Consider the following 55,581-nt stretch of genomic DNA (forward strand, 5'->3'; position numbering starts at 1 on the left):
CATCATCAGCGCCCAGCCGGCGGCAATGATGGTTTTCGGGAGGTCCTTGCGCGGCGTCCGGGGACGGACAGTGGCCGTCTCCTTCTTGGACAGGAACCACCAGGCGATCATGAGGCTCAGCCCCATCATGATTCCTGGGACGATCCCGGCGAAGAACAGCCCGACGATCGAGATGTTCGCCGTGACGCCGAGGATGATGAACCCGACGGACGGCGGGATGATGGGCGCGATGATGCCTGTCGCCGCCATCAGGCCCGAGGCCCGGCCCATATGATAGCCGGCATCCCGCATCAGCGGGACCAGCATGACCGCGAGCGTCGCCGTATCGGCGATGGCGGAGCCGGAGACGCTGGCGAGCACCAGGCCCGTGCCGATCACCACATAACCCAGGCCGCCACGGACGTGGCCGACCAGCGCCAGGGCGACGTTGACGATGCGGCGGGAGAGGCCGCCGGCGTTCATGAGCTCGCCGGCGATAAGAAAGAACGGGATCGCCATCAGCGGATAGCTGTCCGCGCCGTTGACCAGGCGTTGCGCCAGGATGTTGGCGTCCAGATTGCCCATCAGCAGCATCATCGCGATGCCGGACAGCATCAGGGCGAAGGCGATCGGAACCCCGATGGCCATCGTGCCGAGCAGGGAACCGATAAAGACCAGGCCGCTCACGGTGCTTTCTCCGAGGTCAGCGCGGGGGCCACGACCGGCAGCGGCTCGACATGCTCAACTCCCGACCAGGGGGCGGGCAGGATGCCGCGCAGCGAGCGCCACAGATCGATAACAAGGACCAGCGCCATCAGGATCGCGGCGACGAACCCCGCGGCATAGAGGGCGCCGACGGGAATTCCCGACAGGGCCTGGACGTTGCTCCACTCGATGACGGTGAGCGACCAGCTGCCTTCCGCCAGAAGCCAGCAGCACCAGAGCATCAGGCCGTAGGACACAAGAAAGCAGACGCCGCGTGCTTTCGGAGGCAGCCGGACGACCAAGGAGTCGACGCCGAGATGCGCGCCCTTGGCCAGGGCCACGACCGATCCCATGAAGATGACCCAGACGAGGACGACGCGGGACACTTCGACGGCGAACGGAATGCCCGAGCTGAAGCCGTAGCGCAGCACGACATTCGTAAAGATGAGAAGGCTGATGACGGCCATGCCGATGACGACGAAGACGTCGAAGATCTTGAATAGCCACTGCAACGCTGAGGACATGACCGCTCTCGAAAGGTTGTGCGCGCAGGCGGCGAGTGTCGCCGCTCTCTGACGAGGAGCCGGAGACGATGGGGCGACCACGTCCAGCATGCTGGTCGCGTCGAGGCCCACCGCCCCTGTCCGGTCGAACTGCGCGCCTGATAAAGGCGACGATTCCTCCCGCCGGCAGGCAGGAGGCCTCAGGCAATTCGTCCGGTGTCAGACACCTTCCATCACGGCGAGATGGACCTTGGCGTGCTTCTCGCGCGCCTTGATCGCCCGCTGGTACTCGGGAGAATTGTAGCAGGCGAGCGCGGTCTCGTAGTCCTTGAACTCGATGACGGCCACGCGGTTGGCGTCGGGACCTTCCATCACCTGGCTTTGACCGGCGCGGACGACAAAGGAGGCCCCGTATTTGTCGAAGGCTGCCTTGTTCAACGCAATATAGTCTTTGTACCCCTCATGGTCCGCAATATCGACCAGAGCAACCCAGTATCCTTTTTTGGACATTTTGTTTCCTCCCAACATGAATTCCGCGCCCTCTCGCGGAAGCACAGCCTGCCCGACGCGTTCGCCTTCGATGTTTGAGAGTGAGCCGTTGATCCCCTCCGACCACGCGGCTAGAACCGAATTGCGAGCGCTGACTACAATATGGACAGGTTGCCCAAATTCGTGTAGTGCCGTCATGTGCCGTTGTCAAGGTTATGAGGATAGACCATGAGCCAGCGTGAGCTGCCGGACGAGGATGATTCACGCGCTCCTGCCCACGTGCAGGGAGCGGCCTCGTTCTCGAAGTTCATGACGGTGCTGCAGATCATCGCCGATGCTCCCGGAACGCTGACCATCGCCCAGCTGACGAAGCGCGCGCCGTTTCCCCGGGGCACGATCTACCGCCTCGTCTCGGCGCTGATCGCGGAGGGGCTCGTCACGCAGGCCGGGGAGGGCGGCGCCTTCCGTCTCGGGCCGCGCCTGCTCCAGTTCGCGGCGAAGACCTGGGAGGATTCCGACCTGCGCGCGATTTCCAGGGATTTTCTGGTGTCGCTGCGCGATGCGACGGACGAGACCGTGCATCTCGCGGTGCCGAGCAACAATCGGATGGTTTATATCGACAAGCTGGTCGGCTCGAACCGGGTGCAGATGAAGACCAGCATCGGCGGCCAGGTCGAGCTGCACTCCACCTCCGTCGGCAAGGCCTGGCTGTCCGGCCTGCCCGAGCCACGGCTCCTGGACGTTCTGAAGGGCCTGGACCTGAAGCGGTATACCGACAAGACCTTCACGACACCCACGGCGTTGCTGGAGGAATTGAAGCTGACGCGCGAGCAGGGGTTTGCCTTCGATGACGAGGAAAACGAGCCGGACATCCGCTGCTTCGGCAGCCCGATCTTCAACCGTTCGCGGGAGCCGATCGGCGCGGTGAGCATCAGCATGCCGGTCTACCGCCACGACGAGCGGCGCCACGAGCTCTGCGCGAGGCTGGTGCGCGAAACGGCCCAGCTGATCAGTGGCGAGCTGTCGAGGATGCTGTAGCGCGGGGCGCCCCAGCGCCCGGCCAGCGGGATCGTGCGAGGCGCGCGACGGCGGCGCGATGCTCCGACTGAGATGCCGGGAAGCCCCGGTTTTGCTGCACCCGGGAGGGGGCCGGGATCGCTGCAAGGTCCATTTCCGCGATCAGCGCGATCGGCATTGCCCGCTCTCTGGCCGAGATCGGCGGTTCTTCCTGAAGATGCCGCCATGGGGCCATCGTCATGATGTGTCGATCCTGCCGGCGAGGAGGGTTCGCTGCGCGGTGCCCGGCGCGAAGCGCTCGACGAGGATCATGCGACCGCCGCAGCAGGGGCATGGCGGGTGCGGTTCAGAGGCCTGCTCGGGTTGCGCTGCGGCGACCGGGACGTCGTCTCTGGCGATGTCGTGCAGTGTCGGCGCCGCCATGATCTGCCTGATGCGGGCCATGGTATCGGCGCGCCGACTGGAGGCGAGCAGCCCGTAGTGGCGGATACGGAGGGAGTCTCGGCCCAATAGCCACAAGCCCTTGCAGACGCTGCTCGAAAGGGTCGTGGCGCCGCCGGTGGTTACATGCGGATCCCGAATGCGCGCGCAAGGCAGTTCTCGCTGGATCCACCGTCGGGGCAATCGCGGCTGACCGAGAGATGGTTTGCTAGGCGCTAAGGCCCGCTTCCAAGACCCGCAGGCGGGCCAGAGCGCCGGCTTTGACGGCCTCGTGCAGGGCCAGCGGAAAGCCGACTGGCAGCTCGGCTTCGATCTGCTCGATCGCCTTCGGCATGCCGGATGCGATGTCCTCGATCGCCTGGCGAACAAGCGCCTTCGGCAGGCCCGCCCTGTCCGCCGTCTGGACAAAGTGCCGCGCCGCGATCTCGTCGATGCGGTAATGCCGGTTGTCCCCCACCGACATGGCGAGCTTCATCTGCCGGCGCTCGATCTGATGCGCGTCGAGGCTGGGCTGGGCCGTCAGCACATCATAGAGTGGCGTCAGCGCATAGCCGCCGGGATGGAGGAAGACGCTGAAGTTCTTGGCATGCCCATCGGTCGCGCCGATCAGCCAGAAGGCGAGCTGCGCCTGAAACAGCGTCCGGTGATCCTCGGCGGGCCTGTCGCTGCCTTTGAGCAGATTGGCGATCTCCACCAGACCCGGACCGCCATCGGACTGGTATTTGCGCGATGGTGGGACTGACAGAGCCTGGCAGCAATCCTCCTGCGGCAGGCGGATCAGGCGGCCATTGTTCCAGACCCTGTCGAAGCGTTCGACGACCAACGCCTTGGTGTGGCCGAAGGTCATGATCTCTGCGTTGGCCACCGGCAGGCCGAGATGTCCGAGCAGTCGCAGGCAGTAGAATTCATTCTCGACGCTGTCGGTCAGGTCGATGCCGTTCGGCAGCCTTCCAATCTGCGTCTTGAAGATATGCGTCGTCGGCGTCGTGCCGCGCGGCTTCAGCCAGCGTCCGTCGAAACGCAACAGTGCCGTCTTCTCCTGCGCGCCGGCGACCGAGATCCTGAAATCATCGTCCCTGGAAAGGCCGAGCGGCGCCTGAACCAGATTGTTGAGAAGCTTCTCGATCGCCTCATCATCAACCGGTTCGCCTGATATCGCGGTGCTGTCTTGAGGTTCCTCCTCGTCGCCGGGGACGAATTGCAGCGCGCCGACGCAGTCGCGACCGATCGCCGCCAGCAGGCTGTAGGCATCGTACCCGGCCGCCCCGACCTTCTCGGCCACACGCCTCCGCAGCGCATCTGAGTCCGGCAGCAGATTCTCGAACACGGCGACGACGGGCTCGCCGCGCCAGGCATCTTCGCGCAGCGGCAGAGACAACGAGACCGGAAAGGCGGTATCCCGCTCCAGCCAGGTCGGATCATAGCGAAACGAGATCGCACCGCTCGTTTCCTTCAGAAGGTGACCGACCAGGCGATTGTTCTGATAGACCCGCAGTGGCGTATGTCGGCGCGTTCTGGCCATCAGTCGATCAGGCCCTCGACCCCAACCTTGCGGCCGCGCGCCGTGACCTGGAATTCCAGATCGAGCGCTGCCAGTATTGCGAGAACGGTATCGATCCTGGTTGCGGGATTGCCGGTCTCGATCAGCGAGATCGTTTCCTGGCGCAGGCCCGCCCGCTTGCCGAGCTCGCTCTGGCTGAGCCCCATTCGCTTACGGTTGCGGCGGATGATTGCGCCGATCTGATCGGGGCTGCGGGCGAGGTCGACCATGGCATTCTCCTGCCACGAGTATGCGCCAATTCCGATAGTGAAGCAATATCGAGATTGACGCATAATTTCGATTTATGTGCCAATTAATATAATATAATTATATTCAGATTGGCGCATAAATCTTGAATCGGAAATTAACGCCATAGCAGGTCGCAACTCGTCGGAAGTTGGCCCTTAGCTGACTCATGCAAGGTCTGCTCTCGGGCAGTCCACGCGAGTTGACGCGCTTATGGCAGGGAGTGGGCATGACGGCCTCGACGTATAAGGGACCTATCTGCCACCATTGAAGGTCGAGGCCGGGAAAGCCACAACGGGCGGGTCGGCTCCAAATGCGGTTGCCGGCCTCGATCGGATTGCCTGAGACGAACCGGAAAGGTGCCGTGATGCGGTGTTGAGTTACCTGCCTACCTTCCGCCCTTGGCCATGAGTTTCATGAAGTATGGTCCACCGATGAATGTGGCGAGGAGGCCTGCCGGCAGGGGAAGAGCAGGTTGCGACCGAGCCAGTCGGCGAGGAAGCATGGTGAGGGCGCCGATGACGGCTGCGCCGTAGAGCTGGGGCATGTGGCGCTGAAGGCCCATCATCCGGGCCATGTGCGGGGCCATCAGACCAACGAAGGAGAGCGGCTCGACGATCAGGGGGTAACGGCTCCGGTCGGCACGGCGGTGACGAGCATCAGGCGAAAGCGGCTCAAGGTCAGCCCGACGCCGACCGCCCGGCTGGAGGCCTCGCCGGGCGGCCGATGAAGCGCGGATACCCATCTAGACCTTGTATCGTTCAGCCATGGTTACAATCCGTTGGGCGGCATCCAGCGCTGCACTCCGGTCCTGCGAAAAGTTCAGGCGGATGCTGTGCGGATGCGGACCGAACTCCGTTCCCGGCGTCACGATCACATTCGCCTGCTGGCGAAGCAGTCGAACAAAATCGAGCGGCGCGACGCGCAGCGCCGGCAGCGTCGGGAATACGTAGCTTCCCGCCCGCGGACGCCGGGTCGGGAAGCCGGCCTCGGCGAAGATAGCCAGCAGATCGTCGCGAATGAGCTGGTGGTCGCTCACCCGCTGCGCCATCCAGCCTGCAGGCTCGGCGAACCAAGAGCGAAGCACCGCCTGATTGTAGCCGGCAGCCCTGAGCGAGACGATCGCCTGCAGCTTCTCCATGCGGTCGATGATCTCCGGCGCACCGAAGGCGACGCCGAGACGGTAGCCGCTGAGCGACTCCGTCTTGGACGGACCCATGATGGTCACGCACTGCGCCTTCGGCAGGCCGCTCGCGCGGATATGACTGTATTGCTCGCCCTCATAGCGCAGACGGGAATAGAGTTGGTCTGCCACGACCGTGACGCTATGGCGCGTCGCCAGCTCCGCGATCCGGCCGATCTCGCGCTGCGAATAGACCGCGCCGGTCGGGTTGTTGGGGTTGGAGAAGACGAAGACCTTCGCGCCGGAGAGGAAGGCCGCCTCCAGCGCCGAGAGGTCGAGACCCGCTCCCTCGTCAGCGCCGAGATAGTCCATGGCGACCGGCACGACCTCGCCGCCAAGGAACTTTACCAGCTTGCGGTTGGCGAAATAATCGGGCTGAACGATCGCGACCTTATCACCGGCCGCGACGGTCGCGGCCATGGCCAGGAACAGCGCGCCCTGCGTACCAGGTGTGAGGATGATGCCGGAATCGGCCGAGACCGGCGCGCCTGTGAAGGCTTCGAGTTGGCTTGCCAGCTCGGCGCGGATGTCGGCCGACCCGCGATACTCCGTATAGGCCTGTCGCCCGCCGATCCGCACGGCCTCTGCAAAGCGCTCCATCGCGTCGGGCGGCGGCGGGAAGGCGTCGATGTCGCCATGGGAAAAATCGACGGCGCGCCCGGGTAGGGACTCGCCGATCATCAGGGCGCGGATGTCGGCGTCTGAGCGCCGCACCTCTTGGCCGGGGGCGTTATCGGTCGAAAGGGCGGCGAATTTGTTGGCGAGCGAAGACATGGCGGTTCCTATGGAGCTCGATGGGCGAAGCGGTCGTGCGCGGCCGGGCGCGCTTATCGGGGCGCGATCGCGCTGCGGAAGATCTCAGGCTCGACATTGCCGCCGGAGAGCATCACCAAGGCTCGCGTCCGCGCAGCGCCTCGGGCCGCGCCAGCAGCGCCGCCAGAGCGACGGCGCCGCCGGGTTCGACGACAAGCCGCAGATGCTCGAAGGCGAAACGGATGGCAGCGAGCACCTCGTCGTCAGAGGCGGTCAAAACCAGCGACAGCTTCTCGCGGTTGAAGGAGAACGGCAGTTCCGCCGGGGTCGGTGCCAGCAGCGCGTCGCAGAGCGAGCCGGAGAGGTGTTCATTGACCTCGCGCCGGCCACTTTCGAGCGAGCGCCGCGTGTCGTCGAAGCCTTCGGGCTCGGCAGCCCAGAGCTCGGCCCGAGAACCGATGGCCTCCAAGGCGAGACCGGTTCCGGCAGCGAGCCCGCCGCCGCCGCAAGGGACGACGACGAGATCGACCGCACCGTCTGCCTGCTCGGCGGCTTCGAGGAAGGCCGTGCCCTGGCCGGCGATGACGAAGCGGTCGTCGCCCGGCGGCACGACCGCGACCGGCGAGCGCGCCGCGATGCGCGCCGCGATCTCCTCGCGCGATTGCGTGGCGCGGTTGTAGAGCACGACCTCGCCCTCGTTCTCGCGCACCTTGGCGATCTTGTTGGCGGGAGCGTCGCTCGGCATGACGATGGTCGCGCGGATGTCGAGCATCCGGCCCACCGTTGCCACCGCCTGGCCGTGATTGCCGGTGGAATACGCGACGACGCCGCCGGGATGGGCCGTGCGGTCGAGACGATGGAGCCGATTGTAGGCGCCGCGGAACTTGAAGGCGCCGGAGCGCTGCAGGTTCTCGCATTTGAGCAGGATCTCGCCGCCGGTAAGTCGGTCGAGGGCGGGCGAGCGCAGCAGCGGCGTGCGTACGGCCACGGGCGTGAGAACGCGCGCAGCGTCGAGGACATCGTCGGGGGTCGGTCGGAGCAGGTCGGTCATGTCAATGGGCCAGGATGCGCGAGAGGAAGAGGCGGGCGCGTTCCGAGTGGGGCGCGGCGAAGAAGCGCGCGGTCTCGGCGACCTCGACGATCTCGCCCTGGTCCATGAAGACGACCCGGTCGGCGGCGGCCTTCGCGAAGCCCATCTCGTGGGTGACGACGACCATGGTCATGCCCTCACGGGCGAGTTCGAGCATCACCGCCAGCACCTCGCCGATCATCTCTGGGTCGAGCGCCGAAGTCGGCTCGTCGAACAGCATCGCGATCGGGTCCATGGCGAGCGCCCGCACGATGGCGATGCGCTGTTGCTGACCGCCCGAGAGCTGCGACGGGTAGGCAGCCTCCTTGTCGGCGAGACCGACACGCCTAAGCAGGCCGCGGGCCTTGTCTTGAGCTTCGTCAGGGCTGCGCTTCAGCACATGGACCTGCGCCAGGCAGATATTCTCCATCACCGTGAGGTGCGGGTAGAGCTCGAAATGTTGGAACACCATGCCAACCCGCGCGCGGACCTTGGCAGCTGCCGTGGGCTTTGACGGGAGGTCTTCGCCATCGATCGCGATGCGACCCGCCTGGACCGGCTCAATTCCGTTGATACATTTGACGAAGGTGCTCTTGCCCGAGCCCGAGGGCCCGCAGATCACCACGACCTCGCCGCGCGCCACCTCAAGGCTGCAGTCGCGCAGAACCGGGACGTCGCCATAGCTCTTGGACAATCCTTCGATCCGTATCATATCGACCATGTCGTTCATGCTGTCCCGCGGTTGCGAGGGAGGGGGCCCAACGCCGCTAATGCACGCGTTGCCGGCTGCTGAGGCGCTGCGCCAGCGTGCTGCCGGCGGTGCAGAGGGCGAAGTAGACGAGCGCGGCGAACACATAGAGCTCGACGATGCGGTTCTGGGTGTTCGCGACGATGCTGGCCGAGGTCATGAAGTCGTGGAGCGACACCACGTAGACCAGCGACGTGTCCTGGAAGAGCACGACGCCCTGCGTGACCATCAGTGGCGCCATCTTGCGCAGTGCCTGCGGCAGCACCACGAGGCGGATCGTCTGGAGATAGCTCATGCCCGAGGCCTGCGCGGCCTGCCATTGCCCAGGCCGCACGCTTTTCAACCCGGCCCGGATGATCTCGGAGTAATAGGCACCCTCGAACATGACGAAGGCGATCAGCACCGAATAGAGCGCGCCGACCGGCCGGCCGAGCAGGAGCGGCACCAGGAAGTAGAACCAGAAGATCACCAGGATCAGCGGTACGGCGCGAAAGCCGTTTACGTAGAGCGCGGCGAGCGTCGCCAGGGCGCGGTAGCGCGAGAGCCGAGCAATGGCGAGGACCAGGCCGAGTGTCAGGCCGCCGGTCATGGCGATGGCGGTCAGCCCGAGGCTGAGGCCGAGCCCCGTCGCCAGGAAGGGCAGCGCGTCGAGAATGACGGAGATGTCGAAGCCGAACATTGCTCATCCCCTCGCGGTCGGACCGGGGATCGAGATCCGACGCTCGATGATCGTCATCAGCGTCGTCACCATCAGGGCGATCGTCATGTAGACGACGGTCGCAGCGGTGAAGGCCTCGAAGCCCTGATAGGTGAAGCTCTGAATCTGCTGGGTCTGCGCCGTCAGCTCGTAGACGCCAATGGTCAGCGCGATCGAGGAGTTCTTGAAAATCGTCAGGAATTCCGAGGTCAGCGGAGGGATGACGATGCGGAAAGCCTGCGGCAGCAAGACGAGCCTATAGGCCTGTACCGTAGACAGCCCGGAGGCGCGTGCTGCCATCGACTGGCCGCGCGGAACGGCGGCGATGCCGGCGGCGACCTGGACCGCGACGCGAGAGGCGGTGAACAATCCCAGCGCCACGATCGCCGTCACGACTTCGGGATGGGGCAGCTCCCGCTTCAGCCACGTGCCCGCCGCCTTCGGCAGCAGCTCGGGCACGACAAAGAACCAGAGGAACATCTGCAGGAGCAGCGGCACGTTCCGAAACAGGTTGATGTAGGATCCGGTGACGAAGCGCACCGCCCCGGAGGTGCCACTGTGGGAGATGCCTATCAGCGTCCCCAGGCCGAGCGCGATGCCCCAGCTAGCGATCGAGACCGCGAGCGTCATGGCGATGCCCTGGCCGAGCCACTCCAGGTAGGGGGGCTGGAAGAGGACGCCCCAGTTCCATGCGTAGTTCATGGCGTGATCTTCCCCACTCGGCTTCCGAATCCACCGATCCCCTCACTCTGGGATGCCGATGACCTGGAAGGTGGTCGCCAGCGGTGCCGAGAGCGGCACGCTCAGCGGCTCGAACCAAGTTCCGTAGACCTTGGCGAGCTCGCCTTCACGAGCCAGCCGAGCGAGCGTCGCGTTCACCAGCGACAGGAACACCGTGCTGTTCTTCTGCACGAGGAAGCCGTAGCTGTCGTAGGAGAGCGGCTTGCCGACGACCTCGTAGTCGGCGGGCGTCGGCGCCTTGCTGCGAAGCCCGAACAGCAGGATGTCGTCGGTCGAGAATGCGTCGACGCGGTCGGTCGACAGAGCAAGGAAGCCCTCCGAATTATCCCGCACCGGCAAGATCCTGACGTTCAGCTTGTCGCGCTCGACGATGGCTTTGATCAGGCGCTCGGGGACCGAATTGATCGGCAGTGCGATCGACTTTCCCTTGAGGTCGGCGAGTTCGGCGATGCCAGACTTCGACTTCACCAGGAGCCGCGTCGAGGAGATGAAGAACGGGCTCGAAAAATCGACCTGTGCCTGACGCCCGATCGTGTTGACTGCCGATTCACAGGAGATGTCGACGGTGCCGTTGGCGACCAGCGGAATGCGGTTCTGCAGATTGACCGGCACCCATTTGATCTCAAGCTCCGGCAGGCCGAGCGCCGTTTTCACGGTCGCCGCGACCCGGGTGCAGAGCTCGGTCGAGTAGCCGGTCGGCTTGCCCTGAGCGTCGATATAGGAGAACGGGATCGAAGATTCGCGATAGCCGATCGAGATCGACTTCTTCGCCTTGATCCGGTCGATCACAGCATCCGTCGCCTGCGCTTGTACCGCTGACGTCGTTCCCAATGCCAGGCTGACGGCGATGGCGGCCAGTCCCTAAATCCTGCGTTTCATGTTCCGTTCCCTTATCGTTGCCGGTTGTTGCTGGAAGACTCAGGCGATGGCGTCGAGCAGCTCCGCGAGGCTCGACACTGTCAGGTCCGGCCGGGCCTCGGCTGCGCCTTCGCCGGAGAGGCCGAGAAGTCGGTCGGGCCTGTTGATCCACGCCGATTTCAGCCCGAGCCTGTTGGCGGGCGTGATGTCGGCGCGAAGGCTCTGGCCGACATGCAGGACGCGCTGCCGCGGGATCCCGGCTGCATCGAGATCTGCGAGCGCCGTGGCGAAATGCTCGTCACTGGGCTTGTAGGCGCCGACGCTCTCGGCCGTGACCACGATGTCGAAGCGGATGTTCATCTTGGCGCATGACGAGGCCAGAGAGGCGTTGTCGATGTTGGACAGCGCCCCGATCCTGGCGCGCGCCTGCAGCGTCTTCAGACCGGCCTCGGTGTCGGCATAGGCCGGCCAGTCATGCGGAGTCCGCGAGAACGCTTCGCGCCGGACAGGATCGACCGCGACGCCGAAATCGGCCGAGATCTTGTCGAAGCAGCGGCGGAGCACCTCGGGATAGAGATGAGCCGGGCGCTCCTTCTGGATGACGGCACGGGCACGGTCAAAAGACATGATCAGCGCTTCGCCAGTCGCGTTGACGCGCTGCTCCTGCGCCCAATCCTGCAGGAAGGCCACGATCGACGGCTCCCAGTCGATCAGGGTGCCGTAGACGTCAAAAGTGACGGCGTCGAAGTCGGACAAGCGAAGCATGAGAAACCCGTTCCGTTTAAGCTGGAATAAATTAGCGATAATCGCTAAAATGGATATCGTCAACTCCGCGATGGCCGGGGGGCGACTCAGGGCATTTCACGTCGAATTTTAGATTATTATGTCTGATTGACTTTGACCGGCTGCTAGCCGAGAAGCTGTCTCTTGGAGCTGTTAAATCGCTAATTCACAAAGGGGCGCCGTCGCGTGGACACGCAGAGCATCGTGGAGCTGGCCTCGCGCCGGGACAGCCGCTCGGCCGCCGAGATCGTCGCGGACGACCTGCGTGCCGCCATTCTGCGCAATCGCCTGGCCGGCGGCGAGCGGCTGCGGCAGGACGCGATTGCGACGCAGTTCGGCGTTAGCCAGATGATCGTGCGCGAGGCCTTCAAGCAGCTCGTCGGCGAGGGATTCCTCACCGCCGAGCCGCGTCGCGGCGTCGCCGTCGCGCTGATGAGTCGCGACGAGGCCTGGGAAATCAGCCAGTTGCGGGCGATCCTGGAATGCCAAGCATTACGTTGGGCGATTCCCAACATGGTGCGCGCCGATTTTCTTTCTGCTGCCGAAGTGCTCGGCGAACTCGATGTGGCCACCACAGTCGACGCGAAGATCCTGCTGAACGGCCGCTTCCACCAGATCCTATACGCGCCGGCCAGACGCACGCGCACGCTGGAGATGATCGAGACGTTGCGGATGAATTTCGAGCGCTATCTGCGCTACACTTGGGAGCAGACGCATCATCTTGAGCAGTCCCAGGCCGAGCACCGCAGCATTCTGACGCTCTGCGAGATGCGCGACGTCGAGCGAGCGTGCGACCTTCTGCGGAAGCATGTTCTTGCTACGGGCGACCTTCTCGTCGACAGCCTCACGCCGAAGACCTAGTCGCCCGCAGGCAGCGCCCGCGAACGGTGCCATTTATTATATTAACTATCGTTAGTCGCTAATAAGTGGTTGCCGCTTCTCAGCGGTGCGGTGGCAGCCGAAACAGGATCGGCACACATGAACTATCAACGGGTCGGCATCATCGGAGCCGGCGTCATTGGACAGGCGATCTTCGACGCCATCGTCACTCAAGATCTTGCCGCAGTGGACTATGTGCTGGTCGACGAGCGCTTCGCGCCACCTGCCAACACGACGCATCTGCGCGAGCACCTCACCACCGATGTTCGGCGCGCGCTGGCAGCCCCCACGGATCTGGTGATCGAGGCGGCCCATCCCGACGTAGTCGCTGGGCTAGGCGCGGAGTTGCTCGCGAAAGGCGATCTCTGCGCCTTCAGTTCGTCGGCCCTGGCCGATGAGTCGGTCGAGACCGCCATCCGGCAGGCCGCCAAGGTCGCGGGGAGCCGGCTCCTGATTCCGCATGGAGCGATTCTCGCACTCGATGGGCTCAGCGACGGTCGCGATGCGATCGACCAGGTGATCGTGACTACGACGAAGAACGGAGCGAGCCTAGGAGCTGACACCAACGCTCGCGGCGTGCTCTTCGAGGGGGCAACGCGGGACGCCTGCGCGCGCTTTCCGCGCAATGTGAACGTGCATGCCGCCGTGGCAATTGCCGGGATCGGCTTCGACCGCACGCGCAGCGTCGTCGTGGCCGATCCCGAGACGCGACAGATGCGCCACCGGGTCCAGGTGTTCGGTCAGGGCTTCGAGTGGGATATCTCGGTCAGCTCAACCACACTTGGCGGCGTTTCCGGGGCATACACGCCAAAATCGGCAGTCGGATCGATCCAGCGGATCTTCGGCTTCCATCCAATCGCTGCTTGCTGAGACCAGGCAGAGTCAACAGCTGTCGCGCGGCACATTGCGGCCGAGCGCCGAGGCGGATTGCGCCACAGGACTTAACCCGCTCTCGCGGGAGGGCGCTGCGGCGCGTTCATCGCTGAGATTTCGCCTGTGAGGCGCCGCCTCCGAGGATTTCGGGGTCGTTGCTCCTGATCCTCGGAGGTTTTCATGATCGATGCCGTCACCGTCACTCCGCTGCGCCAGCGGATGATCGAATAGGACATGACGATCCGCCGGTTCGGCGAGCACACGCAGCGCGACTATGTCCGGCAGGTCCGTGAGTTCACCGCCTTCCTCGGCTTGCCGCCGGATCGGGCCGGACCGGAGGATCTGCGGCGCTACCAGCTTCACCTGGCTTCGCTCGGCGCAAGCTACGCCCGGATGAACCTGGCCTGCACGGCGCTGCGCTTCTTCTTCCACGTCACGCTGGGCCGGACCGGCTTCGGTGACCGCATGGCGCGGATCCCGACGCCTGATCGCCTGCCGGTGGTGCTGGACATGCAGGAGGTGGCGCTGCTGCTGGCGCATGCGCGGAGCCTGAAGGATCGCGCCGCGCTCAGCATCGCCTATGGCTGTCTCGAAGGGCTCGCTGCCCTGCACGCGGCCAGCCGGCTCGCCTTCCATGGCGATCTCGCTCACCTGGCCGAAGCCGAGGCCTTCGCCGCGATGCTGGCGCCGCAGCGTCGGGCCGACTGGGTCGTCTATGCCAAGCGAGCTTTCGGTGGGCCCGAGGCCGTGCTGGCCTATCTCGCCCGCTACACCCACCGCGTCGCCATCGCCAACAGCCGCCTCGTCGCCATGGAAAGGCACGGGGTCACGTTCCGCGGGAAGGATTATCGCGCCCGCTGCGCCGGCAAAGCCTGGCGCAAGGCCATGACGCTGACGGCCCACGACTTCACCCGCCGGTGCCTGCTCCACGTCCTGCCCGACGGGTTCCACAGTATCCGCCACTACGGGCTGCTCGCCTCCAGTCGGCGCGCCGATACCACGACCCGCATCAGGCAGATCATGGCGGCGCCGGCGCCGCCATGCCTCCGATGAGACCGTATGCGCGTCCTTTCCACGTCCCAAACGCCATGCCTCGTTCGTCATGTCCATGAGCGCTGAATCGGCAGCGCGTGAAGGAGAGGGCAATGTCGGGCGAAGGAGGCTTATGGGCGCCGAAGGCGCCTGGTTCGCCACTGCGTTCCGCCCTGGCGTCCCAGGTGGCGCTATGGCCGGAAATCAGGGTCGAACTCGGCGGGCTGGAGCCGGGCTGGATCACCGCCGAAGCCTTCTTTGCCAGCGACGCCATGATCGAGGAGTTCCTCGACTACGAGGGCGCCTGCAATGCGGGGACCGACCGGAAGACGTGCGGCTCCCTGATGATGACGGACTATGCCTATGTCGTCGCGCTCGCGACGGTGCCGCTCTTCCTCGGCTTCGGCCTTCTTCCGGACCTCTCGCCGTCGCGTTTCGCTCTCCTGTTCCATACGGCCGAGGATGAGCATGACGGCCAGCTGCATGAAGTCCGGCGCGCGCATGTGCGCTATCTGTCGGCAGGCTATTTCACCAGCCGGCAGGATCACGCTGCCCATCCGGACGCACGGGCGCTGCTGACCGACGACGCGATCGCGGAAGCGTTCTGCACAGCTGTCGAGGGGCATTTCGCGCCGCTGATCGAGCAGCTTCATGCCAGGACGCAGCTCTCCCGCAATGCCTTCTGGCGGCTGGTCGCCGATGCCCTCGCTGGCTGGTTCATCGAGGCGGGGCGCCGGCTTGGCTGCGTGGAGGCCGCGAAGGCCTCGGCCATGGCCGTGCTCAAGCGGCCGGGATCGAAGCTGAACAACCGCCAGCTTCACTATTTCGATCTGTCCGTCCCCGACCGGACGGGCAAGCCGTTCTCCTACACGTTCCGGGGGCGCGGCGGCTGCTGCCGCTACTATACGGTGGCGGGTGGCGAATACTGCTCGACCCGCGTGCTGAAGGAGCCACGCCAGCGCGACGACGATCTGCGGCAGGCGATGCGCCGCCATCTCGGCCTGGCCGGCGACGCACAGGCCTGAAGCGCGCCATGTCGCCGGCAACGCCCGCCGCGGGCGCGGTTAACGAATTATTTCTGCCGGGCCGTGTCCCAAAGCCCTGATGCCAATCGTCACCCCAGTGAGCGGATGAACGGAGTCCGCGTCGAGGACGAAGTGCGGCGCCTTGCGTGCCGCATGGACGGGGGTTTCGATGGCTGCCACGATTTCTGACACCACCATGGCGGGACGCGCCGGACGGCGTCGACGCTTCGCTTTTCTGGCCGGCACAATGCTGGCTCTCTGCGGTGTCGCGCACGCCTCGGCGCAAACCGCGGCCGCGGCTCAGCCTGCGAGCGAGGCCATCTCGATCCCCGCCGGTCCGCTGACGCCGGCTCTCAATCGTCTCGCCGCGCAGGCCGGCCTCCAGATCCTGTTCGATGCCGATCTCACGCGCGGCAAGACGACGCGCGGCGTTCGCGGGGCGCTTTCGCCGGCACAGGCACTCGATGCGCTCCTGGCCGGCACCGGCATCAGCGGACGCTTCGCCGGCAGCAACCAGGTCGTTCTGGCCGCCGCCGCCACGCCGATGGTCACCGGCACGCTGCCGGACGGGACGATCTCGCTCGACGAGATCCGGATCTACGGCGCCCGTGATGCCGTCACGCTCGGCGACAGTTCGGCCAGCGTCGGCATCGTGACGGCCAAGGAGATCGACTACGGCCAGATCCGGGATTTCCGCGATTCCTTCCGGCGCATGGCGAACGTCATGGATGCCGACTGGGTCAATGGCGGGTTCGTGCTGCGCGGCGTCAACTCCGAGGGCTTCGCCTCGGGCAACAACCCGATCGGCTCGCTCTATATCGACGGCGTGCTCCAGACGCAGGAGGGCACGCGGCGCGGCGCCCGCGCCCTGTGGGATGTCGAGCAGGTCGAGGTCTATCGCGGACCGCAGTCGACGCTCAGCGGCCGCGCGGCGATGGCGGGCGCGATCTACATCAAGACCAAGGACCCGACCTTCAAGCGCGAATTCGAGGTCCAGGGCACGGTCGGCAACAACCGGCACACCGGCGCGGCCTTCATGGTCAACGCCCCGCTGCTCGAGAACCAGGTCGCGGCGCGCATTGCAGGGTCGTTCGAGCGCTTCCGCAGCGATCTGAACGCGCCGTCCTTCGTCGCCTTCCGGCGCTATGACGAGTGGATGACCGACTCCAATTATGCGATCCGCGGCAAGCTGCTGATCACGCCGACCGGCCTGCCGGACACCAAGGCGATGCTGAGCTACTCCTTCGCCAAGGACGCGCCGCGCGAACGCGATATCGGCGGGCCGGGGATGGGGTTGCCCTGGCGCCAGAAGCGCTCGGATTTCTATCTGCCGATCTATACCGAGGTGCGCTCGACCCAGGTCCACAATGGCGGGCTCGAGATCACGCACGCCTTCTCGGATGCGCTGCGCTTCACCTCGCAGACCGGCATCACCCACGATTTCCACCAGCGCCCCTCGATCAATCTCGGGACCTTCGGGGAAACCAATGTCCTGCGTGGCGACCGGACCAGCACGCAGTTCACCCAGGAATTCCGCCTGAACTACGATCGCGGCCCCTGGAAATGGGTCGCCGGGGTCTATGGCAGCCATCTCGACTGGCGCAACTGGTATGATGGACGCGCCGGCACGACGACGCTCTCCCAGAAGGACCGCAAGAAGACCTCGAACGCCGCCGCCTTCGGCGAGGTGACCTATGAGTTCGTGCCGAGCTGGAAAATCACGGCCGGCGCGCGCGTCGACTACACCGAGCAATCGGTCGAATACGCCTATCGGCGCGGCAATCTGCGGACGGGCGCGGCCGCGATCACGCGCTATTCCGGCAGCACCGACGAGTTGAATTTCCTGCCGAAGTTCGGCATCTCCAAGGAGTTCGACGAGCGGAATACCGCCGGCTTCGTCTATTCGCAGGGCTTCCGCAACGGCGGCATCGCCTATGACAATGTCAGGATGTCGACCTATACCTATGATCCCGAGAAGTCGCACAATTTCGAGCTGTTCTACAAGGGACGCTGGCTCGACGACCGGCTGACGATCAACGCCAACGTCTTCCACACCCGGTTCCGGCGGCAGCAGGTCGACATCGAGGACTTCGTCAACCTCAACAACCTGATCGCCAATGCCGCGAATTCGCGCTCCTGGGGCTTCGAATTCGAGCCGACCTTCCGCGTCACCGACCAACTCACGGCCTTCGCCTCGATCGGCTATCTCGACACCAAGTTCAATCGCAAGAGCCAGCACGGGCTGATCGAACTCGCCGGCTATCCCTTCCCGGAGGCGCCGGAATGGAGCCTCGGCGTCGGCGGTCGCTACGAGTTCGGCAACGGCGTCTATATCGGGGCCGACGCCAAGTACACCTCGCGCTACATGGCCCGCTTCTCGGTCAACGCGCCGAACAGCTTCGTCGGCGACCGCACGATCGTGAACGCGCAAGCCGGCTACAAGCGCGAGAACTGGGAGGTCAACGCCTTCGTCCAGAACCTGCTCGACGAGAAGTACCTGACCTATCTCGACGGCGACAGCATGGCGACGCTCGGCGCCCGCCGGAGCTTCGGCGTCACGCTGAAGGCGAAGTTCTGAGCGTGGGGGGCGGAAGGCCGGTCGAACCGGCTTTCCGCCTTCGCAGGCCCGGACACGGCACCGACATGCATCGCTTCCTGCTCGCGCTTCTTCTCTGCGCTTCCGCGGCCTCCACGGCCGTGGCGGCTTGCGAGGGGCGTATGGTCTCGCCGGGCCCCTCGCAGCCCGGCATCTGCATTCCGGCTGCGCCGAAACGCATCGTGGCGCTCGATCCGGCGTTGACCATGGGCATCCTGCAGGAGCTCGGCGCGCCGGTCGTGGGGGCGCCGGTAACGGCCATCCAGGAGCCGCTGGTGCGCGATGCCGCGCGGCAATCCTCGGTCGTCGATGTCGGCCACCCGCTGCAACCGAGCATCGAACGCATCATCGCCTTGAAGCCGGACCTGATCATCGGCAGCGCGGATATGCATGGGCGTCTCCGCGACAGCGCTTCCCGGATCGCGCCGACGCTGCTGATCGAACAGATGGACTGGAAGCGGCAGTATCGCCTCCTGGCGGAGATCACGGGCCACAGCGACAAGGCTCAGGCCGCTCTCGACGCCTATGAAACACGCGTCGCGGCGCTCAGGGCGCGCCTGCCGGCGACACCGGTCTCCGTTGTCCGGGTCAGGCCGGGCGGTTTCCATGTCTATCTGGACGGGCCCGCGGCCTATGCGCCCTATGCCGTGCTGCGGGATGCGGGCGTGAAGCGGACCGCTTACGAGACCACCGCGGACGGTGCGGTGCTCAAGCGACCGGACTGGGAGGAGATCGCGGCCCTCACAGGCGATGTCCTGCTCTATGTCGTGGTGAGCGGTTTCGACCCTGCGCCCGACGACGCGCTCGCGGCTTCGACCGTCGCGAACCCGTTGTGGACGATGCTGCCTGCGGTCCGATCCGGACGCGCCTATCGCGTGGACCGCGCGACCTGGATGGGATTTCACGGCATCGCCTCGGCGCATCGAGTCCTGGACGACGTCGAGCGCTTCGTCCTGAAGGCGCCATGAGCGCGAGCCGGATCATCGCCGGCTCCGATCCTGCTCCGCCTGCGCCCGCTGGGCACAAGGGCAGGGTCGTCGGCCTGATCGTGCTCGGTTGTCTTCTGATGCTCGTCGCGGCCTGGTCGGTCATGCTGGGCACCGCACGGCTTTCAGTGTCGCAGGTCCTCGGCGCCGTCTTCGCCTTCGACGGCTCGCGCGAGCACATCGTGATCGCATCGCTCCGCCTGCCGCGCCTGCTGGCCGGGCTGCTGGCGGGCGCGGGATTGGCCGTCGCGGGCGCGATCATGCAGGCGATCACGGGTAATCCGCTGGCGTCGCCCGGGCTGCTCGGCATCAATGCCGGCGCCGCCTTCGCCGTGGTCGTCGCGATCGCCGTCTTCGGCGCAGGGTCTGGCGACATCCATGTCTGGCACGCCTTCGCAGGCGCGGTCGCGGCGGCCGTCACCGTCCAGGCGCTTGGCTCGGCGGGGCGGTCCGGCGGCTCACCGCTCCGGCTGGTGCTCGCGGGTGCGGTGCTCGCCGGGTTCCTGACCTCGCTGACCACCGCAATCCTGATCTTCGACCAGGGCACGCTCGACGCGGTGCGACTGTGGACGGCCGGCACGCTCTCGGGCCGGTCCATGGCCCAGGTCGCGGCCGTCGCGCCCTATGTCCTGACGGGTCTGGTCGCCGCGCTCGCCCTGCGTCGCCATGTGACGACGCTGAGCCTGGGCCCCGACGTGGCGCGCTCCCTCGGCCAGAGCCTGCCGGTCTGGCGCGGCCTGGCCATCGCGATCGTCATCCTGCTCGCCGGCGGGTCTGTGGCGCTTGCCGGCCCGATCGGTTTCGTCGGGCTGGTCGTGCCGCACCTGGCCCGCTTCTGCGTCGGCGTCGACTATCGCTGGATCATTCCCTTCAGCGCGCTCGGCGGCTCGCTGCTGCTGATCGTGGCCGATACTGCCGGGCGCGTGCTCCTCGGCAGCCAGAGCTTTCCGGCCGGCGTGACCATGGCCCTGATCGGCGGGCCGTTCTTCGTCTGGCTGGCGCGCTATCGTGTGGGCGATCGCCGATGATGCGGATCGTGCCGCTCCTGCTCGTCACGCTTGTCGGCTTGTGCTTCGCCAGCCTCGCGCTTGGCGACATCACCATTCCCGCGCGCAAGCTGGCCCTCGCCATCGCCAACCCGGACGCTGCATCGCCGGACACGCGCATGATCCTGCTCGAGCTGCGCCTGCCGCGAGCGCTGCTGGCGCTCCTCGTCGGCATGGCGCTGGCGGTCGCCGGGACGATCGCGCAGGCGGTGATGCGCAATCCCCTGGCCGAGCCCGGCATCCTGGGGATCAACGCGGGTGCTGCGCTCGCGGCGACGCTGCTGATCGTGGCGCTGCCCGCCGCGCCCGCCGCGCTGCTGCCCTGGGCGAGCTTCGCGGGCGCCGCTGCGATGGCGAGCGCGATCTACGCCCTGTCATGGCGCGGCGGCACCTCGTCGTTGCGCATCATCCTGATCGGCATCGGCCTGAGTTCGCTGACCGGGGCGGCCACCACGCTGCTCACCGCTTTCGGCGAGATTCGCGACGTGCAGCGCGCCATGATCTGGCTTGCCGGCAGCGTCTACGATGCCGACTGGAGCAAGGTGCGGCTTCTCGCCCTCTGGCTGCCCGGCCCGCTGGTGCTGGCCTGGCTCGGTGCCCGCGAGCTCGACCTCGTCCGTTTTCGCGACGATGCGGCGCGCAGCCTCGGCCAGCGCGTCAACCTCATCCGCGCCCTGGCGATCCTGCTGTGCACGCTGATCTCCGGAGCGGCTGTCGCCGCGGCCGGCCTGATCGGCTTCGTCGGCCTGATCGCGCCCCATCTGGCGCGGCGCCTGGTCGGCCCGGCTCATGCCCGGCTGATCCCCGTCGCCGCGTTGACGGGCGGCGCGATGGTGATGGCGGCCGACCTGCTCGGGCGCACCGTCATCGCTCCCGCCCAGCTTCCGGCCGGGCTCGTCACGGCGCTGATCGGCGCGCCCTTCCTCGGCTATCTCCTATGGGGGCGGCGCCATGTCCCGGCCTGACCTGACACTGCCGCCGCCTTCGCTCGCCGCCGAGCGAGTGTCGCTCACTTACGGCGGGACGACGATCGTCGCGGGGCTCGACCTCGCCGTGCCGGAGCGCGCCTTCACCGCGCTGCTCGGCCCGAACGGCAGCGGCAAGTCCACGGTCCTGCGGGCGCTGGCCGGGCTGCTGGCGCCGCAGAAAGGCGCGATCCTTCTGGACGGGCGCTCCATCGCCGAACGCCCGGTGAAAGAGACCGCGCGGCGCATCGGCATCCTGCCGCAGGGGCCGGCCGCGCCCGAAGGGCTGACGGTGCTCGAGCTCGTCCGGCAGGGGCGTTACCCGCATCGCTCCCTGTTCGGGCGCTGGTCCCGCGCCGACGAGGATGCCTGCGCGCAGGCCCTGCGGCTGACCAGCCTGGACGCCCTGCGCGACCGCCCGCTGGACAGCCTGTCGGGCGGCCAGCTCCAGCGCGCCTGGATCGCCATGGCGCTGGCGCAGGAGACCGGCATCCTGCTGCTCGACGAGCCGACGACCTTCCTCGACCTCGCCCACCAGATCGAGCTCATGGAGCTGATCGCTTCGCTCGTCGAGGAGCGTGGCACGACCGTCGTCGCCGTCCTCCACGATCTCAACCAGGCGGCGCGCTATGCCGACCAGATGGTGTTCCTCAAGGCTGGCGAGATCGCAGCGGCCGGCGAGCCGGACAGGGTGGTCACGGCGCCTCTGGTCGAGCAGGTGTTCGGCGTCGCGGCCAGCATCGTGCCTGATCCTGTCACCGGCACGCCGATGTGCATCCCTTCTGCGAAAGGACATCGCAGCCGCCGCCGGCAACGCTGCGCCCCGTCGCGCCAGGGCGATGGGGGCTGACGTCTCGCGCCAGCTGCATCGGCCGTCGCGATCGCTGTCCGAAACGGGGCAGGGTCTGCAATTCCGCGACGCGCCTGGCGGACAAACCAGCCTAGAAAGATTATAAACTACTGTTATTGCAAGGTTTTCTGGTTTGCGCTAGTCATCTGCCGCTCGCTCGGACGCTCCGGCGGGCACGAGCCCGGCGGGCGCTGGCGGGTCGAAAGCGAGCGCATGGGGCGGGCGGCGCGATGCCGCCGTCAGGCCCGGCGCTGCCGCAGACTTGCTGGCTCGCCCTGCGTGATCCTGGACGAAACCGATTCGATGCCGACGCTGACTGGCGCCATGTCCTGCCTGAACGACGTCGATGGCAACGCGTTGCTGAACCGCGCGATCGAGGCCCATTACGAGGAGATCGTCGCGGCTGTCGGGCGGCGCGGTCATTCACGCGGTGCGGCGCGCGACATCGTCCACGACCTCTATGTCAAACTCGCCGCACGGCCGCAGATCCTGCAGGAGAAGCGTTCGATCGGCGCATTCCTCTGCCGGGCGGCGATCAATCTCGGCATAGACCGATTTCGGCGCGAGCGCTTCGAGGCGCGCCTGTTCTCCGGCAGCGAACAGGAAGCGCAGTCGGCCGTCGCCGAGGGCGCCGCGCCGGACCGGGCTCTGGCGATCGAGGCACGGATCGCGATCCTGCGCGATGCCATCGGCGCATTGCCGGTGCGCCGCCGCGCCGTCTTCATCCTGCATCGTTTTCATGGCCTCACCCCGGACGAGATCGCGCGGAAGCTCGGCATCTCCCGCAACATGGTGGACCGGCATCTGCGACGCGCGCTGGCTTCTTGCCTCGATCGCCTGCTCCAGTTCGATTAGAGGAGTCCGAAACCGGCAGGCCCATTCGTCTATCGGTTGAGGCCTGATGATCCTGAGGAACCCCATGCCGGGCAGGCGAGCGAGCCGCGCGCAGCGAAAGCGCCATGAGGATGCGGCGGACTGGCTCCTGCGCAACCGCGAAGCCGGCCAACCGCCGGCGGAGAAAGCGGCCTTCGCCGCCTGGCTCGATGAGGCCCCGGCGAACCGGCGCGCCTATGAGGCGGCCGAGCTGCTCATGGGCGAGGCCCGAACCGCCATCGCCTCCGATCCGGCACTGGCGGATTTCGAGACCAGGCCCCGCAGCACCTCCAAGCCGGTCCTCGGCACGCTCCTGGCGCTCGCCATGGCCGGCACGCTCTTCGTCGCGCTCGACGGGCCGATGCGGATGCGGGCCGATGCGATGGCAGGCACCGGCGAGACGCCGGTCTTCACGCTTTCGGACGGCTCGACGGTGCAGCTCAACGCCTCATCGGCCGTCGCCTATGATTTCACGGCCGGGAGCCGGACCGTGCGGCTGCTGCGAGGGCAGGCGTATTTCGAGGTCGCCCGTGATGCAGCGCGCCCTTTCACGGTCGAAGCGGGCACCGCTCGCGTGACCGCGCTGGGCACGGCTTTCGACGTTCGACTCGGCGACGCGGAGACGGATGTAACGGTGACGCATAACGCTGTTCTGATTGCGTTCGAGAGCGAGGGTCGGGCGACGCTGCGCGTGCAACAGGGCGAGCAGGCAGTCTATGAGCGCGCTGCGGGCACCAAAGAAGTGCGCCTTAGCGACGGTCTGACGGCGCTGGCCTGGCGCCGCAGGCAACTCGTCGTCGATAATGCGCCGCTGTCTTATGTGGTCGAGGAGATGAACCGCCATTTCTCCGGCCGGATCGTCGTCGCCAGCGGAGAGCTGGCACGACGACGCGTCAGTGGCACGCTCGCGATCGCCGACACGACGGCGGTCCTGGCCCATCTGGAGCAGGCTCTGCAGGTGACGACGAACAGGATTGGCCCGCTGATCCTCATCCGATGAGTGCAGGCCGGCGCGACATTGCCGCATTGGAAGACCCAGAACCAGTTCGCCACGTTCAGCTCTGCAAAGTCCGCATACACGGTGGTCAAAGCCATACGTCGATTGGCCTGCCCCCATCAGGTGGCCCGGTTCTAATCTAATGCATGGTGGACTTGGCGGTCGCGGTTGAGATGGCCGGCGAAGCTGGTTGGGTTTGCGCAGCCGGCCATAGCACGGCGGGCGGTGCTGGCGGCTTGTAGCCGAGCGAGGAGTGCGGACGCCGGGTATTGTAGTGCTGACGCCAGCCCTCGATGACGATCCGGGCCTCGGCGAGGCTGTAGAACAGCTCGCCGTTCAGGAGTTCGTCGCGCAGCTTGGAGTTGAAGCTCTCGCAGTAGCCGTTCTCCCACGGAGAGCCTGGCTCGATAAAGGCCGTTCGTGCGCCAACCGCCGTGATCCAATCTCGCACCGCCTTGGCGATGAACTCGGGACCGTTGTCGGAGCGAACATGCTCAGGCACGCCGCGCAGAATGAAGAGATCGGACAGGACATCAATGACGTCGGTGGACTTGAGTTTCCTGTCGATCCGGATCGCGATGCATTCCCGGGTGAACTCGCCGATCACATTTAACATGCGGAACTTCCGACCGTTATGGGTGCGATCCTCGACAAAGTCATAGGACCAGACGTGGTTTGGATGTTCCGGCCGAAGCCGCACGCAAGATCCGTCGTTCAGCCAGAGACGGCCTCTCTTCGGTTGCCTGGGCGGCACCTTCAGCCCCTCCTGACGCCAGATCCGCTCAACGCGTTTGACGTTCATCGCCCAGCCGGCGTTCGTCAGCAGGGCCGCGATCCGGCGGTAGCCTTAGCGTCCATAGCGGGTGGCGAGCTCGACAATGTCGGCGGTCAGCGCCGCATCGTCAGTGCGGCTCCTCGGAACCTTGCGTTGGATAGATCGATGCTGCGCCAGAACCCGGCACGCCAACCGCTCCGACACGTCGAACTTCTCGATGACGTGGCTGATGCAGCGACGGCGGCGGGCGGAGCTCAGTAGTTTCCCGACGCAGCTTCCCTCAGAATGAGCTTCTCCAACGTCAGATCCGAGACGGCTTTGCGCAGCCGCTCGTTCTCCGTCTCCGGATCCTTCAGGCGCTTCACCTGGTCGGACTTTAGCCCGCCAAACTCCTTGCGCCAGCGATAATACGTGAACGCCGTCACACCGATGGACCGGATCGCCTCCGCGACCGGGCGCCCTTGGGACAACAGTACGTCGACCTGGCGCAGCTTCGCGACGATATCTTCAGGCTTGTGCTTCTTCTGCGGCATCATAGGCATCCTACAAGGCTCAAAAGCCTACTTCACGGAGGACCACTTTTCAGGGGGCAGGCCAGGGGACGGGCTCGCGAATTCGGCAATGACCCCAAGGTCAGCCGGATCGGAGCAAGTGTCAAAGCGGGGTCGAATCGACGCGGGACACGGATCTGGAAGACCTGCGAGCCACGGTTCCGGGTCAGGAAAGGCACGGTGTACAATCCGGGTTACAATCCGGAACGCCGTCCTTCTAACCCATTGATCTGCAAGGGCTGGGAAATGTGGCGGAGACGGAGGGATTCGAACCCTCGATACCCTTGTGGGGTATGCTCATTTAGCAAACGAGTGCCTTCAGCCTCTCGGCCACGTCTCCGTTGGCAGGCTCTATGCCTGATCGGAGGGCGCTTTGACAAGCGCCTGTGGTGGCTCGCCGGCGAAAAGGTTGTGGGCCGGCGGTCCCGGCCTAGGGTGGAGCGCTTTACCCGGTGCTTTGGGGCTGGACGGGGTGCCGGCCGCGGCGCATCCCAGCCCGCCAGCCCGCCAGCCCGCCAGCCCGCCAGCCCGCCAGCCCGCCAGCCCGCCAGCCCGCCAGCCCGCCAGCCCGCCAGCCCGCCAGCGATGCGGCGATACTGGCCGGGACGCACCGTCAGGCGCTGCGGGCGCGGTCGAGGGCTTCGACGAAGGCGAGGGCTTCCGGCAGGGTGGCGAAGACCGGGCCGCGGCTGAGGGCGTCCTCGGCCTCCGTCAGGCCGAAGCGCACGCCGTAGCCGCCGGCCTCGCAGCGGATGGCCACGGGCCTCGGGCGGCGGCGGGATTGCGGCTGGGCCAGCGATCGCGGGGAGGGGTGCATCGATATGCCTCCAATGTCGTCGCCGTTCTCTGGCCCGTCGCAGCTGAACGGTTGCCGAACCGCTCCGTCAGGAAGGCGACAGCCGGCACGGTTGACAGGCCGCCATGGTCGCCGCCCAATATCGCGCCGCCGAGGGCTTCCCGTGTCGTGCCTCGGCGTGTCGGGAAGAAGACCATGCCGTTTCGGGCGATGACCGATCCTGCTGAACTCGAGGCCGCCGCACGCGCGCTCGACGCGGCCTGGGAGACCGTCCGGCGCCTGGGCGCCGTGATGCCGGGCTCCGAGGCCGCCGAGAAGCAGCGCCTGGCCTATCTCGTCGCGATGCTGGTGCCGCGCATGGAGGCGAGCGTCGTCGCCGAGGAGGCGGTCAAGCGCTTCCTCGCCGCGCGCACGCAGGACGAGTAGCGGCGGCGAAGGGGAAGGCAGAAGCGCTTGCGGCCGGCGTGGGGCGCGTTCCGCTCCGCGCTTCATGGCGCGCACGCTCTCGCGCCGCGGGCGCGCAAGCCGCAAGAGCTGGAGGCAAGAGCAGCAGGCTGCAACAACGCGTGTCCATGCCGCCGAGGGCAACGGCGGGCAGGAGCAGGGCAGGCGTGGGCGCGGAGCGCTCCGGCCGCCCCGCCTCGCGGAGGGCGGCCGGTAACGCTTGTCAGTCTGTGAAGACGACGGTCTTGCGGCCGTTCATCAGCACGCGGTCCTCGAGATGGTGCAGCACGGCGCGGGCGAGCACGCGGCGCTCGATGTCGCGCCCCTTGCGCACCAGGTCGTCGGGAGTGTCGCGATGGCTGATGCGCTCGACGTCCTGCTCGATGATCGGGCCTTCGTCTAGATCCTGCGTGACGTAATGCGCCGTGGCGCCGATCAGCTTCACGCCGCGCTCATGCGCCTGGTGATAGGGCTTGGCGCCCTTGAAGCCGGGCAGGAAGGAGTGGTGGATATTGATGCAGCGCCCGGCGAGTTTGGCCGAGAGCCCGTCCGAGAGGATCTGCATGTAGCGGGCTAGCACGACGAGGTCGGTGCCGCTCTCCTGCGCGATGCGCCAGATCTGCGCCTCCTGCTCCATCTTGGTCGTCCGGCTGACCGGCAGGTGGTGGAAGGGCAGGTCGCCGATATCGGTCGAGGCGATGTGCTCGCGCGGATGGTTCGAGACGATGCCGGCGACCTCCATGGGTAGCTCGCCGATGCGCCAGCGATAGAGCAGGTCGGCCAGGCAGTGGTCGAATTTCGAGACCAGCAGCAGCACGCGCTTGCGGGCCTGGCGGGCGCGCAGCGTCACGGTCATGGCGAAGCGCTGGGCCAGTTCGTCGACCTCGGCGGCGATCGCCTCGGCCGCCTTGGCTTCGTCGAGCCGGTCGAACACCACGCGCATGAAGAAGCGGCCGGTCTCGATGTCGTCGAACTGCTGGGCGTCGAGGATGTTGCAGCCGGCCTGCGAGAGCAGGGTGGAGACCGCGGCGACGATGCCGGGGCGGTCGGGGCAGGAGAGGGTGAGGATATGCGTACGGTCTGACATGGCGGCTGCCGCGCGGATGGCGGCCCTTCGGCTGGATGGCGAAACGGGAGAGGCAGGCGGGCGGGGAGCGCGCGTCGCGCTGCGGTCAACCTCGGCCGGGCGCGCGCACGCGGCCGCGCATCGCCGGGGTGGCGACGGGCTCGGTCGGGCGTGCTGCGGTCACGGGCATGGTCTCGCCATCTGTCCTGCGCGGCCGGGGAACAGCCTCCGGCCGGCGGCGACAGGGCCCCGAAAGCCCCGCAATGTCAATGCGACAGCGCGTCAGCCCTGGCGCAGCGCGCTCTCCAGCTGTGCCGCGACCCGCAGCAGCCGCTGGTCCTCGCCTGCGACGGCGCTCAGCATCAGTCCGCCCGAGCGGCCGCCATCGAGTGGCAGCGGCAGCGAGATCGAGCACAGGTCGAAGAGGTTGCAGAAGGCGGGGTTGCGCAGCATCAGCCGGTTGGCGGCGTGGAAGGTGTCGTCGTCGGCCTCCAGCGCGGCGATGGCTGGGGCCGGAACCGGCACGGTCGGCGCCAGGAAGCCGTCGAGCCCGTCGAGCAGGGTGGCGAGGCGGCGGACGAGCTGCCGGCGGGTCTCTACCGTACGCAGATAGTCGGCCGCCGGGAACGCCGTGCCGAGGCCGATGCGGGCGGCGACACGCCGGTCGAACAGGCCGGGGTCGCGCGCCATCAGTTCGCGATGCACTGCCGCGGCCTCGATCGCCACCATCGGCACCGGGAATGCTGCCTGCATCTCCTGCCAGGGAGCGTCGAGATCGACCGGTTCCAGCGTGATGCCGAGGCGCTCGATCCGGGCGAGCGCCGCGTCATAGGCGGCGACGATCGCCGGGTCGGCCTCGGCCAGGAAGCCGCCGCGGGCCACGCCGAGGCGGATGCGGGACGGGGCGAGCGGCGACGCGAGCGCGCTCTCGCGGCCGGCCAGCACATCGAACAGGGCGGCGCAGCCGGCGACGTCGCGCGCCAGCGGGCCGATCACGTCGAGGCTGGGGGCGAGCGGGAAGCAGCCCTCTGCCGGCACGCTGCCATGGCTCGGCTTCATGCCGGTGATGCCGTTGAGCGCGGCGGGTATGCGGCAGGAGCCGCCGGTGTCGGTGCCGACCGCCAGCACCGAGCTGCCCTGCGCCACCGAGACCGCGGCGCCGGAGGACGAGCCGCCGGGGATCAGCGCCGCGTCGAGCGCGTTGCCGGGCGTGCCGAAGGTCGCGTTCAGGCCGACGCCCGAGAAGGCGAACTCGCTCATATTGGTCTTGCCGATGATGACGGCACCGGCGCGGCGCAGGCGCGCCACCACGGGCGCGTCCTGCGTTGCCGGGGCCGCGTCGCGCAGCGCCGAGGAGCCGGCCCAGGTCGGCACGCCCGCAACGTCGAGCAGGTCCTTCACCGAGACGATGGTGCCGTCGAGCGGGCCGAGGGTCAGCCGGGCGGCGCGGCGCGCATCGGCGGCATCGGCCTCGGCGCGGGCGGTCTCGCCTAGCAGGCGGGTGAAGACGGGGCGCCCGTCGCCGATCCGGGACAGGATGGCTTCGAGCGCGTCGCGGACGGGGCGGGACATGGCAGGCCTCGGCAAGTGCGGGTGCCGCCGCCTCAGGAGGCGGACGGCGGGGAGTAGGGGCGCAGCCCCCCCTGTTCGGCGAAGGTGCTGCGGGGGCTGTCGCGACGCTTGCGGATCTCGGCCCGGGCGATGGTGCGTAGATGCACCTCGTCCGGCCCGTCGATGAAGCGCAGCGCCCGGCCCCAGCTGTAGATGAAGGCGAGCGGCGTGTCGTTGGAGAGCCCGCCGGCGCCGAAGACCTGGATCGCCCGGTCGGCGATCTTGGTCTGCAGCCGCGCCGCGACCACCTTGATCGCCGAGACCTCGGTGCGGGCGGCCTTGTTGCCGTGGGTGTCCATCATCCAGGCGGCGCGCAGGCAGAGCAGCCGCGCCTGGTCGATCTCCATGCGCCCCTCGGCGATCCAGTCCTGGACATTGGCGTAATCGGCGACGGCGCGGCCGAAGGCCTTCCGCTCCAGCGCCCGCTCGATCATCAGCTCGAGCGCGACCTCGCACTGGCCGATGGTGCGCATGCAATGGTGGATGCGGCCCGGGCCGAGTCGCGCCTGCGCCAGGGCGAAGCCCTCGCCTTCCTCGCCGAGCAGGTTGGCGGCCGGGACGCGGACATTGTCGAAATCGGTCTCGGTATGGCCCTCGATCGAGTAATGGTTGAGGAGCGGCAGGTTGCGCATCACGGTCAGGCCGGGCGCGTCCATCGGCACCAGGATCATGCTGTGGCGCCGGTGCGGATCGGCGTCTGGCCGCTGGTCGGAAAGGCCCATGACGATGCAGAACTTGACGTTCGGGTGCAGGGCGCCGGTGGTCCACCATTTGCGGCCGCTGACGACGTAGTCGTCGCCGTCGCGGGTGATCGTGGTCTGCAGGTTGGTCGGGTCGGAGGAGGCGACGCCCGGCTCGGTGATGCCGACGCAGGAGCGGATTTCGCCGTTCAGGAGCGGGTTCAGCCAGCGCTCGCGCTGCTCCGGCGTCGCGAACATGTGGAGGATTTCCATGTTCCCGGTGTCGGGCGCATTGCAGTTGAACACCTCGGACGACCAGTAGAACCGGCCCATGATCTCGGCCAGCGGCGCGTATTCGAGATTGCTCAGCCGCGTGCCGGGCTCGTCCGGCTTGAGGGCGGGCAGGAACAGGTTCCACAACCCCTGCGCCCGCGCCTTGGCCTTGAGGTCGTCGATCAGCGCCAGCGGATAGCGCCCGGCCTCGACCTCGTGCCGCCAGGCCGCATCGGCCGGCTGGACATGGCTGTCCATGAAGTCCTGAAGGCGGGCGCGCAGCTCGTCCACCCGGGCCGAATAGGCGAAGTCCATCGTCAGTCTCCTCGAAGCTGGTGCGTGGTGCCGGGGCGGACCGGGCCGGCGCAGTGCGGTCTCTCGGGGCTTGCGCCGCTCACGCGCCGCCCTCGACCACCGCTTCCGCCTGCCGCGCGAAATCCTCCGCCATCGCGCCGACCGCGACCGCGTCCTGCGCGGCTGCGTTGCCTGTCTTCACCCGCGCGGCGATGCCGTCGAGGATGACCGCGAAGCGGAACAGCGAGAAGGCGAGGTGGAAGCGCCCCGGACCCGAGGCCCGGCCCGCCGCCGCGCAATAGCGCGCGATATAGGCCTCCTGCGTCGGGATGCCGAGCGCCGCGCGGTCTAGCCCGGCGATGCCGCCATACATCTGCGGCGTCGAATGCCAGGGCAGGCAGGAAAAGGCGACATCCGAGAGCGGATGGCCGAGCGTCGACAGCTCCCAGTCGAGCACGGCGACGACATGGGGGGCGTCGGGAGCGAACATCAGGTTGCCGATGCGGAAATCGCCATGGACGATGGTGGTGTCCGGCGTGTCGTCGAGATGGGCCTCGAGCCAGGCCATGACGCGGTCGACGGCCGGGATGTCGCGCGTCCTGGTCTCGCGCCATTGCCGTCCCCAGCGCGCCAGCTGGCGGGCATAATAGTTGCCGGGCTTGCCATAGTCGGCGAGGCCGGCCGCCTGCCAGTCGAAGCCGTGCAGCGCCGCCAGCGTCTCCGCCATCGACATGTACATGGCGTGGCGCTGTTCCGGCGTCACGCCGGGCAGGGCGGTGTCGTGGAAGACGCGACCCTCGACGCGCTCCATCAGATAGAAGGGCGTGCCGACGACATCCTCCGCCTCGTGCAGCAGCAGCACCGGCGGCACCGGCACGGCCGAGCCGGCCAGCGCCTTGAGAATGCGGTATTCGCGCTCGACGGCATGGGCGGAGGGTAGGAGCGGGCCCGGCGGCTTCTTGCGCAGCACGAGCCGGGTCTGCGTGTCGGGATAGCTCAGGAAGAAGGAGGGGTTGGACTGGCCGCCGCCGATGCGCTCGAGGCTCATCGGGCCGATGGCCCGGGCGGGCAGGGCGGAACGCAGGAAGGCGTCGAGCCGGTCCGGGGCGAACTCGGTCACGGCGGAGGCGTCGGTCGCGGTCATGCCGGCATCATCCGAAGCGGTCGCCGGAAGGTCAATGCGTTCCGCTCAGGGCTCGCCCCCGCTCCGGACGCGCACCACCGAGACCGAGCAGCGCGCTTCCGCCACCACCTTGCTCGAGACGCTGCCGAGATGGCGCCGCAAGGCCGACGAGGCGCGCGCGCCGATGACGATATGGTCGATCTCGTTATGCTCGGCATAGCGCAGGATCGCCTCGCCGGCGCTGACGGCCTCCAGCACGTGATAGCTGATCCGCTCCTCCGGCAGGCCGAGCGGCCGGGCCCAGTCCTTCAGCGCGACCAGCCGGCCGATATAGAGCGAGCGGCCCTGCGCATCGACGCTGCGCGTCTCGCCGATCAGCTCGGTCCGGAGCACGCTGACGCAGGCGAGCCAGGAATCGGCCCGCGCCGCGACCAGCCGCCCTGTCTCGGCCAGGATCGCCGCCGCGAGATCGCCCTGGGCCGCGTCGAGATCGACCGCGCAGAGGATGAGCGCCGGTCCCGCCTGCCGCCGCGCCTGTGTCGGTGTGCCGGTCATTTCGCGCTCGTCGCGCTTCTGGAACAGGTCGAGCAGGCGCCGCGGCAGGCCGCGCCGCGAGACCGGGCCTCGCTTCCCGACCGTGACCTGCTCGGGATGGCGCAGGTCGAAGGCGACCTTGGCGGCGTCGGCATAGCGCCGGCCGCGATCCACCTCCAGGCAGCGCGCGACGATCTCCTCGAGCCAGGCCGGGATGTCGGGCGCGAGCAGCCGCAGCGGCTTCGGCGCGTGATAGAGCCGCCGCTTCATGCCCGGCACGGTGCGCGGACGGCCGAAGGGCTCTTCCCCGCCGGCGAGCTGGTAGAGGATGCAGCCCAGCGCGAAGATGTCGCTGGCCGGGTCGGAGCGCTCGCCCAGCACCTGTTCCGGCGCCATGTAGGCGGCGGTGCCCATCGGCAGCGCGCTCTCCTCGCCGAGCAGGTCGGGCAGCAGCGCGTGTCGGGCCAGGCCGAAATCGAGCAGCACGGCGGTGTCGCCGTCGAGGATGACGTTCTCGGGTTTGAGGTCGAGGTGGACGACGCCCTGCCGGTGCAGGTCGGCCAGTGCGGTCGCGATCGCCAGCCCGATGCGCGCCACCTCCGCGGCTGGCAGCGGCGCGGCGCGGACTCGGCTCCCCAGGCTGTCGCCGCGCACATAGCCCATGGCAAGATAGGGCGTGGTCGCGAGGTCGCCTGCGGCGATGAAGCGGGGGACGTGCGGGCCGGAGAGCCGGCGGTGGATCAGCTCTTCCGCCTCATAGCCGAGAATGGCCGAGACGTCGCCGCCCGGGTCGAGGAAGGGGATCTTCAGCACCAGCGGCCCGTGATGCTCGGGATGTGCGGCGAGCCAGAGCGTAGCCATGCCGCCGGCCTTTAGCGGCGCGGTCAGGGTGAAGCCGTCGATCACGTCGCCCACCGCCTGCCGCTGCATCGCCTCCTCCTATCGCCCGACATGCAGGCGTTCGCCGAGCCAGTCCGGCAGGCCCGCGGCCTTGATCTTCGCGGCGGTCGCCTGCGTGTCGTAGGGCAGCCGCAGCATGGTCATCTCGGCCCGGCCTGTATCGAGCAGGCCGAGGCAGGCGGCCGGATTGCCGTCGCGCGGCTGTCCGACCGAGCCGGTCACCACGACATGACGGCGCATGGCCGAAAGCGGAGCCGCGACGTCGGCATAGGGCGTGAACGCCACCGGCTCGCGGCCGGGCAGGGCATAGAAGATCGTCGGCAGATGGGTATGGCCGCAGATCACGGTCCGGGCGTCGGTCGCCGCGAGGCAGGCCGCGGCGTCGCCGCCGGTGCGGACATAGGGCCAGCGCCGCGACTCGTCGGCACTGGCGTGGACGAAGAGCACCTCGCCGATCCGCACCTCCTGCGGCAGCCCGGCGAGGAAGGTGCGGTCGCTCTCGCCGAGCCGGGCGCGGGTCCACAGCGCCGCCTCATGGGCGTTCGGCGTCATGCCATAGGGGCCGGCGAGGGCGGCCTCGTCATGGTTGCCGCGAATGCATAGCGCGCCCTGCGCCACCAGCCTCGCCGCGGTTTCGACCACGAAGCCGGGATCGGGGCCGTAACCGACGAGGTCGCCGAGCAGCACGATCCGGTCCGGCGCCAGCCGCGGCAAGACGGCCAGCACCGCTTCGAGCGCCTCGCGATTGGCATGGATGTCGGAGAGAATAGCGATGCGCATGGCCTGCGGAGGGACAAGGGTCGGACAGAGGGCATGGTGGCAAAGCCGGCGCGGCGCGGCCATTGGCCTTTCGCCGTGCAGCGGCGGCGTGTCGCCGGCGTTTGTGCGGTGCGGGCGGGTGACAGCGGCCGTGCGGCGCGGCTAGTCTGCCGCCGCGTCGGCTTTGCGCGAAGGGATGTCCTGGTGGAGACCGTGTCGAACCCGAATGCCCCGCCGGCCGCGCCGCGTCCGCCCGCCGCGGCGCCGCGCGAGATCGAGCTGAAGCTCTCGGCCTCGCCCGAGGCTCTGGCGGCGATCCGGGACTGCGATCTCGTTGCGCGCCACGCCCGCAACCGCGGTAGCGTCCGCCGCCTGCACGCGGTTTATTACGATACGCCCGACCGCCTGCTCGACGCTGCCGGCATCGCCTTGCGCGTCCGCCGCAGCGGCAGCCGCCATGTCATGACGGTCAAGCGCCCGGCCGGCGATGACCCGCTGGCGCGCCTCGAATGGGAGGTGCCGGTGCCGGACGAGCGGCCGGACCTCTCCCTGCTGCCGCTGGCCGAGATCGGCGAGCCGCTCGCCGATCTCGATCCTGCGACGCTGGTGCCGGCCTTCGTCACCCGCATCCGGCGCCGCCTGATGCGGCTCGACGTCGAGGGCAGCGAGATCGAGATCGCGCTCGACGACGGCGAGGTCGAGGCCGGCGGCACGAGCGAACCTGTCCACGAGGTCGAGCTGGAGCTGGTGAAGGGCGAGCCGGCGCAGCTCTATGTCTTCGGCCGCGCGCTGCTCGAGGTCGCGCCGCTGACGCTGGAAACCGAGACCAAGTCCGGCCGCGGCCATCGGCTCGCCTATGGCGCGGGGCTGGCGGCGCGCAAGGCGAGGCCCGTCGCGCTCTCGCCCCAGGACAATGTCGACGCCGCCCTGGCCGCGATCCTCGCCAACGGCCACGCCCATCTCGTCGGCAACATCTCGCCGGTGCTGCGCTCGGGCCGGCCGGAGGCGGTGCACCAGATGCGCGTCGCGCTGCGGCGCCTGCGTTCGGCGCTGACCCTGTTCCGGCGCGAGCTCGGCTCGCCGGCGCTCGGGGCGCTGACCGGCGAGGCGCGCAGCCTCGGCCATGCGCTCGGCCCGGCCCGCAACTGGGACGTGTTCGCGACCCAGACCCTGCCGACGATCGTCCAGGAAGGGCTCGACGATGTCGGGCTCGCGGCGCTCGATGAGGCCGCGGCGCCGCATCGAGCGGCGAGCTATGAGCGCGTGCACGCCGCCCTGGCGAGCCTGGAGGTCAACGGCTTCTTCCTGTCGCTCGGTGCGGCGATCGAGCGGCGCGTCTGGCGCAGCGACATGTCCGGCGAAGCGCTCGGCACGCTCGGCGAGCCGATCGGCAGCTTCGCGGCGCGCATCCTGTCGCGCAGCCATCGCAAGGTCCTGCGCCGGGGCCGGCATTTCGGCCGGCTCGATCCGGAGGCGCGCCACGAGCTGCGCCTGGCGCTGAAGAAGCTGCGCTACATGGTGGAGTTCTTCCTGCCGCTGCATGCCGGACGGCCGGCTGCGCGCCGCTATCTCGCGCGCATGCAGGCGCTGCAGGAGGCGCTCGGCCTCGCCAACGACGCCGCGACGACGCAGGAGCTTCTCGCGACGCTGCGGGCGGAGAGCGAGGCGCCCGGCCTGCAGTTCGCGGCCGGGGCGGTGCTGGGCTGGCAGCGGCGCGCTGCGGTCGAGGGCTCGCGCCGCCTGCGCAAGAGCTGGCGGAAATTCGAGGCCGCGACGCCGTTCTGGACCTGAACCGGTCCGGCGCGGCGCCTCAGGCCGCGTCGAGCCCGTAGAGAGAGTGCAGCGTGCGCACCGCGAGCTCGGTGTATTCGGCGTCGATCAGCACCGAGAACTTGATCTCGGAGGTGGTGATCGCGCGGATGTTGATGCCCTTCTCGGCCAGCGCGCGGAAGGCGCGGGCGGCGACGCCGGCATGGCTGCGCATGCCGACGCCGATGGCCGAGACCTTCACCACGTCGGTGGCGCCCTGCATGTCCTCATAGGCGATCGCCTCGCGCTTGCTCTCGAGCAGAGCCCGGGCGCGCTCGTAGTCGGCGGTCGGCACCGTGAAGGTGATGTCGGTGGTGGCGCGGTCGTCGGAGACGACCTGGATGATCATGTCGACGTTGATGTTGGCGTCGGACAGCGGGCCGAAGATCGCGGCGGCGACGCCGGGCTTGTCGGCCACGCGCCGGAGCGTGATCTGGGCTTCGTCGCGCGAGAACGCGATGCCGGTGACGATCTGCTGTTCCACGATGTCGTCCTCGTCGCAGATGAGGGTGCCAGGGTTGGGATTGTCCGGGTCGTCGAACGAGGAGCGCACATAGGTCGGCACACGCTGGACCATCGCGATCTCGACGGAGCGCACCTGCAGCACCTTCGAGCCCAGCGAGGCCATCTCCAGCATCTCCTCGAAGGAGACCTTGTCCATGCGGCGGGCCTTCGGCACCACGCGCGGATCGGTCGTGTAGACGCCGTCGACATCGGTGTAGATGTCGCAGCGATCGGCCTTGAGCCCGGCGGCCAGCGCGACGGCGCTGGTGTCCGAGCCGCCGCGGCCGAGCGTGACGATGCGCTGGGTGCGCGGGTTCACGCCCTGGAAGCCGGAGCAGACGGCGATTTCGCGGTTGCGGTCGAAGCCGGCGACGATGCCGGCGCCGTCGACACCCTCGATGCGGGCGGCGCCATGCACGTCGGAACCGTAGATCGGCACCTGCCAGCCCTGCCAGGAGCGGGCGGGTAGCCCCATCTCCTGCAGCACGATCGCCATCAGCCCGGAGGTGACCTGCTCGCCTGAGGCGACGACGGCGTCGTATTCGGCCTGGTCGAAGCGCGGCGAGGCCTCCTTGCACCAGGCGACCAACTCGTTGGTCTTGCCGGCCATGGCGGACACGACCACCGCGACCTCGTTGCCGGCGTCGTATTCGCGTTTGACGTGGCGGGCCGCGTTCCGGATGCGCTCAACGGTGGCGACGGACGTACCGCCGAATTTCATCACCAGACGGGCCATGGCGTCCAAAGACTCTCAAACCGAAGGTCCGGCGCGGTCGCCGGGACAAAAGGCGCCCTCGCATCGGGCACGGGGCGCGTGTAGATGACGGGGACGGGTGGAAGTGTCAATCTTCGCACCGCTCGCGGGAGCGGCCGCCCGCGGCCCGCACGGAATGAAGCAGGACCATGACGGCAGCAGCGCAGGACGAGAGCACCATCGACCCGGCCGAGGTCGCCCGTTTCGACGCGTTGGCGCGCGACTGGTGGGATCCCAAGGGCCCGATGGCCGTGCTGCATCGCTTCAACCCGGCGCGGCTCGGTTTCGTACGCGATCTGGCCTGCGAGCGCTTTTCGCGGGACGCCAAGGCCGTCCGCCCGCTCGACGGGCTGACGCTGGTGGACATCGGCTGCGGCGGCGGCGTGCTCAGTGAGCCGATGACGCGGCTCGGCGCCCGCGTCACCGGGCTCGACCCCGCCACGACGAATGTCGAGGTGGCGCGCGCCCATGCCCGCACCGCCGGGCTCTCGGTCGACTACCGCAGCGAGACGATCGAATCGGTGGTGGCCGGCGGCGAGCGCTTCGACATCGTGCTGGCCATGGAGGTGGTCGAGCACGTCACCGACATGCGCGCCTTCGTCGATGCCTGCTGCGCGGCGATGAAGCCCGGCGGGCTGCTGGTGATGGCGACGCTCAACCGCACCATGAAATCCTATGCGCTGGCGATCGTCGGGGCCGAATACGTGCTGGGCTGGCTGCCGCGCGGCACGCATGACTGGCAGAAATTCGTCACCCCCGAGGAACTCGAGGAGGCGATCGCGGCGAACGGGCGCGCGGTCACCGCCCGCGAAGGCGTGTCCTACAACCCGCTCGCTGATCGCTGGTCGCGCTCGGCCGATCTCGACGTCAACTACATGCTGGCGGCCGTCCGCACGCCCTGAGCGGTCGGCGCGCGCGCTCCAAGGTCAGTCGCACAGCTATGGTCGGATGCGACGGAGCGAAAGCGTCGTCATGACCAGTTTGCGCGGCCTCTTTCCGCTCCGGAGAAATGATGCCTGGCCGGCCGGCGCAGCGCCCCGTCTCGTGTTGCGTCGCCGCGTAATTCCATAGGAGTATGGCGCGGCGCAGCATCGCTCTTCATGATGCCGGTCAATGCCGCCGGACTGCCTAAGGCGGCGAGGGAGAGAGACCATGCCGAAGCCGGAGAATGCCGGGACTACCGGCCTCAAGGATCTCTACGAGCTCGGCGAGTTGCCGCCGCTGGGCCATGTGCCGGCGAACATGTACGCCTGGGCCATCAGGCGCGACCGCCACGGCCCGCCGCAGGACAGTTTCAAGGTCGAGGTGGTGCCGACATGGTCGATCGGCGAGGAGGAGGTGCTGCTCCTCGTGATGGCCGGCGGCGTCAACTACAACGGCATCTGGGCCGGGCTCGGCCAGCCGATCTCCTCCTTCGACGTGCACAAGGCGCCGTTCCACGTCGCCGGCTCCGACGCTTCAGGCATCGTCTGGGCAGTGGGCTCCAAGGTCCGGCGCTGGAAGGTCGGCGACGAGGTCATCGTCCATTGCAACCAGGACGACGGCGACGACGAGGAGTGCAATGGCGGCGACCCGATGTTCTCGTCGAGCCAGCGCATCTGGGGCTACGAGACGCCGGACGGCTCCTTCGCCCAGTTCTGCCGGGTCCAGTCGCGCCAGCTTATGCCGAAGCCGAAGCACCTCTCCTGGGAGGAGGCGGCCTGCTACACGCTGACGCTGGCCACCGCCTACCGCATGCTGTTCGGCCACGCCCCGCATACCATCAAGCCGGGCGACAATGTGCTGATCTGGGGCGCCTCGGGCGGCCTCGGCGTCTTCGGCGTGCAGCTCTGCGCGGCGTCCGGCGCCAATGCGATCGGCGTGATCTCCGACGAGACCAAGCGCGACTATGTGCTGGGCCTCGGCGCGCGGGCGGTGATCAACCGCAAGGACTTCAACTGCTGGGGCCAGATGCCCACCGTCAACTCGCCCGAATATGACGTCTGGGTGAAGGAGGCGCGCCGCTTCGGCAAGGCGATCTGGGAGGTCACCGGCAAGAAGGACGTCGACATCGTTTTCGAGCATCCGGGCGAGGCGACCTTCCCGGTCTCCTGCCTCGTGGTGAAGCGCGGCGGCATGGTGGTGTTCTGCGCCGGCACCTCCGGCTTCAACATCACCTTCGACGCCCGCTATGTCTGGATGCGGCAGAAGCGCATCCAGGGCTCGCATTTCGCCCATCTCAAGCAGGCCTCGGCGGCGAACCAGTTCGTCATCGACCGGCGGATCGACCCGTGCATGTCCGAGGTCTTCCCCTGGGACAAGATCCCGCTCGCCCACCACAAGATGTGGAAGAACGAGCATGCGCCGGGCAACATGGCGGTGCTGGTCTACGCGCCGCGGCCGGGCCTGCGCACCTATGAGGACGTGGCCGAGGCGCTGGCCGGCTGAGGCGCGTCGCCTGCGGGCCGCACAGGCCCGCACGGCGCGGCCATGGGGCGACAGCCGCGCCGACCCGGCGTATCAGGCCGGCAGAGGTCGGCCCGATGTTCGATTCCCCGCTCTTCCTGCGGCTGTCGCCGCTGATCTTCACGCTGCTCTGGTCCAGCGGCTGGGTGGTGGCCGGCTATTCGGCCCGCTATGCCGACGCGCTGACATTGCTCGTCATCCGCTTCGGGCTGGCCGGCATCCTGATCGCCGCCATCGCGCTCGCGGTCGGCGCGCCCTGGCCGCGGAGCCGCCGCGCGCTGTTCGACTGCGTCGTCGCCGGCATCCTGCTGCACGGGATCTATCTCGGCGGTCTGTGGTGGGCGGTGCGCCATGGGCTGCCCGCCGGCATTTCCGGCCTGATCGCCGGCCTCCAGCCGATTCTCACCGCGCTGTTCGCCCCGCTGATCGTCGGCGAGCGCATCTCGGCGCTGCGCTGGGGCGGCATCCTCTGCGGCTTCCTCGGCATCGGGCTGGTGCTGCAACCCAAGCTCGCCGGCGTGGCGCCGGGCGCGCTCGCCACCGTGCTGGTGCCGGTGATCGCCAATGTCATCGGCATGGTCGCGGTCACCATGGGGTCCTTCTGGCAGAAGGCCCGCATCGTCTCCGGCGACCTGCGCACCGTCACCGCGGTGCAGTACGCCGCCGCCTGCCTGTTCATCCTGCCCTTCGCCTGGTGGCTCGAGCCGATGCGGGTCGAGTGGAACCTGACCATGTGGCTGGTGCTGGCCTGGTCTGTCCTGGCGCTGTCGCTCGGCGGGATCGGGCTCTATCTCGTGCTGATCCGCCGCGGGCAGGTCGCCCGCATCGCGACCTTCCTCTATCTCGTGCCGCCGGCCGTCGCGGTCGAGGCCTGGCTGCTCTTCGGCGAGCAGCTTTCGCCGGTCCAGCTGGCCGGCATGGCGGTGGTGGTGCTGGGCGTGGTGCTCGCCAGCCGAAAGTAGGCCGCCGCGCCGGCGAAACGGCGCTTTCGCCGCGCCTGGTCCCTGGCCTATGCTGCGCCGCAATACCAGGGAGAGAGACATGACCGCCACGACCTCCGCCCCAGGGGCAGGGCGCGACGCCGTCGCGCTGATCGCCGCGGCGCTGCCCGGTTTCGAGACGCTGCTGGAGCAGGCCGTGGCGGCGCTGCGGGCGCGGGTCGTGGTCGACGGGCGGGTCTCCGCCGAGCGGCTGGAGGCCGAGCAGCACGCCGCGCACGGCCTGTCCTGGCTCGCGACCTATGTCATGGCGCTGCGCGAGCTCGCGGCCTATGGCGGGCGGCTGCAGGCGGAGGACCGCTACGGCGCGATCGAGGATTGCGCCATCCGCATCGGCGCCGGCGAATATGCGGCGCAGATCTTCGGCGGTATCCCGATGAGCCAGGGCGAGATCGTGCGCCTGCCGGCGCTCGGCCTCTCCGCGGAAGCGGTGTCGGCTGCCTGCTCGGACGCCGCCGAGGCGCTGATCGCGCAGGGCAACACCGCCGAGAACCGCGCCCGCTTCGTCGCGCTGTTCAGCCAGGCGCAAGGGCTGGCCAGCGTCGGCGATCCCGGCCTCGACGAGACGCTGGAGGCGATCCGCAGCGAGATGCGCCGCTTCTGCGAGACGGAAGTGACGCCGCATGCCCACAGCTGGCATCTGGAGAACGCCTATATCCCGCTGCCGGTGATCGAGCAGATGGCGGAGCTCGGCGTCTTCGGCCTCACGATTCCCGAGGAATTCGGCGGCATGGGCCTGTCCAAGGTCTCGATGTGCGTCGTCTCGGAGGAGCTGTCGCGCGGCTATGTCGGCGTCGGCTCGCTCGGCACCCGCTCCGAGATCGCCGCCGAGCTGATCCTCAATGGCGGCACTGCCGAGCAGAAGGCGCATTGGCTGCCGCGCATCGCCTCGGGCGAGATCCTGCCGACCGCCGTCTTCACCGAGCCCAATACCGGCTCCGATCTCGCCAGCCTGCGCACCAAGGCGGTGAAGCGCGGGGAGGGCGACGCGGCGTTCTGGAGCGTCCACGGCAACAAGACCTGGATCACCCATCCCGTCCGCGCCGACATCATGACGCTGCTGGTGCGCACCGATCCCGATGCGCCGGGCTATCGCGGCCTGTCCATGCTGATCGCCGAGAAGCCGCGCGGCAGCGACGCCGAGCCGTTCCCCGTCGCCGGGCTGACCGGCGGCGAGATCGAAGTGCTCGGCTATCGCGGCATGAAGGAATACGAGCTGGCCTTCGACGGGTTCGAGGTCAAGGCCGGGAACCTGCTCGGCGGCGTCGAGGGGCAGGGCTTCAAGCAGCTGATGCAGACCTTCGAAGCGGCGCGCATCCAGACCGCGGCGCGGGCCGTCGGCGTGGCGCAGTCGGCCTTCGATCTCGGCCTGCGCTATGCGCAGGAGCGCATCCAGTTCGGCAAGCCGCTGATCGCCTTCCCGCGCGTCGCCGACAAGCTGGCAATGATGGCGGCCGAAATCCTGATCGCCCGCCAGCTCACCTATTTCGCCGCGCGCGAGAAGGACGCGGAGCGTCGCTGCGATCTCGAGGCCGGCATGGCCAAGCTGCTCGCCGCCCGCGTCGCCTGGGCCGCGGCCGACAATGCGCTGCAGATCCATGGCGGCAACGGCTTCGCGCTGGAGTACCCGGTCAGCCGCGTGCTCTGCGACGCCCGCATCCTCAACATCTTCGAGGGCGCGGCCGAAATCCAGGCGCAGGTGATCGCGCGCCGGCTGGTCGAGGGCGCCTGAGGCCGCCGGCTCAGCCCTCGGCCGGGGCCGCGGCGACCGGCAGCGCCTGCGCCGTCCCCGCCTTGGCATAGCGCTTGGCCAGCACGGCGCAGGCGATCAGCTGGATCTGGTGGAACAGCATCAGCGGCAGCACCACCATGCCGACCTGCGGCCCGGCGAACAGAATGCCGGCCATTGGCAGGCCCGAGGCCAGGCTCTTCTTCGAGCCGCAGAAGACGATGGCGATCTCGTCGGCGCGGGAGAAGCCGAGCAGGCGCGACAGGCCGGTGGTGCCGGCCAGCAGCACGCCGAGCAGCGCGAGATTGACCGCGGCCAGGATCGCCAGCTGCGTCCAGCCGATCTGCTGCCAGATGCCCTGCTTCACGCCCTCACCGAAGGCGGTGTAGACCACCAGCAGGATCGAGCTGCGGTCGACCGGGCCGAGGATGCGCTTGTGGCGCGCCAGCCAGTCGCCGATCAGTGGCCGCGCCGCCTGCCCGGCGGCGAAGGGCAGCATCAGATGCAGCAGGATGTCGCCCAGCGCGCCGGCGGAGACGCCATGGCCCTGCGGGGTCAGCAGCAGGGCGGTCAGCAGCGGCGTCACGATCATCCCGAGCAGGTTCGACAGCGTCGCCGCGCACAGCGCCGCCGGGACGTTGCCGCCGGCGATCGAGGTGAAGGCGATCGAGGACTGCACCGTCGAGGGCAGAACCGAGAGATAGATCAGCCCGGTCCAGAGCGGCGCCGGCAGCAGCTCCGGCAAGGCCGCGCGCAGCCCCAGCACCAGCGCGGGGAAGACCAGGAAGGTCACCGCGACGACCAGCCCATGCAGGCGCCAGTGCTTCAGCCCGTCGAGCGCAGCCTGCGGGGCGAGCCGCGCGCCGTACAGGAAGAACAGCAGCGCGATCGCCAGATTGGTCGCGATCTCGAGCAGGTCGGCGCCGCTACCCCGCGCCGGGAAGACCGAGGCGAGCGCCACCGTGGCGAAGAGCGCCATCAGGAAGGGATCGGGCTTGAAACGGGCGAGGGACATGCGGGAGCGCGCCTGAAGTTGCGTGAGGCTCCTCATCTAGGCTGGGCGCTTGCATCACGGAACGCTGGCTGGTTGGATAAGTGTCATTGCAATTCGTAATGAGCGCACGGTGTCCGAGCCTTTCGAGCCTGTCCTGCTGCGCAGCTTCGTGGCCGTCGTCGAGGCGGGCGGCTTCACCCGCGCCGCGGCGGGGCTCGGCCTCGGCCAGCCGGCGGTGAGCCAGCATGTGCGCAAGCTGGAAAAGGCCGCCGGCCGCCAGCTTCTGCGCCGCGACACCCATTCTGTGGCGCCGACCGCGGATGGCGAGGCGATGCTCGGCTTCGCCCGCCAGATTCTCGCCGCCGACGCCCGCGCCCGCGGCTTCTTCGGTGGCACGGTAGTGCGCGAGCGGCTGCGTTTCGGCGCTTCCGAGGATTTCGTGCTGTCGGGCCTGCCCGGGCTGCTGCGCGACTTCGTGCGCGGCCATCAGAGCGTCGATCTCGAACTGACGGTCGGGCTCAGCGAACTGCTCTACGAGCAGCTCGACCATGGCGCGCTCGACCTGATCTTCTGCAAGCGGCGCGAGGGCGATGAGCGCGGCCGGTCGGTCTGGCATGACGAGATCGGCTGGATCGGCGGCGAGCGTGCGCACGATCCCGACCAGCCGGTACCGCTGGTGCTCTATCCGCCGCCGAGCGTCTCGCGCGAACTCGCCATCGCGACTTTGGACCGCGCCGGCCGCGCCTGGCGGATCGCCTGCACCTCCGGCAGCCTCAGCGGCCTCTCGGCGGCGGTGCAGGCCGGGCTCGGCGTGATGCCGCATTCGCGCAGCCTGATGCCGGCCGGGCTGGTCGACGTCACGGCGACGAGCGGCCTGCCGGCGCTGGGCGAGGTCGAGTTCGTGGTGGTCGGCTCGGCGCGTCGGCTGCGCGGAGCGGCGGCCGATCTGGCGCAGGCGCTGGTCGAGGGCGGGGCGCGTCTCGCCGCCGGTCCGCGTCGCGGGCGCTGATCAGGCGGGCAGCGGGCGCGCCGTTCCCTCCATGCGGACGCGGCCGTCGGCGCCTTCCGTCCAGGTGAGGACGCTGCCATCTGGCCGGCTCGCCGCCTTCACCCGGAAGGGCTCCCCGGCGATCAGCGGCGCGAGGCCACGATAGTCGAGCGCGAGGCTGCGCGTGCCGGTCAGCGTCGCGGCGATGTTGAGCAGCAGCGTCGCCTGGATCGGCCCGTGCACCACCAGCCCGGCGTAGCCTTCGATGCCGATGACATAGGGCATGTCGTAATGGATGCGGTGACCATTGAAGGTCAGGGCCGAATAGCGGAACAGCAGCACCGGGGAGGCGTCGACCGTCCAGCTCAGATCGGCGGCACGCGGCTCGGCAGGGGCGGCGGCTTTCGGCGGGGCTGAGGCGCCGGGCGTCGCCGCCTCGCGATAGACGATGTCGTGCCGCTCGCGCAGCGCGACGCCGCGCGGCGTGACGATCTCGTGTGCCACCGCGACGAAGCAGAGCGGGCCGCTGCGCCCGTCCTTGGCGGTGATGTCGCCGATCGTCGAATGGCGGGTCACCGTCTCGCCGGTCAGCAGCGGTCCGTGGCTCTCGATCCGCCCGCCGGCCCACATGCGCCGCGGCAGCGGCACCGGCGGCAGGAAGCCGCCCTTGCTGGGATGGCCGTCCTCGCCGAGCGCCGCCATCGGCGCGATCGGCGGTGCGAGGCACCAGTGCAAAGCGAGCGGCGCCTCGCCCTCGGGGCAGGGCGCCAGATGCGGGGCGAAGGTCGCGGCGAAGCTTTCGACGAGGCGCGGCGTGACGATGTCCGACGACTCCTCGCGGCGGCCGGTCCACTGGGAGAGATGCGACAGGTCGAGTGTCATCAATAGGACCGCGGCAGGCCGAGCACGTGCTCGGCGAGATAGGACAGGATCAGGTTGGTCGATATCGGCGCCACCTGGTAGAGCCGCGTCTCGCGGAACTTGCGCTCGACGTCGTACTCCTCGGCGAAACCGAAGCCGCCATGCGTCTGCACGCAGGCATTGGCGGCCTCGAAGGAGGCGTCCGCCGCCAGCATCTTGGCCATGTTCGCTTCCGCGCCTGGGTTCTCGCCCGCCTCATAGAGCGCGATCGCCTCGCGCACCATCAGCTCGGCGGCGCGCATATTGGCGTAGGCCTTGGCGATCGGGAACTGGATGCCCTGGTTCTGGCCAATCGGCCGGCCGAAGACATGGCGCTCCTTCGCATAGGTGGAGGCCTTGTCGATGAACCATTTGGCGTCGCCGACGCATTCGGCTGCGATCAGGATGCGCTCGGCGTTCATACCGGAGAGGATGTAGCGGAAGCCCTTGCCCTCCTCGCCGACGAGATTGGCCGCCGGCACCGTGACGTTGTCGAAGAACACCTCGGTGGTGGCGTGGTTCATCATGGTGCGGATCGGCCGGATGGTGAGGCCGTCCTTCAGCGCCTCGCGCATGTCGAGGATGAAGACCGAGAGCCCGTCGGTGCGCTTGGCGACCTGCTCGCGCGGCGTGGTGCGGGCGAGCAGCAGCATCAGGTCGGACTGCGCGGCGCGGCTCGTCCAGATCTTCTGGCCGTTGATCACGTAGCGGTCGCCCTCGCGCCGCGCCGTGGTGCGCAGTGCGGTGGTGTCGGTGCCGCTGGTCGGCTCGGTGACGCCGAAGGCCTGCAGCCTGAGTTCGCCCGAAGCGATCTTCGGCAGGTAGCGGCGCTTCTGCTCGTCGCTGCCATGGCGCAGAACCGTGCCCATCACATACATCTGCGCATGGCAGGCGGCACCGTTGCAGCCCTGCCGCTGGATCTCCTCCATGATCACGGCCGCCGCCGAGAGCGGCAGGCCGGCGCCGCCGAATTCCTCGGGGATCAGCGCCGAAAGGAAGCCGCTCTCGGTGAGCGCGGCGACGAACTCGGCCGGATAGGCCATCTCGCGGTCGAGCCTGCGCCAGTACTCGCCGGGGAAATCGGCGCAGAGGCGGGCGACGGCGTCGCGGATCTCGGCATGGGCTTCGCTCATGCCCGCGCGCTCCGGGCCGCCGGCGCGAATTCGCGCCGCAGCGCCTCGTCATGGGCGCCGAGCGCCGGCACGGGCTTCAGCCGCGTGCGCTCGCCGTCGACGATCGCCGGCGGCGCCAGCACCGAGACGGGGCCGTTCGGCGTGCCGACCTCGAGCGTCGTGGCGGCGGGATGGTCGATCAGGTCGCCGACGCTGGAGACCGTGCCATAGGCGATGCGGGCCGCATCGAGGGCCTGCGCCGTCTCCGCGAAGCTGCGGTGGGAGAGGATCGCCTGCATCGCCGCCTGCAGCGCCGGGCGGTTGCGTACTCTCAGCACGTTGCTGGCGAAGCGCGGATCGGCCGCCAGCGCCGCATCGCGCAGCACCTCCTCGACCAGGATGCGCCATTCCCGTTCGCTCTGGATCGAGAGCAGAATCTCGGCGTCGGCCAGCCCGAACACGCCATAGGGCGCGATCGAGGGATGGGCGAGGCCGAGCCGCGGCGGCTCGATGCCGCCATAGCGCCGTGTCAGATAGGGCACGTTCATCTGGTCGGCGACAGTGTCGAACAGCGACAGCGCGATATGCGAGCCCTTGCCGGTGCGCGCCCGCCGCAGCAGCGCCTCGAGGATCGCGGCATAGGCGGCGTTGCCGGTGGCGATGTCCACGATTGAGATGCCGATGCGCGTCGCGCCCGATTCGGCGCTGCCGGTGATCGCGGCCAGCCCCGCCTCGGCCTGGATCAGCAGGTCGTAGGCCTTGCGGGTGTAATGCGGCGTGCCGGGCGCATAGCCGGAGATGTCGCAGGTGATCAGGCGCGGATAGCGGGCGCGCAGCGCCTCGCTGCCGATGCCGAGGCGGCCGGCGGCACCGGGCGCGAGATTCTGCACGAAGACGTCGGCCTGCCCCAGCATCGTCTCGACCATGGCAAGGTCGGTCGGGTCCTTGAGGTCGACCCGGCAGGATTGCTTGCCGCGGTTGATCCAGACGAAATAGGAGGACAGCCCGTTGGCGTAGTCGTCATAGCCGCGCGAGAAGTCGCCCTCGGCGCGCTCCAGCTTGATGACGCGGGCGCCGGCATCGGCCAGCCGGCAGGTCGCCAGCGGCGCGGCCACGGCCTGCTCCAGCGCGACCACGAGTATCCCTTCGAGTGCGTCGGCCATCCTCAACCCATTGCCCTGTTCCAGCGGGCGGCGTCGTGCCGTCCCCGTCATCCGTCACGGTCGTCGAAAGCCGAGACGGAACCGGCCGGCTTGCCCAAGTCAAATAGCGTTTTACGATGGCGGCCATAGGCTCCAGCCGTGCCTGGCCGGCATGGCGCCTATAGTAAAAGCCTATGGGGTGCATCGCTTTATCCTACTTGCCGCCCCGGCGGCGCTGTGCGCCCCTTCAGCCACGGGCCAGGCGTCGCGAAGAGCGCCGTGCCGTGTCGAAAACGGTTCGAGGAGGAGCGTCATGACCAGGATGAAATGGGGCGCGATGGCCCTTGCGGGAGCGCTGATGGCGCTGCCGGCCGCCGCGCAGGACAAGCCGAAGGAGCTGGTGGTCGGCATCGCCACCTTCCTCTCGGGACCGGCCTCGGTCTTCGGCGTGCCGGGCCGCAACGCCGCCGATCTGCTGATCGAGGAGATCAACGCCAAGGGCGGCATTCTCGGCGTGCCGGTGAAGCCGGTCTATGTCGACGAGGGCGCCGGCACCAACCAGCTGCTCTCCGAATATCGCCGCGTCGTGCAGGAGCAGGGCGCGCAGGTGATGCTGGGCGCGATCTCGTCCGGCTCCTGCAACGCGCTGGCGCCGGTCGCGGAGGACCTCAAGGTCGTCAACGTGATGTGGGACTGCGGCACGCAGACCATCTTCGAGGACGGCAAGTGGAAGTATTCCGTCCGCACCCAGGGCCATGCCGGCGCCGAGATGATGGCGACGCTGCTCTACCTGATGAAGGCCAAGCCGGACTTCAAGACGATCGCGGTCGTCAACCAGGACTACGCCTGGGGCCGTGAGTCCTGGGCGCTGTTCCAAGCCGGGCTCAAGGCCTTGAAGCCCGATGTGAAGGTGGTGGCAGAGCTCTTCCCGAAGTTCGGCGCGCCCGACTTCTCCACCGAGATCACCCGCCTCTCGGCGCTGCGCCCGGACGTTGTGCTCTCGACCTCCTGGGGCGGCGATCTCGACACCTTCGTGCAGCAGGCGGCGGCCCGCGGCCTGCTGAAGCAGTCGACCTTCGTGCTGCCGCTGGCCGAGAGCTCGCTGGAGCGGCTGGGCGGCGTGCTGCCCGAGGGCGTGATCGTCGGCGCGCGCGGCGACCATTACTGGCGCCATCCGAAGACCAAGGACACGCCGGAGATGCAGGCCTTCGTCAAGAAGTACCGCGACAAGACCGGCGTCTATCCGATCTACCCGACCTTCCATATGCAGCAGGCCCTGACCGGCCTCGTCGCGGCCTATGACAAGGCGGGCAAGGCCGCTGGCGGCAAATGGCCGACCAAGGAGCAGGTGATCGCCGCCTTCGAGGGGCTGGAGTTCAAGTCGCTCACCGGCACGATCTCGATCCGCTCCGACCATCAGGGCCTCGAGGACCAGATGCTCGGCACCACCAAGCGCGTGCCGGACTATCCCTTCGCGGTCTACGACAAGATGGCGATCTATCCCGGCAAGCTGGTGACGACGCCGGTCGGAGAGAAGTCGCTCGACTGGTTCGCCAAGGTGAAGCCGGACCTCGTCACCGACAAGTCGATCGAGACCTTCGACTACGCGAAGTGAGGCAGGTCGCCTCCCGCGCCTGAACGCGGGCAGGGCGGGGCGATCCGAAAGCCGCTGCTAGCGGCGCGGGTCGTCCCGCCGGCCCGGCCGCCCTGCGGCGCCACGCGAAGCGCTTGAATCGAAATCTGAAGAACGGACGGCATGGCTCCAGAAATGCTCCTCCTGGCCGCGCTCGACGGCCTGGCCTATGGCTCGCTGATCTTCCTGGTCGCGGTCGGGCTGTCGCTGATCTTCGGCGTCCTCGGCATCATCAACGTCGCCCATGGCTCGTTCTACGCCATCGGCGCCTATGTCGCCGCCGCCGGGGTGCTCGCCATCGGCTCGGCCAACCTGCCGACGTGGCTCGCTTTCCCGATGCTGCTGATCGCCGCCGTGCTGGTCGGCGTCGTGCTCGGCGGGCTGACCGAGATGATCCTGCTGCGCCGGATCTACGGCAAGGAGGAGGTGCTGCAGCTCATCGTCACCTTCGCCGTCTTCATGATCCTCGAGGACGCGCAGAAGGTCGTCTTCGGCGTGCAGCCCTATTTCGCCAACGCGCCGATGAACTGGCTCGGCACGGTCGAGGTCTTCGGCATCTACTACACCAGCTACCAACTCCTGCTGATGCCGCTGGTGGCGCTGGCCGTCCTGCTCGGCCTGCGCTTCTTCCTGCGCCGCACCAGCTTCGGCCGCGCCATCGTCGCGGTGACGCAGGATCGCGAGGCGGCGACCGCCATGGGCATCGACGCCGCGCGGGTTTACCTGATCACCTTCATCATCGGCGCCTCGCTGGCGGCCTTGGGCGGGGCGCTCGCCTCCGCCACCACCTCGCTGACGCCCGGCATCGGCGCCGGCACGCTGGTGCTCTCCTTCGCCGTCGCGGCGACGGCCGGCCTCGGGCGCATCGAGGGCGCCGCGGTGGCGGCGCTGCTGATCGGCCTCGGCCGCTCGGTCGCAGTGTATTTCGCGCCGGAATTCGACGTTCTCATCCCCTATCTGATCATGATGATCGTGCTGCTGGTCCGGCCGCAGGGCCTGTTCTCGACCCTGCAGACGAGGAAGGTCTGACCATGCGCCAGCTCGTCATCGGCGCGGTCCTGATCGTCGCGCTCGCCGTCTTCCCGCTGTTCTCGCCCTGGTCCACCGTCATCCTGACGCTGGCGCTGTGCGAGGGGCTGGCGGCGCTCGGCATCCTCGTCCTGCTGCGCGCCGGGCAGGTCTCCTTCGGCCACGGCCTGTTCTTCTCCTTCAGCGCCTATGCCGTTGCCTTCCTCGCCACGGCCCGGCTCGGCCATGAGGCGCTGGTGCTGATCCCGGTCGGCATGGCGGCCTCGGGGCTTCTGGCGGCGATCGTCGGCCTGTTCGTCGTGCGCTACCGCGCGATCTTCTTCGGCATGCTCAACCTCGCCATCTCGATGGTGTTCTTCTCGCTGCTGGAGAAACTGTTCTCGATCACCGGCGGCGCCGACGGCAAGCGCGTGCCGCGGCCGACCTTCGCCGGCATCGAGCTCGGGCGCGAGCAGTTCGAGCTGACAATCTTCTATCTCACGCTCGTGCTGGCGATCGTCGCGGCCCTCTTCGTCGCGCGCTATCTGCTCTCGCCCGGCGGCAAGGCGCTGGAGGCGATCAAGTCGAACGAGACGAGGCTCGAATATCTCGGCGTCTCGCCGCGCAAGGTGCTCTATGGCGCCTATGTGCTTTCCGGCCTGCTGGCGGGGCTTGGCGGGGCGGTGATCGCGCTGGTCTCCGGCCATGTCACGCCGGAGCTGGCCTATTGGGTCCGCTCAGGCGAGTTCGTCTTCATCGCGATCCTCGGCGGCATCGGCGGCGTCGCCGGGCCGTTCCTCGGCGCGCTGATGTTCAAGATCATCCGCGGCTATGCGGCGGTCTACGCGCCCGAGACCTGGCACGCCGTGCTCGGCATCATGCTGCTGGCGATCATCTTCTTCGCCCCGGCGGGGCTGTTCGGCATCCTCTCCGGCAAGCTGGGCCGGGCCGTGCGCAGGGAGGGCGGCCAGTGAGCGCCATTCTCGAAGCAGACGACCTCAACCTGCGCTTCGGCGGCGTCCAGGCCGCCGCGGGCGCCACGCTGACGGTGCGCGCCAACGAGCGCATCGCGATCATCGGGCCGAACGGGGCCGGCAAGACCACCTTCATCAACCTGTGCACCGGCTATCTCAAGCCGCAATCGGGCCGGGTGATCTTCGACGGGCGCGACGTGACGCGGCTGTCGCCGCGCGCCATCACGCGGCTCGGCATCGGCCGCTCCTTCCAGATTCCGCAGCTCTTCCTCGACAACACGGTGATCGACAACCTGCTGCTGGCGCTGAGCGCGCGCGAGGGCAGCTGGTCGCCCTTCCTCGTGATGGAGCGGCATCCCAAGGCGGAGGAGATGTGGGAGCTGCTGGAACTCGTCGGCCTGCGCGACATCGGCGACCGCGTCGTGCGCGAGCTGCCCGAGGGCATGCGCAAGCTGATCGACATCGCCGTGGCGCTGGCACTCGAACCGAAGCTGATCTTCATGGACGAGCCGACCAGCGGCGTCTCCTCGACCGAGAAGTTCCAGGTGATGGACACGCTGACCCGCGTGCTCGACGCACGCGCCACCACCGCCGTCTTCGTCGAGCACGACATGGACGTCGTCGCCCGCTACGCCAACCGCGTCGCGGTCTGGTCGGGCGGGCGCATCGCGCTGGAGGGCACGCCGGAGGAGGTGCTGAACCATCCCGACGTGCTGGAGACCGTGATCGGGGTGGGAGTCTGAGCCATGCTGGAGATCAGGGATCTCTCCGCCGAGATCGAGGGCGTGCAGGTGCTGCGCCGGGCCTCGCTCTCGCTGGCCGATGGGGCGACGGTGGCGCTGATCGGGCGCAACGGCGCCGGCAAGACCAGCCTGCTGCGCGCCATCATGGGCTTCATGACCGTGACCGGCGGCGCCATCAGCTTCGACGGCGCGCCGCTCGACCGGGTCAAGCCGCATGAGCGCCCGCGGCTCGGCATCGGCTACGCGCCGGAGGACCGGCGGCTGTTCTCGAGCTTCTCGATCGAGGAGAATATCCGCCTGCCGGCCGAGGTGATGAAGCTGCAAGCGGCCGAGATTGCCCGCCGGCTCGACGGCATCTACGCCGTGCTGCCTGAGCTCGCCGACCTGCGCCACCGGCCGGCGGCCGGGCTCTCCGGCGGGCAGGGCAAGATGGCGGCGCTGGCGCGGGCGCTGATGGTCGGCAGCCGGGTGATCCTGCTGGACGAGCCCTTCCAGGGGCTCGCCCCGGTGCTGGCCAATCGCTACGCCGCCGCGCTGCGCACATTGCGCGACAGTCATCCCGACATCGCGCTGCTGATCACCGAGTCCAATCCCAGCCTGTTGCGCAGCTTCGCCGAGAAGGCCTATGCCATCGAGCGCGGCGAGGTCAGCGAGACCGTGCTGGCCGCAAGCTCGCTCGCCGCGGCCGGGCTGCACTGACGGGCGCGTGGGTGGCCGGCGCGCCCGCTGCCGGCCCCTGCTTCGGGAGACCTCCATGAGCGATCACGTCAGCGGCGCCACGGGCGCCGGCCGGCCCGGCGACAGCATGGCCGAGATCGAGGCCGCCTTCGCCCCGCTCGCCGGGCGGCGCATCCTCGATATCGGCTGCGGGCCGGGCCGCCTGGTCGCGGCGCTCGCCAGGCGCGGCGCGGTCGTGACCGGCGTCGATCCCGAGCCCGGGGCGGTTGCGGAGGCGCGCGCGCTGGTGTCGGACGCCGACATCCGCCAGGCCGGGGCCGAGGCACTGCCCTTCGTGGACGCCGCCTTCGACGGCGCGATCTTCCTCAACAGCCTGCATCATGTCCCGCTCGACGGCATGGATCGCGCGCTCGCCGAGGCGCTGCGCGTCGTCGGTCCGGCGGGAACGCTGCTGGTGATCGAGCCGCTGCCGCAGGGCCCGTTCTTCGAGGCGCTGCGACCTTTGGAGGACGAGACCGCGGTCAGGCTCGCCGCGCAGGATGCGCTCGCCGCCTTCGCCGCCGGCCCCGCCGATCTGGTCGACCTGCGCGAATGGGACCGGATCGAGCGCTTCGCCTCGCTGGACGTCTTCCTGGAGCGCATCGTCGCGGCCGATCCGGCCCGGCGCGACCTGCTGGACGCGGCGCGCCCCGAGATCGCCCGACGCTTCGAGGCGCATGGCGAGCCCGGCCCGCAAGGGCGCATGCTCGCCCAGCCGATGCGGATGCACCGCTTCCGGCAGGCGCGCGGCTGAGGCCGCCGCCCGCCGGCACGTCTCACATCTGCATGCCTCACATCTGGATGACGTGGCGGATGGTGCGGCCCTCGTGCAGCGCGTCGAAGCCCTCGTTGATCTCGTCGAGCGAGCTCGAACTGGTCCAGAGCTTGTCCACGGGCAGGCGCCCGCGCTGGTAGAGTTCGACGAAGCGGGGAATGTCGCGCACCGGGATGCAGGAGCCGACATAGGAGCCCTTCAACGTGCGCTCCTCGCCGACGAGGCGGACAGGTGCCAGCGACAGGGTGTGGCCCGGGTTGGCGAGGCCGGCCGTCGTGGTCGTGCCGCCACGCCGGGTGATCTGGTAGGCGAGGTCCAGCGCCTTGACCGAGCCGGCCATCTCCAGCCCGTGGTCGACGCCACCCCTGGTCGCGGCGCGGATCGCCTCGACCACGTCAGGCGCGCCGGCGTTGAACGTGTCGGTCGCGCCGAGTTCGCGGGCGATTGTCAGCTTCTCGTCGGAAAGATCGACTGCGATGACGCGCGAGGCGCCGCAGGCCGCAGCGCCGAGCAGGGCCGACAGCCCGACGCCGCCGAGCCCGACCACCGCGACCGTTTCGCCGGCGCGGACCTTGGCGGTGTTCACCGCGGCGCCGACGCCGGTCAGCACGGCGCAGCCGAACAGGGCGGCGATCTCGTGCGGGATGTCGGCCTCGATCTTCACCAGCGAATGGCGCGACAGCACGGCATGCTCGGCGAAGGCGGAGACGCCGACATGGTGGTGCACCGGCTGGCCTCCGAGTGAGAGCCGGCGTTCGCCGGAGAGCAGCGCGCCGGCGCCGTTGGCGGAGTTACCCGGCTCGCACAGGGCCGGGCGGCCCTCGCTGCACGGGGCGCAATGCCCGCAGGACGGCACGAAGACCATGACGACGCGGTCGCCCTTCTTGAGGTCGTGCACGCCGGGGCCGACGGCCTCGACTTCGCCTGCCGCCTCGTGGCCCAGCACCATCGGCACCGGCCGCGGGCGGTTGCCGTCGATCACCGAGAGGTCGGAGTGGCACAGGCCGGCGGCGCGCACCCGCACCAGCACCTCGCCGTCGCCCGGCGCCGCCAGCTCGACCTCCTCGATGCGCAAGGGGCGCGAGCGCGCGTAAGGGGCGGTGACGGGGCTTTCGTGCAGGACGGCGGCGCGGGTCTTCACGGCGTTTCCTCGGCGGCTCGTTGGCGTGCGATGCGGCTGCCCCGACTGCGGGGAGCCGCTCGTGTCCGGAGCTTCGAGCCGCGTCCGGCCCGTGTCAAAGACGAAAAGCCGATCAGCCGTATAAGGCGGGCGGATCGCCATCCTCGCCCAGGGTCGCGGCCCAGCTTTCGCCGGCGACGAGGCCCCGCAGGATCTCCCAGGAGAGCTGGCCGATGGCGCGTGTCGCGCTCGGCATCGGCCGCTCGGTCGAATAGGCGAGGTAGACCTTGCGGTACATCTGCGGCTGCTCGATCGACCAGGTGCGAAAGACGCCGGCGCGCTCCTGCTCGCGAACCGCCATGCGCGGCAGGATGCCGTAGCCCAGCCCGCGCTCCGCCAGCCGCTTGATCTGGGTGTAGGATTCGATCTCGATCGCCGCCTGGACGCTGGCGCCGATGCTCGCCGCCGCCTCGTCGATCTGGTCGCGCAGGCCGTGGCCGGTGCCGGGCAGGATCAGGTCGAGCCCGGCCGCCGCCTGCAGCGTCACGGGGCTGCCCGGCGCCGCCGTCACCGCCGCGAGGGCGGGCGTGCCGAACAGGCAGAGCTCCTCGGTCAGCACGTGATGGATGCCGAGGCCCTTCGGGTCGGAGGTCGAGTAGATCACCGCGAGATCGACATCGCCGCGGCGCAGCCAGTCGAGCACGAAGCCGCTCATCGCCTCGGCAATGCGGATGCGCACCTCCGGGAAGCGCTCGCGCGCCGCCTCGATCAGCGGCACGCTGAACAGCTCGCTCACCGTGCCCGGCAGGCCGATGCGGACCTCGCCGCCGGGCTGCGCGCTCTCGCCGCGCACCTCGTCCGGCAGCTCGGCGAACTGCGCCAGGATGGCCCGCGCCCGCGCGAGCAGGCGCTCGCCGGCCTCCGTCGGCTGGACGCCGCGTGTGCCGCGATGCAGCAGCGGCACGCCGAGCTCGTCCTCCATATGCCGCAGATGCTGGCTCAGCGCCGGCTGGGCGACCCTGAGCTTGGTCGCCGCCTTCGAGAACGAGCCCTGCTCGACGATGGCCGTGAAATAGCGCAGCTGGCGCAGATCCATCGTCCGACAGGTCTCCCTCTCCACGCGGCCCCTCCGGGGCGGGCCGCAGCTTTCGCTTATGCAGCGTAGAGCGAAGCGCTATTGGCCGTCCACCGGAGACCATGTGCATCCTGCTCGCCCGGCCGGAGCTCCCCCGCTTCGAGGCCGGACCTAGGAAGGCGGCAGCAAGCCCGCTTCATCAGGAGGATCGCCATGTCCTATCCGCTCACCCAGCCCGCCAGTCGCCGCGGTTTCCTGTCCGGCGCGGCAGCGCTCGCCTTTGCCGGACCGGCCTTGACCTCGGCTGCGCCGGCCTTCGCCAAGGCGCCGATCGACAAGACGCAGGCCCCGTATTTCTATCGATTCGCCCTTGGCAACGCCGAGGTCACCGTCGTGTCGGACGGGCCGCTGCCGCTGGGCGACCCCGGCAGCAACTTCCTCGGCGTCTCGAAGGAGCAGGTCTCCCAGATGCTGTCGAGCA

At 68.6% G+C, this 55,581-nt stretch carries 53 protein-coding genes, 1 tRNA gene and 4 pseudogenes (2 of these 58 cut by a window edge); 28 read left to right on the plus strand and 30 right to left on the minus strand.

Going from position 1 to position 55,581, the window contains the following annotated elements:
• The 3 genes from ABE438_RS07725 to ABE438_RS07735 all read right to left on the minus strand — a co-directional run.
• Positions 1-666, minus strand: partial view of a TRAP transporter large permease gene (locus ABE438_RS07725; RefSeq protein WP_346502006.1) — the 5' portion only. The gene continues 612 nt to the left of window position 1, outside the view; 666 of the gene's 1,278 nt are visible here — the first part of the coding sequence; it begins with the start codon at positions 664-666; the stop codon falls past the left edge of the window.
• Entirely contained in the window at positions 663-1,208 is a 546-nt protein-coding gene (locus ABE438_RS07730) for a TRAP transporter small permease (protein ID WP_346502008.1), read from the minus strand. Before ABE438_RS07730 ends, ABE438_RS07725 begins: the two co-directional genes overlap by 4 nt.
• 198 nt (positions 1,209-1,406) lie before the next feature.
• Positions 1,407-1,697, minus strand: coding sequence for a DUF1330 domain-containing protein (locus ABE438_RS07735; RefSeq protein ID WP_346502114.1), 291 nt, complete (start codon positions 1,695-1,697; stop codon positions 1,407-1,409).
• A gap of 207 nt (positions 1,698-1,904) precedes the next feature.
• Here ABE438_RS07735 and ABE438_RS07740 point away from each other — a divergent pair, with 207 nt between their 5' ends.
• On the plus strand, positions 1,905-2,714 hold the full coding sequence (locus ABE438_RS07740) for an IclR family transcriptional regulator (RefSeq protein ID WP_346502010.1): 810 nt from the start codon (positions 1,905-1,907) through the stop codon (positions 2,712-2,714).
• A gap of 216 nt (positions 2,715-2,930) precedes the next feature.
• Here the strand turns inward: ABE438_RS07740 and ABE438_RS07745 are convergent.
• The 4 genes and pseudogenes from ABE438_RS07745 to ABE438_RS20365 all read right to left on the minus strand — a co-directional run.
• Positions 2,931-3,185: pseudogene (locus ABE438_RS07745) on the minus strand (IS91 family transposase); the annotation flags it as partial.
• 157 nt (positions 3,186-3,342) lie between these two features.
• Positions 3,343-4,656 (minus strand): type II toxin-antitoxin system HipA family toxin, encoded by a 1,314-nt coding sequence (locus ABE438_RS07750; protein WP_346502011.1) that lies wholly within the window; start codon positions 4,654-4,656, stop codon positions 3,343-3,345.
• The gene (locus tag ABE438_RS07755) at positions 4,656-4,904 is read right to left on the minus strand and encodes a helix-turn-helix domain-containing protein (protein WP_346502012.1); all 249 of its coding nucleotides are present in this window, start codon (positions 4,902-4,904) and stop codon (positions 4,656-4,658) included. The genes ABE438_RS07750 and ABE438_RS07755 overlap by 1 nt, the downstream gene beginning before the upstream one ends.
• A gap of 404 nt (positions 4,905-5,308) precedes the next feature.
• Positions 5,309-5,509, minus strand: coding sequence for an iron chelate uptake ABC transporter family permease subunit (locus ABE438_RS20365; RefSeq protein WP_465248581.1), 201 nt, complete (start codon positions 5,507-5,509; stop codon positions 5,309-5,311).
• Here ABE438_RS20365 and ABE438_RS07760 point away from each other — a divergent pair.
• Positions 5,468-5,650 carry a hypothetical protein gene (locus ABE438_RS07760; protein WP_346502013.1) on the plus strand — a complete coding sequence of 61 codons (183 nt, stop codon included), beginning with the start codon at positions 5,468-5,470 and terminating at the stop codon, positions 5,648-5,650. The genes ABE438_RS20365 and ABE438_RS07760 overlap by 42 nt on opposite strands.
• 15 nt (positions 5,651-5,665) lie before the next feature.
• Here ABE438_RS07760 and ABE438_RS07765 read toward each other — a convergent pair whose 3' ends face one another.
• The 7 genes from ABE438_RS07765 to ABE438_RS07795 all read right to left on the minus strand — a co-directional run bounded on the left by ABE438_RS07765 (position 5,666) and on the right by ABE438_RS07795 (position 11,797).
• Positions 5,666-6,877: a pyridoxal phosphate-dependent aminotransferase gene (locus ABE438_RS07765; RefSeq protein WP_346502014.1), complete on the minus strand. Its 1,212-nt coding sequence runs from the start codon at positions 6,875-6,877 to the stop codon at positions 5,666-5,668.
• Between the two features lie 112 nt (positions 6,878-6,989).
• Positions 6,990-7,907 carry a threonine/serine dehydratase gene (locus ABE438_RS07770; RefSeq protein ID WP_346502015.1) on the minus strand — a complete coding sequence of 306 codons (918 nt, stop codon included), beginning with the start codon at positions 7,905-7,907 and terminating at the stop codon, positions 6,990-6,992.
• Position 7,908: 1 nt separating this feature from the next.
• The gene (locus ABE438_RS07775) at positions 7,909-8,637 is read right to left on the minus strand and encodes an amino acid ABC transporter ATP-binding protein (RefSeq protein ID WP_346502115.1); all 729 of its coding nucleotides are present in this window, start codon (positions 8,635-8,637) and stop codon (positions 7,909-7,911) included.
• A gap of 55 nt (positions 8,638-8,692) precedes the next feature.
• Positions 8,693-9,352: an amino acid ABC transporter permease gene (locus tag ABE438_RS07780; protein WP_346502016.1), complete on the minus strand. Its 660-nt coding sequence runs from the start codon at positions 9,350-9,352 to the stop codon at positions 8,693-8,695.
• A gap of 3 nt (positions 9,353-9,355) precedes the next feature.
• A complete protein-coding gene (locus ABE438_RS07785) occupies positions 9,356-10,072 on the minus strand; it encodes an amino acid ABC transporter permease (protein WP_346502017.1) in 717 nt (238 codons plus the stop codon).
• Positions 10,073-10,114: 42 nt separating this feature from the next.
• Entirely contained in the window at positions 10,115-10,900 is a 786-nt protein-coding gene (locus ABE438_RS07790; protein ID WP_346502018.1) for an amino acid ABC transporter substrate-binding protein, read from the minus strand.
• Between the two features lie 129 nt (positions 10,901-11,029).
• Complete coding sequence (locus ABE438_RS07795) at positions 11,030-11,797, minus strand: HAD-IA family hydrolase (RefSeq protein WP_346502019.1); 768 nt, start codon at positions 11,795-11,797, stop codon at positions 11,030-11,032.
• Between the two features lie 141 nt (positions 11,798-11,938).
• On the opposite strand from ABE438_RS07795, the gene ABE438_RS07800 reads away from it, so the two are divergent.
• The 12 genes and pseudogenes from ABE438_RS07800 to ABE438_RS07855 all read left to right on the plus strand — a co-directional run bounded on the left by ABE438_RS07800 (position 11,939) and on the right by ABE438_RS07855 (position 23,877).
• Positions 11,939-12,613: a GntR family transcriptional regulator gene (locus tag ABE438_RS07800; protein ID WP_346502020.1), complete on the plus strand. Its 675-nt coding sequence runs from the start codon at positions 11,939-11,941 to the stop codon at positions 12,611-12,613.
• 117 nt (positions 12,614-12,730) lie between these two features.
• Positions 12,731-13,501 (plus strand): aspartate dehydrogenase domain-containing protein, encoded by a 771-nt coding sequence (locus ABE438_RS07805; protein WP_346502021.1) that lies wholly within the window; start codon positions 12,731-12,733, stop codon positions 13,499-13,501.
• Positions 13,502-13,738: 237 nt separating this feature from the next.
• A pseudogene (locus tag ABE438_RS07810) lies at positions 13,739-13,939 on the plus strand (phage integrase N-terminal SAM-like domain-containing protein); the annotation flags it as partial.
• A gap of 153 nt (positions 13,940-14,092) precedes the next feature.
• Positions 14,093-14,548, plus strand: a pseudogene (locus ABE438_RS07815) (IS91 family transposase); the annotation flags it as partial.
• 173 nt (positions 14,549-14,721) lie between these two features.
• The gene (locus ABE438_RS07820; RefSeq protein WP_346502022.1) at positions 14,722-15,561 is read left to right on the plus strand and encodes a ferric iron reductase; all 840 of its coding nucleotides are present in this window, start codon (positions 14,722-14,724) and stop codon (positions 15,559-15,561) included.
• A gap of 247 nt (positions 15,562-15,808) precedes the next feature.
• Positions 15,809-18,139 (plus strand): TonB-dependent receptor, encoded by a 2,331-nt coding sequence (locus ABE438_RS07825; protein ID WP_346502023.1) that lies wholly within the window; start codon positions 15,809-15,811, stop codon positions 18,137-18,139.
• 65 nt (positions 18,140-18,204) lie between these two features.
• Positions 18,205-19,125, plus strand: a complete 921-nt coding sequence (locus tag ABE438_RS07830) for an iron-siderophore ABC transporter substrate-binding protein (RefSeq protein WP_346502024.1) — start codon at positions 18,205-18,207, stop codon at positions 19,123-19,125.
• A complete protein-coding gene (locus ABE438_RS07835) occupies positions 19,122-20,171 on the plus strand; it encodes a FecCD family ABC transporter permease (protein ID WP_346502025.1) in 1,050 nt (349 codons plus the stop codon). Before ABE438_RS07830 ends, ABE438_RS07835 begins: the two co-directional genes overlap by 4 nt.
• Positions 20,168-21,154 (plus strand): FecCD family ABC transporter permease, encoded by a 987-nt coding sequence (locus ABE438_RS07840; protein ID WP_465248575.1) that lies wholly within the window; start codon positions 20,168-20,170, stop codon positions 21,152-21,154. Before ABE438_RS07835 ends, ABE438_RS07840 begins: the two co-directional genes overlap by 4 nt.
• Positions 21,141-22,004 (plus strand): ABC transporter ATP-binding protein, encoded by an 864-nt coding sequence (locus ABE438_RS07845; RefSeq protein WP_346502026.1) that lies wholly within the window; start codon positions 21,141-21,143, stop codon positions 22,002-22,004. Before ABE438_RS07840 ends, ABE438_RS07845 begins: the two co-directional genes overlap by 14 nt.
• Before the next feature lie 303 nt (positions 22,005-22,307).
• Positions 22,308-22,859, plus strand: a complete 552-nt coding sequence (locus ABE438_RS07850) for an RNA polymerase sigma factor (protein ID WP_346502117.1) — start codon at positions 22,308-22,310, stop codon at positions 22,857-22,859.
• A 46-nt stretch (positions 22,860-22,905) separates the two neighbouring features.
• A complete protein-coding gene (locus ABE438_RS07855) occupies positions 22,906-23,877 on the plus strand; it encodes a FecR family protein (RefSeq protein ID WP_346502027.1) in 972 nt (323 codons plus the stop codon).
• Between the two features lie 136 nt (positions 23,878-24,013).
• On the opposite strand, the pseudogene ABE438_RS07860 reads toward ABE438_RS07855, so the two are convergent.
• The 3 genes and pseudogenes from ABE438_RS07860 to ABE438_RS07870 all read right to left on the minus strand — a co-directional run bounded on the left by ABE438_RS07860 (position 24,014) and on the right by ABE438_RS07870 (position 25,960).
• Positions 24,014-25,182: pseudogene (locus ABE438_RS07860) on the minus strand (IS3 family transposase).
• Between the two features lie 267 nt (positions 25,183-25,449).
• Positions 25,450-25,540, minus strand: a tRNA-Ser gene (locus tag ABE438_RS07865).
• Positions 25,541-25,813: 273 nt separating this feature from the next.
• Complete coding sequence (locus ABE438_RS07870) at positions 25,814-25,960, minus strand: hypothetical protein (RefSeq protein WP_346502028.1); 147 nt, start codon at positions 25,958-25,960, stop codon at positions 25,814-25,816.
• A 246-nt stretch (positions 25,961-26,206) separates the two neighbouring features.
• On the opposite strand from ABE438_RS07870, the gene ABE438_RS07875 reads away from it, so the two are divergent.
• Positions 26,207-26,422 (plus strand): hypothetical protein, encoded by a 216-nt coding sequence (locus ABE438_RS07875; RefSeq protein ID WP_346502029.1) that lies wholly within the window; start codon positions 26,207-26,209, stop codon positions 26,420-26,422.
• A 241-nt stretch (positions 26,423-26,663) separates the two neighbouring features.
• Here ABE438_RS07875 and purU read toward each other — a convergent pair whose 3' ends face one another.
• The 6 genes from purU to ABE438_RS07905 form a co-directional block, all read right to left on the minus strand.
• Positions 26,664-27,527 carry a formyltetrahydrofolate deformylase gene (gene purU / locus ABE438_RS07880; RefSeq protein ID WP_346502030.1) on the minus strand — a complete coding sequence of 288 codons (864 nt, stop codon included), beginning with the start codon at positions 27,525-27,527 and terminating at the stop codon, positions 26,664-26,666.
• A gap of 261 nt (positions 27,528-27,788) precedes the next feature.
• Entirely contained in the window at positions 27,789-29,078 is a 1,290-nt protein-coding gene (locus ABE438_RS07885) for an amidase (protein ID WP_346502031.1), read from the minus strand.
• A gap of 32 nt (positions 29,079-29,110) precedes the next feature.
• Positions 29,111-30,385: an acyl-CoA dehydrogenase family protein gene (locus tag ABE438_RS07890; RefSeq protein ID WP_346502032.1), complete on the minus strand. Its 1,275-nt coding sequence runs from the start codon at positions 30,383-30,385 to the stop codon at positions 29,111-29,113.
• Positions 30,386-30,464: 79 nt separating this feature from the next.
• Complete coding sequence (locus ABE438_RS07895; RefSeq protein WP_346502033.1) at positions 30,465-31,508, minus strand: phosphotransferase family protein; 1,044 nt, start codon at positions 31,506-31,508, stop codon at positions 30,465-30,467.
• Positions 31,509-31,553: 45 nt separating this feature from the next.
• The gene (locus tag ABE438_RS07900; RefSeq protein ID WP_346502034.1) at positions 31,554-32,951 is read right to left on the minus strand and encodes a bifunctional serine/threonine-protein kinase/universal stress protein; all 1,398 of its coding nucleotides are present in this window, start codon (positions 32,949-32,951) and stop codon (positions 31,554-31,556) included.
• A 9-nt stretch (positions 32,952-32,960) separates the two neighbouring features.
• Positions 32,961-33,701: a metallophosphoesterase family protein gene (locus ABE438_RS07905; protein WP_346502035.1), complete on the minus strand. Its 741-nt coding sequence runs from the start codon at positions 33,699-33,701 to the stop codon at positions 32,961-32,963.
• Between the two features lie 183 nt (positions 33,702-33,884).
• On the opposite strand from ABE438_RS07905, the gene ABE438_RS07910 reads away from it, so the two are divergent.
• Complete coding sequence (locus ABE438_RS07910) at positions 33,885-35,471, plus strand: CYTH and CHAD domain-containing protein (RefSeq protein WP_346502036.1); 1,587 nt, start codon at positions 33,885-33,887, stop codon at positions 35,469-35,471.
• Positions 35,472-35,490: 19 nt separating this feature from the next.
• Here ABE438_RS07910 and ABE438_RS07915 read toward each other — a convergent pair whose 3' ends face one another.
• On the minus strand, positions 35,491-36,729 hold the full coding sequence (locus tag ABE438_RS07915; RefSeq protein WP_346502037.1) for an aspartate kinase: 1,239 nt from the start codon (positions 36,727-36,729) through the stop codon (positions 35,491-35,493).
• 167 nt (positions 36,730-36,896) lie between these two features.
• Here ABE438_RS07915 and ubiG point away from each other — a divergent pair, with 167 nt between their 5' ends.
• From ubiG to ABE438_RS07935, 4 genes are all read left to right on the plus strand, one after another.
• Complete coding sequence (ubiG, locus tag ABE438_RS07920; RefSeq protein ID WP_346502038.1) at positions 36,897-37,649, plus strand: bifunctional 2-polyprenyl-6-hydroxyphenol methylase/3-demethylubiquinol 3-O-methyltransferase UbiG; 753 nt, start codon at positions 36,897-36,899, stop codon at positions 37,647-37,649.
• Between the two features lie 250 nt (positions 37,650-37,899).
• The gene (gene ccrA, locus ABE438_RS07925) at positions 37,900-39,174 is read left to right on the plus strand and encodes a crotonyl-CoA carboxylase/reductase (protein WP_346502039.1); all 1,275 of its coding nucleotides are present in this window, start codon (positions 37,900-37,902) and stop codon (positions 39,172-39,174) included.
• Positions 39,175-39,269: 95 nt separating this feature from the next.
• Entirely contained in the window at positions 39,270-40,154 is an 885-nt protein-coding gene (locus ABE438_RS07930; RefSeq protein ID WP_346502040.1) for a DMT family transporter, read from the plus strand.
• 79 nt (positions 40,155-40,233) lie between these two features.
• Positions 40,234-41,922, plus strand: coding sequence for an acyl-CoA dehydrogenase family protein (locus ABE438_RS07935; RefSeq protein ID WP_346502041.1), 1,689 nt, complete (start codon positions 40,234-40,236; stop codon positions 41,920-41,922).
• A gap of 10 nt (positions 41,923-41,932) precedes the next feature.
• Here ABE438_RS07935 and ABE438_RS07940 read toward each other — a convergent pair whose 3' ends face one another.
• The gene (locus ABE438_RS07940) at positions 41,933-42,934 is read right to left on the minus strand and encodes a bile acid:sodium symporter family protein (RefSeq protein ID WP_346502042.1); all 1,002 of its coding nucleotides are present in this window, start codon (positions 42,932-42,934) and stop codon (positions 41,933-41,935) included.
• A gap of 109 nt (positions 42,935-43,043) precedes the next feature.
• Between ABE438_RS07940 and ABE438_RS07945 the strand changes: the two genes are divergently transcribed.
• A complete protein-coding gene (locus tag ABE438_RS07945; protein ID WP_346502043.1) occupies positions 43,044-43,922 on the plus strand; it encodes a LysR substrate-binding domain-containing protein in 879 nt (292 codons plus the stop codon).
• Here the strand turns inward: ABE438_RS07945 and ABE438_RS07950 are convergent, their stop codons facing one another.
• Genes ABE438_RS07950 through ABE438_RS07960 form a run of 3 tightly spaced genes read right to left on the minus strand, consistent with a single transcriptional unit; the run spans position 43,923 to position 47,076 of the window.
• Complete coding sequence (locus ABE438_RS07950) at positions 43,923-44,783, minus strand: HTD2 family dehydratase (protein WP_346502044.1); 861 nt, start codon at positions 44,781-44,783, stop codon at positions 43,923-43,925.
• Positions 44,783-45,934 (minus strand): acyl-CoA dehydrogenase family protein, encoded by a 1,152-nt coding sequence (locus tag ABE438_RS07955; protein WP_346502045.1) that lies wholly within the window; start codon positions 45,932-45,934, stop codon positions 44,783-44,785. Before ABE438_RS07955 ends, ABE438_RS07950 begins: the two co-directional genes overlap by 1 nt.
• Positions 45,931-47,076, minus strand: a complete 1,146-nt coding sequence (locus tag ABE438_RS07960; protein WP_346502046.1) for a CaiB/BaiF CoA transferase family protein — start codon at positions 47,074-47,076, stop codon at positions 45,931-45,933. Before ABE438_RS07960 ends, ABE438_RS07955 begins: the two co-directional genes overlap by 4 nt.
• A 292-nt stretch (positions 47,077-47,368) precedes the next feature.
• Between ABE438_RS07960 and ABE438_RS07965 the strand changes: the two genes are divergently transcribed.
• From ABE438_RS07965 to ABE438_RS07990, 6 genes are all read left to right on the plus strand, one after another.
• Positions 47,369-48,670 (plus strand): ABC transporter substrate-binding protein, encoded by a 1,302-nt coding sequence (locus tag ABE438_RS07965; protein WP_346502047.1) that lies wholly within the window; start codon positions 47,369-47,371, stop codon positions 48,668-48,670.
• 153 nt (positions 48,671-48,823) lie between these two features.
• Positions 48,824-49,717 carry a branched-chain amino acid ABC transporter permease gene (locus tag ABE438_RS07970; RefSeq protein WP_346502048.1) on the plus strand — a complete coding sequence of 298 codons (894 nt, stop codon included), beginning with the start codon at positions 48,824-48,826 and terminating at the stop codon, positions 49,715-49,717.
• A gap of 2 nt (positions 49,718-49,719) precedes the next feature.
• Positions 49,720-50,670 (plus strand): branched-chain amino acid ABC transporter permease, encoded by a 951-nt coding sequence (locus ABE438_RS07975; protein WP_346502049.1) that lies wholly within the window; start codon positions 49,720-49,722, stop codon positions 50,668-50,670.
• The gene (locus ABE438_RS07980; RefSeq protein ID WP_346502050.1) at positions 50,667-51,413 is read left to right on the plus strand and encodes an ABC transporter ATP-binding protein; all 747 of its coding nucleotides are present in this window, start codon (positions 50,667-50,669) and stop codon (positions 51,411-51,413) included. The genes ABE438_RS07975 and ABE438_RS07980 overlap by 4 nt, the downstream gene beginning before the upstream one ends.
• Positions 51,414-51,416: 3 nt before the next feature.
• Complete coding sequence (locus tag ABE438_RS07985) at positions 51,417-52,112, plus strand: ABC transporter ATP-binding protein (RefSeq protein ID WP_346502051.1); 696 nt, start codon at positions 51,417-51,419, stop codon at positions 52,110-52,112.
• 55 nt (positions 52,113-52,167) lie between these two features.
• Positions 52,168-52,884, plus strand: a complete 717-nt coding sequence (locus ABE438_RS07990) for a class I SAM-dependent methyltransferase (RefSeq protein WP_346502052.1) — start codon at positions 52,168-52,170, stop codon at positions 52,882-52,884.
• A 37-nt stretch (positions 52,885-52,921) separates the two neighbouring features.
• On the opposite strand, the gene ABE438_RS07995 is transcribed toward ABE438_RS07990, so the two are convergent.
• Positions 52,922-54,046 (minus strand): zinc-dependent alcohol dehydrogenase family protein, encoded by a 1,125-nt coding sequence (locus tag ABE438_RS07995; RefSeq protein WP_346502053.1) that lies wholly within the window; start codon positions 54,044-54,046, stop codon positions 52,922-52,924.
• A gap of 112 nt (positions 54,047-54,158) precedes the next feature.
• Complete coding sequence (locus ABE438_RS08000) at positions 54,159-55,121, minus strand: LysR family transcriptional regulator (RefSeq protein ID WP_346502054.1); 963 nt, start codon at positions 55,119-55,121, stop codon at positions 54,159-54,161.
• A 192-nt stretch (positions 55,122-55,313) separates the two neighbouring features.
• On the opposite strand from ABE438_RS08000, the gene ABE438_RS08005 reads away from it, so the two are divergent.
• A protein-coding gene (locus ABE438_RS08005) for an MBL fold metallo-hydrolase (RefSeq protein WP_346502055.1) crosses the window boundary here: on the plus strand, positions 55,314-55,581 show its start. It continues 728 nt past the right edge of the window; only the first 268 of its 996 coding nucleotides appear in the window; its start codon is at positions 55,314-55,316; the stop codon falls past the right edge of the window.

Origin of the sequence: Allobosea sp. TWI1241, assembly GCF_039673065.1 — a bacterium.
Taxonomy (GTDB): Bacteria; Pseudomonadota; Alphaproteobacteria; order Rhizobiales; family Beijerinckiaceae; genus Allobosea.

Excerpts from the sequence above, each read along its gene's own strand:
- ABE438_RS07730 (WP_346502008.1), bottom strand. The coding sequence starts at position 1,208 with ATGTCCTCAGCGTTGCAGTGGCTATTCAAGATCTTCGACGTCTTCGTC.
- ABE438_RS07735 (WP_346502114.1), bottom strand. The coding sequence starts at position 1,697 with ATGTCCAAAAAAGGATACTGGGTTGCTCTGGTCGATATTGCGGACCAT.
- ABE438_RS07740 (WP_346502010.1), top strand. The coding sequence starts at position 1,905 with ATGAGCCAGCGTGAGCTGCCGGACGAGGATGATTCACGCGCTCCTGCC.
- ABE438_RS07750 (WP_346502011.1), bottom strand. The coding sequence starts at position 4,656 with ATGGCCAGAACGCGCCGACATACGCCACTGCGGGTCTATCAGAACAAT.
- ABE438_RS07755 (WP_346502012.1), bottom strand. The coding sequence starts at position 4,904 with ATGGTCGACCTCGCCCGCAGCCCCGATCAGATCGGCGCAATCATCCGC.
- ABE438_RS20365 (WP_465248581.1), bottom strand. The coding sequence starts at position 5,509 with ATGGCCCCGCACATGGCCCGGATGATGGGCCTTCAGCGCCACATGCCC.
- ABE438_RS07765 (WP_346502014.1), bottom strand. The coding sequence starts at position 6,877 with ATGTCTTCGCTCGCCAACAAATTCGCCGCCCTTTCGACCGATAACGCC.
- ABE438_RS07770 (WP_346502015.1), bottom strand. The coding sequence starts at position 7,907 with ATGACCGACCTGCTCCGACCGACCCCCGACGATGTCCTCGACGCTGCG.
- ABE438_RS07775 (WP_346502115.1), bottom strand. The coding sequence starts at position 8,637 with ATGATACGGATCGAAGGATTGTCCAAGAGCTATGGCGACGTCCCGGTT.
- ABE438_RS07780 (WP_346502016.1), bottom strand. The coding sequence starts at position 9,352 with ATGTTCGGCTTCGACATCTCCGTCATTCTCGACGCGCTGCCCTTCCTG.
- ABE438_RS07785 (WP_346502017.1), bottom strand. The coding sequence starts at position 10,072 with ATGAACTACGCATGGAACTGGGGCGTCCTCTTCCAGCCCCCCTACCTG.
- ABE438_RS07805 (WP_346502021.1), top strand. The coding sequence starts at position 12,731 with ATGAACTATCAACGGGTCGGCATCATCGGAGCCGGCGTCATTGGACAG.
- ABE438_RS07825 (WP_346502023.1), top strand. The coding sequence starts at position 15,809 with ATGCTGGCTCTCTGCGGTGTCGCGCACGCCTCGGCGCAAACCGCGGCC.
- ABE438_RS07830 (WP_346502024.1), top strand. The coding sequence starts at position 18,205 with ATGCATCGCTTCCTGCTCGCGCTTCTTCTCTGCGCTTCCGCGGCCTCC.
- ABE438_RS07835 (WP_346502025.1), top strand. The coding sequence starts at position 19,122 with ATGAGCGCGAGCCGGATCATCGCCGGCTCCGATCCTGCTCCGCCTGCG.
- ABE438_RS07840 (WP_465248575.1), top strand. The coding sequence starts at position 20,168 with ATGATGCGGATCGTGCCGCTCCTGCTCGTCACGCTTGTCGGCTTGTGC.
- ABE438_RS07845 (WP_346502026.1), top strand. The coding sequence starts at position 21,141 with ATGTCCCGGCCTGACCTGACACTGCCGCCGCCTTCGCTCGCCGCCGAG.
- ABE438_RS07850 (WP_346502117.1), top strand. The coding sequence starts at position 22,308 with ATGCCGACGCTGACTGGCGCCATGTCCTGCCTGAACGACGTCGATGGC.
- ABE438_RS07855 (WP_346502027.1), top strand. The coding sequence starts at position 22,906 with ATGATCCTGAGGAACCCCATGCCGGGCAGGCGAGCGAGCCGCGCGCAG.
- ABE438_RS07875 (WP_346502029.1), top strand. The coding sequence starts at position 26,207 with ATGACCGATCCTGCTGAACTCGAGGCCGCCGCACGCGCGCTCGACGCG.
- purU (WP_346502030.1), bottom strand. The coding sequence starts at position 27,527 with ATGTCAGACCGTACGCATATCCTCACCCTCTCCTGCCCCGACCGCCCC.
- ABE438_RS07885 (WP_346502031.1), bottom strand. The coding sequence starts at position 29,078 with ATGTCCCGCCCCGTCCGCGACGCGCTCGAAGCCATCCTGTCCCGGATC.
- ABE438_RS07890 (WP_346502032.1), bottom strand. The coding sequence starts at position 30,385 with ATGGACTTCGCCTATTCGGCCCGGGTGGACGAGCTGCGCGCCCGCCTT.
- ABE438_RS07895 (WP_346502033.1), bottom strand. The coding sequence starts at position 31,508 with ATGACCGCGACCGACGCCTCCGCCGTGACCGAGTTCGCCCCGGACCGG.
- ABE438_RS07900 (WP_346502034.1), bottom strand. The coding sequence starts at position 32,951 with ATGCAGCGGCAGGCGGTGGGCGACGTGATCGACGGCTTCACCCTGACC.
- ABE438_RS07905 (WP_346502035.1), bottom strand. The coding sequence starts at position 33,701 with ATGCGCATCGCTATTCTCTCCGACATCCATGCCAATCGCGAGGCGCTC.
- ABE438_RS07915 (WP_346502037.1), bottom strand. The coding sequence starts at position 36,729 with ATGGCCCGTCTGGTGATGAAATTCGGCGGTACGTCCGTCGCCACCGTT.
- ubiG (WP_346502038.1), top strand. The coding sequence starts at position 36,897 with ATGACGGCAGCAGCGCAGGACGAGAGCACCATCGACCCGGCCGAGGTC.
- ccrA (WP_346502039.1), top strand. The coding sequence starts at position 37,900 with ATGCCGAAGCCGGAGAATGCCGGGACTACCGGCCTCAAGGATCTCTAC.
- ABE438_RS07930 (WP_346502040.1), top strand. The coding sequence starts at position 39,270 with ATGTTCGATTCCCCGCTCTTCCTGCGGCTGTCGCCGCTGATCTTCACG.
- ABE438_RS07935 (WP_346502041.1), top strand. The coding sequence starts at position 40,234 with ATGACCGCCACGACCTCCGCCCCAGGGGCAGGGCGCGACGCCGTCGCG.
- ABE438_RS07940 (WP_346502042.1), bottom strand. The coding sequence starts at position 42,934 with ATGTCCCTCGCCCGTTTCAAGCCCGATCCCTTCCTGATGGCGCTCTTC.
- ABE438_RS07950 (WP_346502044.1), bottom strand. The coding sequence starts at position 44,783 with ATGACACTCGACCTGTCGCATCTCTCCCAGTGGACCGGCCGCCGCGAG.
- ABE438_RS07955 (WP_346502045.1), bottom strand. The coding sequence starts at position 45,934 with ATGAGCGAAGCCCATGCCGAGATCCGCGACGCCGTCGCCCGCCTCTGC.
- ABE438_RS07960 (WP_346502046.1), bottom strand. The coding sequence starts at position 47,076 with ATGGCCGACGCACTCGAAGGGATACTCGTGGTCGCGCTGGAGCAGGCC.
- ABE438_RS07965 (WP_346502047.1), top strand. The coding sequence starts at position 47,369 with ATGACCAGGATGAAATGGGGCGCGATGGCCCTTGCGGGAGCGCTGATG.
- ABE438_RS07970 (WP_346502048.1), top strand. The coding sequence starts at position 48,824 with ATGCTCCTCCTGGCCGCGCTCGACGGCCTGGCCTATGGCTCGCTGATC.
- ABE438_RS07975 (WP_346502049.1), top strand. The coding sequence starts at position 49,720 with ATGCGCCAGCTCGTCATCGGCGCGGTCCTGATCGTCGCGCTCGCCGTC.
- ABE438_RS07985 (WP_346502051.1), top strand. The coding sequence starts at position 51,417 with ATGCTGGAGATCAGGGATCTCTCCGCCGAGATCGAGGGCGTGCAGGTG.
- ABE438_RS07990 (WP_346502052.1), top strand. The coding sequence starts at position 52,168 with ATGAGCGATCACGTCAGCGGCGCCACGGGCGCCGGCCGGCCCGGCGAC.
- ABE438_RS08000 (WP_346502054.1), bottom strand. The coding sequence starts at position 55,121 with ATGGATCTGCGCCAGCTGCGCTATTTCACGGCCATCGTCGAGCAGGGC.